This window comes from Mesorhizobium tamadayense (assembly GCF_003863365.1).
GTDB classification, from domain to species: Bacteria; Pseudomonadota; Alphaproteobacteria; order Rhizobiales; family Rhizobiaceae; genus Mesorhizobium; species Mesorhizobium tamadayense.
On the sequence record NZ_RQXT01000057.1, the window covers coordinates 1 to 45,193 of the forward strand.

35 protein-coding genes and 3 pseudogenes are annotated in these 45,193 nt (G+C 57.8%); 25 read left to right on the forward strand and 13 right to left on the reverse strand.

Annotated elements, in window-relative coordinates:
• Positions 1-451: 451 nt before the first annotated feature.
• The gene (locus tag EH240_RS30835) at positions 452-1,225 is read right to left on the reverse strand and encodes a Crp/Fnr family transcriptional regulator (RefSeq protein ID WP_125005669.1); all 774 of its coding nucleotides are present in this window, start codon (positions 1,223-1,225) and stop codon (positions 452-454) included.
• Positions 1,226-1,571: 346 nt separating this feature from the next.
• On the opposite strand from EH240_RS30835, the gene EH240_RS30840 reads away from it, so the two are divergent.
• Entirely contained in the window at positions 1,572-2,939 is a 1,368-nt protein-coding gene (locus EH240_RS30840) for an exopolysaccharide biosynthesis polyprenyl glycosylphosphotransferase (protein ID WP_167484227.1), read from the forward strand.
• Between the two features lie 93 nt (positions 2,940-3,032).
• Here EH240_RS30840 and EH240_RS30845 read toward each other — a convergent pair whose 3' ends face one another.
• Positions 3,033-4,193 (reverse strand): glycosyltransferase, encoded by a 1,161-nt coding sequence (locus tag EH240_RS30845; RefSeq protein ID WP_125005673.1) that lies wholly within the window; start codon positions 4,191-4,193, stop codon positions 3,033-3,035.
• A 548-nt stretch (positions 4,194-4,741) separates the two neighbouring features.
• On the opposite strand from EH240_RS30845, the gene EH240_RS30850 reads away from it, so the two are divergent.
• From EH240_RS30850 to EH240_RS30890, 9 genes are all read left to right on the forward strand, one after another.
• On the forward strand, positions 4,742-5,989 hold the full coding sequence (locus EH240_RS30850) for a glycosyltransferase (RefSeq protein ID WP_167484228.1): 1,248 nt from the start codon (positions 4,742-4,744) through the stop codon (positions 5,987-5,989).
• Positions 5,990-6,050: 61 nt separating this feature from the next.
• The gene (locus EH240_RS30855) at positions 6,051-7,268 is read left to right on the forward strand and encodes a glycosyltransferase (RefSeq protein WP_125005677.1); all 1,218 of its coding nucleotides are present in this window, start codon (positions 6,051-6,053) and stop codon (positions 7,266-7,268) included.
• Positions 7,269-7,360: 92 nt separating this feature from the next.
• Complete coding sequence (locus EH240_RS30860; RefSeq protein WP_125005679.1) at positions 7,361-8,503, forward strand: hypothetical protein; 1,143 nt, start codon at positions 7,361-7,363, stop codon at positions 8,501-8,503.
• Positions 8,504-9,107: 604 nt separating this feature from the next.
• Positions 9,108-10,583: a lipopolysaccharide biosynthesis protein gene (locus EH240_RS30865; RefSeq protein ID WP_125005681.1), complete on the forward strand. Its 1,476-nt coding sequence runs from the start codon at positions 9,108-9,110 to the stop codon at positions 10,581-10,583.
• A 160-nt stretch (positions 10,584-10,743) separates the two neighbouring features.
• Positions 10,744-12,795 (forward strand): glycoside hydrolase family 16 protein, encoded by a 2,052-nt coding sequence (locus EH240_RS30870; protein ID WP_125005683.1) that lies wholly within the window; start codon positions 10,744-10,746, stop codon positions 12,793-12,795.
• Between the two features lie 268 nt (positions 12,796-13,063).
• Positions 13,064-14,344, forward strand: coding sequence for an O-antigen ligase family protein (locus EH240_RS30875; protein WP_206075350.1), 1,281 nt, complete (start codon positions 13,064-13,066; stop codon positions 14,342-14,344).
• Positions 14,341-15,297, forward strand: a complete 957-nt coding sequence (locus EH240_RS30880) for a glycosyltransferase family 2 protein (protein WP_125005686.1) — start codon at positions 14,341-14,343, stop codon at positions 15,295-15,297. Before EH240_RS30875 ends, EH240_RS30880 begins: the two co-directional genes overlap by 4 nt.
• A gap of 502 nt (positions 15,298-15,799) precedes the next feature.
• Positions 15,800-16,093, forward strand: coding sequence for an exopolysaccharide production repressor protein (locus EH240_RS30885; protein WP_125005688.1), 294 nt, complete (start codon positions 15,800-15,802; stop codon positions 16,091-16,093).
• Positions 16,094-16,553: 460 nt separating this feature from the next.
• On the forward strand, positions 16,554-18,425 hold the full coding sequence (locus EH240_RS30890; RefSeq protein WP_125005690.1) for a Wzz/FepE/Etk N-terminal domain-containing protein: 1,872 nt from the start codon (positions 16,554-16,556) through the stop codon (positions 18,423-18,425).
• Between the two features lie 271 nt (positions 18,426-18,696).
• Here EH240_RS30890 and EH240_RS30900 read toward each other — a convergent pair whose 3' ends face one another.
• The gene (locus EH240_RS30900; RefSeq protein WP_125005694.1) at positions 18,697-19,809 is read right to left on the reverse strand and encodes a glycosyltransferase; all 1,113 of its coding nucleotides are present in this window, start codon (positions 19,807-19,809) and stop codon (positions 18,697-18,699) included.
• A gap of 630 nt (positions 19,810-20,439) precedes the next feature.
• On the opposite strand from EH240_RS30900, the gene EH240_RS30905 reads away from it, so the two are divergent.
• From EH240_RS30905 to EH240_RS30955, 11 genes are all read left to right on the forward strand, one after another.
• Positions 20,440-21,675, forward strand: coding sequence for a polysaccharide biosynthesis/export family protein (locus EH240_RS30905; RefSeq protein WP_167484229.1), 1,236 nt, complete (start codon positions 20,440-20,442; stop codon positions 21,673-21,675).
• Between the two features lie 441 nt (positions 21,676-22,116).
• Positions 22,117-23,307, forward strand: a complete 1,191-nt coding sequence (locus EH240_RS30910; RefSeq protein WP_125005698.1) for a glycosyltransferase family 2 protein — start codon at positions 22,117-22,119, stop codon at positions 23,305-23,307.
• 1 nt (position 23,308) lies between these two features.
• Positions 23,309-24,310 (forward strand): NAD-dependent epimerase/dehydratase family protein, encoded by a 1,002-nt coding sequence (locus EH240_RS30915; RefSeq protein ID WP_125005700.1) that lies wholly within the window; start codon positions 23,309-23,311, stop codon positions 24,308-24,310.
• Positions 24,311-24,338: 28 nt separating this feature from the next.
• Positions 24,339-25,271 (forward strand): glycosyltransferase family 2 protein, encoded by a 933-nt coding sequence (locus tag EH240_RS30920; RefSeq protein ID WP_167484230.1) that lies wholly within the window; start codon positions 24,339-24,341, stop codon positions 25,269-25,271.
• Positions 25,268-26,260 carry a glycosyltransferase family 2 protein gene (locus tag EH240_RS30925; protein WP_125005704.1) on the forward strand — a complete coding sequence of 331 codons (993 nt, stop codon included), beginning with the start codon at positions 25,268-25,270 and terminating at the stop codon, positions 26,258-26,260. Before EH240_RS30920 ends, EH240_RS30925 begins: the two co-directional genes overlap by 4 nt.
• Positions 26,244-27,344, forward strand: a complete 1,101-nt coding sequence (locus tag EH240_RS30930; protein ID WP_125005706.1) for a Gfo/Idh/MocA family protein — start codon at positions 26,244-26,246, stop codon at positions 27,342-27,344. The genes EH240_RS30925 and EH240_RS30930 overlap by 17 nt, the downstream gene beginning before the upstream one ends.
• Positions 27,341-28,438 carry an NAD-dependent epimerase/dehydratase family protein gene (locus tag EH240_RS30935; protein WP_167484231.1) on the forward strand — a complete coding sequence of 366 codons (1,098 nt, stop codon included), beginning with the start codon at positions 27,341-27,343 and terminating at the stop codon, positions 28,436-28,438. The genes EH240_RS30930 and EH240_RS30935 overlap by 4 nt, the downstream gene beginning before the upstream one ends.
• Positions 28,435-29,997: a glycosyltransferase gene (locus EH240_RS30940; protein WP_125005710.1), complete on the forward strand. Its 1,563-nt coding sequence runs from the start codon at positions 28,435-28,437 to the stop codon at positions 29,995-29,997. Before EH240_RS30935 ends, EH240_RS30940 begins: the two co-directional genes overlap by 4 nt.
• The gene (locus EH240_RS30945) at positions 29,994-30,995 is read left to right on the forward strand and encodes a polysaccharide deacetylase family protein (protein WP_125005712.1); all 1,002 of its coding nucleotides are present in this window, start codon (positions 29,994-29,996) and stop codon (positions 30,993-30,995) included. The genes EH240_RS30940 and EH240_RS30945 overlap by 4 nt, the downstream gene beginning before the upstream one ends.
• Entirely contained in the window at positions 30,988-31,866 is an 879-nt protein-coding gene (locus EH240_RS30950) for a glycosyltransferase family 2 protein (protein WP_125005714.1), read from the forward strand. Before EH240_RS30945 ends, EH240_RS30950 begins: the two co-directional genes overlap by 8 nt.
• Positions 31,821-32,822 carry a glycosyltransferase family 2 protein gene (locus EH240_RS30955; RefSeq protein WP_125005715.1) on the forward strand — a complete coding sequence of 334 codons (1,002 nt, stop codon included), beginning with the start codon at positions 31,821-31,823 and terminating at the stop codon, positions 32,820-32,822. The genes EH240_RS30950 and EH240_RS30955 overlap by 46 nt, the downstream gene beginning before the upstream one ends.
• Here the strand turns inward: EH240_RS30955 and EH240_RS30960 are convergent.
• Entirely contained in the window at positions 32,812-34,044 is a 1,233-nt protein-coding gene (locus tag EH240_RS30960) for an ABC transporter ATP-binding protein (RefSeq protein ID WP_125005717.1), read from the reverse strand. The genes EH240_RS30955 and EH240_RS30960 overlap by 11 nt on opposite strands.
• Positions 34,045-34,047: 3 nt before the next feature.
• Entirely contained in the window at positions 34,048-34,893 is an 846-nt protein-coding gene (locus tag EH240_RS30965) for an ABC transporter permease (RefSeq protein WP_167484232.1), read from the reverse strand.
• A 1,053-nt stretch (positions 34,894-35,946) separates the two neighbouring features.
• Between EH240_RS30965 and EH240_RS30970 the strand changes: the two genes are divergently transcribed.
• Positions 35,947-37,992 carry a family 16 glycosylhydrolase gene (locus tag EH240_RS30970; RefSeq protein ID WP_125005721.1) on the forward strand — a complete coding sequence of 682 codons (2,046 nt, stop codon included), beginning with the start codon at positions 35,947-35,949 and terminating at the stop codon, positions 37,990-37,992.
• Positions 37,993-38,015: 23 nt separating this feature from the next.
• Here EH240_RS30970 and EH240_RS30975 read toward each other — a convergent pair.
• The 4 genes and pseudogenes from EH240_RS30975 to EH240_RS39355 form a co-directional block, all read right to left on the reverse strand.
• Positions 38,016-38,171: pseudogene (locus tag EH240_RS30975) on the reverse strand (P-type conjugative transfer ATPase TrbB); the annotation flags it as partial.
• A gap of 395 nt (positions 38,172-38,566) precedes the next feature.
• Complete coding sequence (locus tag EH240_RS30980; protein WP_125005723.1) at positions 38,567-39,085, reverse strand: GNAT family N-acetyltransferase; 519 nt, start codon at positions 39,083-39,085, stop codon at positions 38,567-38,569.
• On the reverse strand, positions 39,082-39,357 hold the full coding sequence (locus EH240_RS30985) for a type II toxin-antitoxin system TacA family antitoxin (RefSeq protein WP_125005725.1): 276 nt from the start codon (positions 39,355-39,357) through the stop codon (positions 39,082-39,084). Before EH240_RS30985 ends, EH240_RS30980 begins: the two co-directional genes overlap by 4 nt.
• Before the next feature lie 114 nt (positions 39,358-39,471).
• Positions 39,472-39,668, reverse strand: a pseudogene (locus EH240_RS39355) (hypothetical protein); the annotation flags it as partial.
• Positions 39,669-39,811: 143 nt separating this feature from the next.
• On the opposite strand from EH240_RS39355, the gene EH240_RS30995 reads away from it, so the two are divergent.
• Positions 39,812-40,702, forward strand: coding sequence for a hypothetical protein (locus EH240_RS30995; RefSeq protein WP_125005735.1), 891 nt, complete (start codon positions 39,812-39,814; stop codon positions 40,700-40,702).
• Between the two features lie 830 nt (positions 40,703-41,532).
• The gene (locus EH240_RS31000) at positions 41,533-41,937 is read left to right on the forward strand and encodes a hypothetical protein (protein WP_125005727.1); all 405 of its coding nucleotides are present in this window, start codon (positions 41,533-41,535) and stop codon (positions 41,935-41,937) included.
• Positions 41,938-42,140: 203 nt separating this feature from the next.
• Here the strand turns inward: EH240_RS31000 and EH240_RS31005 are convergent, their stop codons facing one another.
• Together EH240_RS31005 and EH240_RS39765 are read right to left on the reverse strand one after the other, a co-directional pair.
• Complete coding sequence (locus tag EH240_RS31005; protein ID WP_125005729.1) at positions 42,141-42,362, reverse strand: DUF768 domain-containing protein; 222 nt, start codon at positions 42,360-42,362, stop codon at positions 42,141-42,143.
• 353 nt (positions 42,363-42,715) lie between these two features.
• Positions 42,716-42,847: a hypothetical protein gene (locus tag EH240_RS39765; protein ID WP_281035184.1), complete on the reverse strand. Its 132-nt coding sequence runs from the start codon at positions 42,845-42,847 to the stop codon at positions 42,716-42,718.
• 427 nt (positions 42,848-43,274) lie between these two features.
• On the opposite strand from EH240_RS39765, the pseudogene EH240_RS31010 reads away from it, so the two are divergent.
• A pseudogene (locus EH240_RS31010) lies at positions 43,275-43,436 on the forward strand (MucR family transcriptional regulator); the annotation flags it as partial.
• A gap of 87 nt (positions 43,437-43,523) precedes the next feature.
• Here the strand turns inward: EH240_RS31010 and EH240_RS31015 are convergent.
• Positions 43,524-44,297, reverse strand: coding sequence for a hypothetical protein (locus EH240_RS31015; RefSeq protein WP_125005731.1), 774 nt, complete (start codon positions 44,295-44,297; stop codon positions 43,524-43,526).
• A 144-nt stretch (positions 44,298-44,441) separates the two neighbouring features.
• Positions 44,442-44,630 carry a Cif family virulence factor gene (locus tag EH240_RS31020; RefSeq protein WP_125005733.1) on the reverse strand — a complete coding sequence of 63 codons (189 nt, stop codon included), beginning with the start codon at positions 44,628-44,630 and terminating at the stop codon, positions 44,442-44,444.
• Between the last annotated feature and the right edge of the window lie 563 nt (positions 44,631-45,193).

Below are 45,193 nucleotides of genomic sequence, written 5' to 3' on the forward strand. Positions count from 1 at the left end.
GGCGCCGTTCCGATATCCAGGTGCGTCGGGGTCAGCCCAAGGGAGCACGACCCTCTCAGCCCCGACTGTCGGAACTGAGATCCAATAGGAGCGGTGGCTTAGCGCCACCGCTCTGCTACTTTCTGAGATTCGCAACGCCCCTCCTCCTTGGCCAACGCCTCGACCAGCCTGCGGCCCCGGCCTGGCTCTGCGGCACGCTTGATTCCTCCGTTCTCGACCATCTCTTGAATGGCGGCCGGCCCTTGGCGCGCGGCGTTGCGGATGAGTGCGGCGGCGATTAGCCCGACGTGCCAGGATCGGCCGGAACCCCGGCCAGATCTCCTCGGCGTCGACGAGGAGCCGCACACCGAAGCGATACGGTGAGAAGGCGCATTTGTCCGGTGCGGCGACCTACGACGCTGACGAAAAGGGCTCTACCGAGGGACGCGAGAACGAGCGGCGCCACTTCGGTTCATTGTCTCCCCTGCCAAAAGGAAGCCCGAGCACGTGGGATATGCATCATCGAACGATCAAAGGCGATCTCGCCAAAAGCAACAGACTCTAATGCGGCGCGATTGAGGATCGTCAGCGAGCCGTGGTCGTATTGGGTCAGGTGCCGCCGTTCCCATTCTCTCAGGCAACGATTCACTTTCGCTCGAGAAGCCGGGACCATTGCCGCGAGGTCGGTCTGCGAAATGTGGATGCTCCCAGTTCTATCCACGGTAGCCAAGCTGGGCGGCCCCCTCTCAGTCAATCGCAAGAGCGTGCTCGCCAATCGAGTGGATAGGGCACTGGCCGCACTGTGGATCACTCGCTCCTGCGCATCATGCATTGCTTCGCATAAATACGGGATCACCTTTAGTGCGAGATCGGGGTGTTTGTCGAAGACCCTAGCCATGAAAGCTACATCAATTTGCATCAAGTCACTGTCCACAACTGAAGCAGCGTTCATGTTACTGCGTCGCGTGATGAACAATCTAGTCAGGTCGAAGGTGTCACCGGGACCGAGATCGGAAAAGATGAATTCTCGACCGTCCGAAAGTGGGGCACTAAGCCGAATTTTTCCCTGAATTATGTAGTAAATATAATTCGGAATGTCACCAAGGTGAGTTACAATTTTATTCTTAGGAACCCTTCGTAGGATGGCTACTTTCGCCAGTTCACTAAGGATATCTTGCCCAAATAGCCGAAATAGGCGTGTTTTATCGAGCTGTCTGACCCGAACCTCAGCGCTGCTAAATGCCATGGCTCCCGCCCCCTTTGATAGGGTAAAGCGCCCCGGTCCCTAAAGCATTGCCTTGCCTACCTAGAACGAGTCCGACTCCGGACCGTTCTCGCGCAAACGCGCTAGCCAGAACATATTAGCACATTAGCATATTAAGGTACCACCAAAATTAGTCACCCCTCTGTGCCCAGGGTAACAGCGACATCTCTCTGAGAGAGTTTAATTCAAATTTGATCGACTGGAAGCCGTTGAGAGACACAACAGGATTGGGGAGCTTGTCTCCATGCGGCATGCACCAACCCAGGCATCGAGTGCGTTCTTAAAGCGGAGCATCGAACCGGTACGGCTTCCTGTGGGAGCAGTTTGCGTGTTTCTTGCAACTGCTGATTTCCTCGTTGTAGAGACGATACTTCTTGCGTCAAATGAGGTCTATCATAGACACCTCGGCGTGAGCCCGTCAGACATTTGGGAGACGATTTATCTAAGCGTCACCGCCGGCCTGTTGCTCGTCGCATACATGGCTGCCAGAGGCGCCTACACGGTTAGTGGCATCCTCGACGATCACCGTGTGATCAAAATACTCTTCACCGGGTGGTTGTTCGTTTTTTTTGCGATTCTCTGGCTCGCCTTTCTCACGAAGACCACGTCGACGTTCTCGCGCGGCTCTTTGACTCTGGCGTTTGCGGTCGGATTCCCAATCCTGGTGCCTGGCCACTTGGCTCTAGCGCGTGTGCTGAAACGGCTTCTGGTCGCTGAGAAGCTCGTCTTGCGCAAAGCCTATCTGTTTTACGTTGGCGTTCCTGGAATTGAACAGGGGATAATCCGCAAGCTCGGGCAACAAGGTATCGCGGTTTGCGGTGTTTCGAACATCGAGAACCGAGATGGCACGATCGCAGCACAATCGGTGCATGCCAGCGTCGCCGCCGCACAGGCTGCTTTCCGCTTTGGTCCATATGAGGCAGTTTATCTGTTTTGCGCATGGGACCAGCGGAAGTTGATCGAACGCATCCTGGAGGAAATGTCCCGCCTCCCGCTGCCAATCTATCTTTTCGCTGATGCCTACACGGACAAGATTCTGGCCGGATGTCCACTGCACACGGGCTGGCAGCGAGCCTTCGAAGTCCAGCGCGCGCCTTTGAGACCTGCCGAACGCTTGCTGAAGCGGTTGTTCGACATCGTTCTTGCATCGCTGCTACTGCTGTTCCTGTTTCCGTTGATGGCCCTAGTCGCATGTGCCATAGCGCTCGAGAACGGTCGCCCAGTGCTGTTCCAGCAGACGCGGCGGGGTTTTTGTGGTAACCCATTCAATATTTACAAGTTCCGATCGATGACCGTGCAGGAGAACGGTACGGAAATTCGCCAAGCTCAGCGTAATGATAGGCGAGTTACCCGACTTGGCCGTATATTGCGCAGGTCAAACATCGACGAGTTGCCGCAATTGTTCAACGTGCTTCGAGGGGAAATGTCCCTGGTAGGCCCGCGACCCCACGCCGTCGCTCATGACGACAGCTATAGTAAGATCATTGAGAGCTATGCTTATCGCCATCGTGTAAAACCCGGTTTGACAGGCTGGGCTCAGATCAACGGCTTCCGAGGGGAGACGAAGGAGCTGTGGCGGATGGAAAAACGCGTTGAGCATGATCTCTGGTACATAAAGTCTTGGAGCGTGCGGCTCGATCTTAAGATAATTTGGACAACCGCTTTGCTGTTGCTTTCGGATCGTGATGTTTATTGATGCATAGCATCTGAAGCGGGCATGGACGTCCGATTGAATCAGTCGCCGGATGGCGCGGGAAGTGGATTAGGCCTGCTGACGGCGCAGCAGCCTTCAACAAGAGAAGCTGTGCAGCCTATAAGCTTCCCGGTTCTCAATTTCCTTTAGGATGTTGGTAGCGCGTGCAATGCGGCTATACTTGGTCAGAAAGTCCGCCTTCGCCTGTAGACCAATCTGATCCCGAAACACCTCGTTTTCGCGCAGGTGCCGAAGGGCATTGACCCAGTCAGACGGGTTGTCTGGCGACACCAGAACGCTGTTGACGCTATCCCTCAAGACTTCACGGATAGCTGGCAGGTCGGAGGATACTATGGGTTTGCCGTGCGCCATATATTCGAAGAGCTTGAGCGGCGACATTCCCTCAGCGATATTTCGACCGCCGCCCTGACCCTCTACATTTCTGAGATAGGGCGCGAGTACAACGTCCATTTCAGCCAAGTAGGCACACGTCGCGGCGTGAGGAACGTAGCCATGAAACACTGTGTTCGGACATTGGGCCAGCTTCGATGTCCAATACCCTATATCGCCGGGTGTTCCTCCAACTATATGAAATGTCGCCCAGCCGCATCGAGGCGCAATAGCGCTTATTATCTCCATGCCCTTTCCCTTATACAGATGCCCGACATAACCAACCTTGAACGTGCCGGTGAGGCTGTATTTCTCCACATTCGGCGGAACCGGATCCGCGCCATTGGGCGCGATGAAAAATTTTCCCGCATGTTGAGGAAAGAGGCAGAGGCTGTTGTCCCGCAGACGTTGCGTCGTCACGACCAGCATTCGGAATGCCTTTAGGCCAATCAGTTTGGCAAGGCGCTGACGCTGACGGCTGCTCAAACTGCCAATCGGATCGTGAAGCTCAAAAACGGTCGTGAATCCGAAAAGTCCGGCAGAAACAAGCGCTACAGTAGCCGAGCGTGTAAAGATGACATGCGGCCGCAGCCAGACCGCAGCAAAAAGCGCCAACATCGAAAAAAAAAGCTCCCTGCCGGGCACAGGCCAAAAGGGTACGGGGAGAACGCGGAATGGGAACTCGGTGTCCAATCCATATTCGCGCGCGATCTTTCCATAATGATCTTGTCTATTCATGGAGGCGCGCGGAAGCGCTAGTAGGACCTCCGCACCAGCAACACGAAATGCCTGACACATCTTTGCGACTTGTACCGCATTGGCGGCCAGCGCCGGGACGTGTGCCGAATGTATGTAGAGAAGCCGCATCCACAAGACCTATCTTTCATGCTTCGGCTATGGCGAACCAAGCCAGCATGCTTCTCGGGTCAGTTCTCAGGAGACATCGCGAGCAGGCATTCGGGGACATCATGAACAGTCAACTCGGTTGTCGTCACATCCAGAAGGGAATTCAAATAGGACGCACATTCCGTTGCCTTGACTGCCTCTTCGAACGAGTCCGGTCCGATTTCGCACAAGCGCGGTGAGGAGAAACGTGTTCGCAGCGCATAACTATATGATGAACAGGCACTCGGCTGTGCCCGGGGTAACAGCGACACGTCTCTGTGACGTCTAAAACATAAATCAAATTAGACCAAAAGCCGTTTGGAACCTGTCCTTATGGAGAGGAGAGGCGACCCCGAGCGAGAGACGGGGGGCGCCAGGAGCAAGGGTTTTGTCTCCATACGGCATGCACTCACCGAGGACGTGACATGTCACTCCAACGCAGTAGCACCGCTGTCGGGAGGTCAGGAAACCGAAAGCGCGGCCGGGGGGGCAGCGCCACCATCGGGTGGATTGAGCCCGGTAGCGGCGATTTGAAATCACAGGATGTGGACAGCAAAATTGACGTAGTGCATCGACTGCGTATCGCTCATGTCATTACTCGTCTCATCAATGGCGGTGCTGATGAGAATACCGTCTATTCCTGCAATTGGGCCGCCCAACGAGGACATGATGTTTTCCTGCTACACGGCGAGGCGGTTCACCCAGAAATTTTAGCTAAAGTGGACCCGCGGGTGGAACTCATTGGCATCCCCGACTTGACCCGGTCCATTTCGCCTGCCTCCGACATGAGGGCATTGTTGGCGCTTACCCGGAGATTCCGCGCCTTGAATGCCGACATCGTACATACGCATACTAGCAAGGCAGGCGTTCTCGGCCGTTTCGCAGCATGGGCGGCGGGGGTTCCAGTGATCATTCATGGCGTGCATATCGTGCCTTTTGTCAATGTCGGCGTCGCCGAACGGCTCACCTATCTCGTCTTGGAAAAACTGGCGGCGTTAGTCACCAGTGCATTCATCAGTGTGAGTGAGGGCATCCGTGACTTATGCATGAGCGCGGGAGTGGGACATGCTGACAAACATCATGTCGTCTATTCCGGATTCGATCTCGATCGCTTTCGCAACGCCAGTCCGCCAGCCGATTGGCGTGAATTGTTGCGCTTGACACCGGACGCGCCGCGCCCGTCTGTGCTCTTGATGATTGCGGCGTTCGAGCCACGCAAGCGACACGCGGAATTTCTAAAGATTTTCAAGAAAATCGCCGCCCGCTTACCCGACACGGTACTTGTGCTCGCAGGCGATGGGCCGCTTCGCTCGATCGCCGAATCGCAAGTCAACCGGCTGGGGCTCCAGCGCCGAGTGGTCTTTGCCGGCTATCGCGACGACCCCGAGCGGCTGATCGCACTCGCGGATCTCTGCCTGCTCTGTTCCATACGGGAGGGATTGCCCCGCGTGCTCATGCAATATCTCGCCGGCGGCAAGCCTTGCGTCGCTTGCGATCTGCCAGGTCTTCGCGAAGTGCTCCGTCCTGGCACCAATAGCGTGATCACACCTCCGGACGACTTGGGCGCTATGGCCGACGCCACGGCCGCCCTCCTGGAGGATCGCGAAAGACTGGCTTGCCTCGCCCGAGGTGCCGCAGCGACGGATCTTTCGAACTGGGATACCAAGCGGATGGGCAAGCGGATCGAGGCAATTTACCGCCAGGCTCTCAACCAGCATCTGGCGAGCAAGGGAGCGTCGACTAGGCCTCCTGTTCGAAATCTGGCGCTTCCGCGATGAAGTGCCCCACAGAGATCGGGCAGATTGCCGGATTTGTTGGCGGTAAATTCGGTGGATTGATATGAATGTAACAGAAGTTGCCTCTGCTCATCCGATGATTACCCCGCGAGCCGAAGGCCTTCGCAGCATACGCATTTTGCTCGTGCTCTCCACCTATTTTCCAGAGTCATATGGCGGCGCCGAGCAACAGACGCGGCGATTTGCTCGGGCGCTGATCGAAAGGGGCGTCTCCGTAACCATTTTGGCACCCAGATTGTCACACTCGACGCCGAAACGGTCCGCCATCGACGGAGTGCCCATCGAGCGCCTTCGCTTGCATGCCGCGCCGAATTTGGGCGGGCGGCATATGCTGTCGTTCCTGTCGTGGTGTGTCCAGCTTGTGATCTGGATGCTGCGCCGTCGCGACGAATTCGATGTTGTGCATATCATTCATGCCCGACTTCACGCCCTTCCGGCGACGTTGGCAGGAGCCCTCCTGCGCAAGCCCGTTCTCGCAAAAATGGGCCGCGGCGGACGGTGTTTCGATCTCGACGTTGTGCGCGAAAAGAAAATTGTCGGCCGCTGGGCGTCGTCCGTGATCAAACGGCACGTCACGGCCTTCATCGCCAATAGCCGCCAAATCGCAGGTGACCTGAAGAGACACGGCATCGAAGCGGATCGCATTCACATGATTCCAAACGGGATTGATCTGCCTCAAAAGCCGCGCCGACAGCAGAGCACAGATGGCACCCGACGCTTCATTTGCCTTGGCCGCATCGAGCCGGAGAAATGCCTCGAGCACATGATCGATGCGTTCGCGGCCCTTCCCGCCGAGGCGCAGGCGCAACTGACCGTCTTGGGCGATGGCCAGTGTCGCGCCGCGATCGAGAAACAGTCGGTGCGGTTGGGCCTTTCCGGCAGGGTCAAATTCGCCGGCGCGGTCGAAGATGTCTTTCCATTCCTGTGGAAGGCTGACTTCTATCTTTCCACCTCGGTGTCGGAAGGCATGTCAAACGCCCTGCTCGAGGCCATGAGTTGCGGTGTGGTCCCGATCATCACCGATGTCAGCGGTGCGTCCGATATTGTGGAGCATGAGCGCAGCGGCTTTTTGGCTCGCTCGCATGTGGAGTATGGCGGGCTCCTGCTTCGCGCGCTTGGTCTATCGGAAGCCGAGCGCTATGCGATGGGAGAGCAAGCGGTGAACACCATCACTATGCGCTTCAGCATGGAGAGGGTTGCCCGAGAGCAAGTGAGTCTCTACGCCACGCTTATGCAGAAAGCCTTGCCATGCGCGCGCTGAAGTTGGCTTGCAGGACCCACGTGGCGGAATCTCGCGGCTTATGCCGGCATTGCTCGCTTCGTTTGGCTTAAATCTTCGGGTAAAAAGATCACATGAGGCTCATCCTTCATATTGGCACGCATAAAACGGGAAGCACGGCGTTACAGCAATTCCTGTCAGCAAACGGAAAAGGGCTGCGCGAATATGGAATATGCTACGCCTCGCCGGTCCATGAGTTTAATTTCAACAGCATTGCCAATACATTTTTACTTGACGGACAAGAGAAGTTTCGAGATTTACTTCTTGAGAATTTTAGAAAGGCAGAGCGATATGGAGCTCACACAATCATCGCAAGCTCCGAGAATCTTTATGCTATGGTGCGGTATCTAACGCGCTTCAAAGGTGCGGAATCGAACACCGAGGTTCTTGCACGAGAGCGCAGTATCATCGAGCGCTTGCGCGCCACAATTCCTAGTCATGTAGAATGCCAAGTACTATGCTACGTAAGAAGGCCGGATCATTATCTCGAATCTCTGTACAATCAAAATGTGAAGCGCGGCGATCTGCTTACAGGCGATGTTGTCGACTTTTTTAACACAATTAATGATATTCTAGACTATCATCGCTACCTATCCATCTGGCGCGATGTCTTTGGGAGTAGCGCCTGCTCGGTACGCACATACGAAGCGGCTCTGCCAAATCTGATCGATGATTTCGTGAGACATATTCTTGGTATTGAGGATCTCTCCGCTTTCACGCTGCCGCATCTTCGTGCAAACGAGCGGCTAAGTCGAGATGTTCTGGAATATAAGCGCATTAGAAATGAGCATATTCTTCTTTCCGAGAGCAAAATGGAGCGCAAGATATATGCATTGGTAGACAAGAGAATAACAAGACCTAACAATAATCACGAATATCTCTCGCCTGATGAAAGGGCCGCTCTTCTTTCGAGTCTGGAAACCTCCATGGAGCGGCTGCGAACAGTATTCACTGTGCCGCCCTTTCCGCGGTTCAACCTCGAAGCGACCAGGGCGTCCTGGCAACCTTATCCGGGACTTTCGCTCGAAACGAGGCGAGAGATCGAATTCCACTACAATGCCGTTCAACGCCAGATCGGCTTCCGTCTGGAACGCCTTCTCATGCGGGCGGCGTCCTTGACGCGCAGGCGGCTGCCATTTCTCTCATGGCTTCTCGATTTTGCGCGCGGCAGCGGAATACGCAGATTGCTGCTGGAGGCAACAAGCCGGTTTCAGTGAAGCGATGCTTGTGCTGGGATGCCAGTCCCCAGCATAATGAGAAACGGTGACTGGGCGCCCAAGGAATGAGTAATTTGAAACTGTCCATGCGCATCCCTTGCCTAGCAAAGCGGCAAACGCCGTTGAAGTCGTCAAGGCGTGGCAGCGGGTTTCAATCCGTCGGCTGCAGAGGCGTCGACAAATGGAACGAGATCACAGGAGCTAGAGCCGAACAGAATGGCGAGAGTTACCCGAGAAGCTTGGGCGAGAAAATCATTCGGTATATCCATGCTATACTGGTTGCGCGCCGGTATGGCCAAAGGCCAAGTGCGCCGAGCGGAGCTTGCTTTGCAAGCCTTTCCACGGTTTTGGCTATGAAGCCACCAAGGCGGCTTGGCGGCCCTGTCCCGGGCCCCTCAATCGAAAGAAGGCAGGAAATCGAATGCCCACTCGCCCAGGCGCTGATGGCCTTCCGGCTGGAGCGCGTTTTCCAACGGATCGCGTCCATAGCGCGCAGACGATCGCCATTATGCGAAGGATGCTTCTCGTTGCATTAAGCCGTCTCACGTAGTCGAGTGCATTTTTCCCAGTCACGAGTTCGAAGCACGTGAATGAAAGCCGGAATTTGACACACCAGGCCGCCCGGGGACTTTCCTGGTCGGGCGCCATGCTGTTGGTTCGAACCTTATTACAAGTCCTGATCACGGCCGTTCTCGCGCGCCTGCTTTCCCCCCGAGAGTACGGCGTTGCCGGCGCTGCGCTGATCGTCGTAGCCATCGGCAATAACATTGCCAATCTCGGGATGTCGCAAGTCGTGGTCCAGCGGCGAGATCTTGAAAGGCGCCATATGGGAACCGTGGCATTCATGTCCCTGCTGATCGCCGCGGGCATGGCCGTTCTTCAATGGGTGTTCTCAGGAGCGATCGCCGATTTCCTTCGTGTGCCGGAGCTCAACATTGTTTCCCGGGTGCTCGCCTTCAGCATGTTCGCAAACGCATTCAATCTTGTGGCTGAGGCAGCTCTCTCGCGGAACTTGAAGTTCAAAATATCCTCGACGGCGAGCTTGACGGCATGGACCCTCGCCAACGTCGGCTTGGCTATTCCGCTCGCCTATCTTGGATTGAGCTATTGGGCGTTGGTGATCGCTTACATGGCCGAAGCATTCATCCTTGCAGGGATTTATCTCTCTACGGCTGGACAATACCTTGTCAGGCCAAGCTTCGACTTGCAATCCTATCGGGATATCCGAAGCCAGAGCCTTGGCCTTTCAGTGGCCGGGTTCTCGAGCTTCATCTCCAGATATATAGACAATATCCTGGTCGCACGGATAGTCGGAACAACAGAGCTGGGCATCTACTCGAGAGCCTATAATCTGGTTGCAAACCCATCAAATCTGCTCGGAAATCTTACCAGGACCGTGGTTTTCCCGTTGATGTCGAAGGTTCAGCATGACAAAGCTAGGCTGCGTTCCGGTCAGCTCAAAGGTTATGCGCTTACGGCGGCTCTCACCTTTCCAGCCAGTGCGTTTATTTGCTGTTTCGCAAAGGAGCTTGTACTAACGATTTTCGGCGATCAGTGGACCGACGCTATTGTTCCCATTGCGACATTTTCTGTGGCGATTTATTTTCGCGTTGCCTTTAAGGTGTGCGGCGTTGTTTTACTTTCTACGGGCCATAGTTACCGAACCGCGACGATGCAGATCGTCAATTTGATGCTAATCGCCTGCCTCGCGTCGCTCTCGGCACCATACGGAATAAATGCGGTAGCGGTGGCGGTTTCAGGGGCTATCGCATTGAGCTTCGTAATCTACGCACTCATGAGCTGCCGCTTGACCGAATTGTCGCTTCTGGACTTTGTCCTGGTTCATGTCCCACCGGCCATCTTTGCCATCGCAGTCTTTGTAACTGGCACGATCGTGAAGATCCTGCTCGATGGTTTGCCCGATCCATTAGTGCTCTTGGCGGGCTCTATGATCATTGGCGGCCTATCGGCTGCGGCGATCTATGTGAAGGCCTCGCTTCTCTTTGGAAAGTATGGCGTGAAGGTTTTGCAGAGTTTGACGTCGACGAAAGCGGCGTGGATTAAGTGGACGCCCAGTTGAAAGGCGGTGGCACTTGTTGAGCCTCTAGCGCACTTTTCTCGCCAGAGATGAGGCGTCTCATGGCTGATGTTGCAATCTGCGGAGCTTACGATGAGAAGCGCGATAATGGGTAACCGGTGTCCATGGTGTGTCTGAAACCAGAGATTATTGGCACACGATAATGACCAACCGCATTTCCCGCCGAGATTTGGCGCGGGGCGCATGCGCGGCCCTTCTGCTGACGGCATCCGGTCGCCCAGGACGGGATGCTCTCGCCGCCGGTCCGGAACAGGGCTCGCAGCAGGAGGGACAACTCTGGCATCCAGATCTGTTCCCGGAGATGATCGTAAAATCCTGGTATCAGGAGGATTTGGCCGAAGGCGAAGTCTCCTCGTGGCAATCCGGCGGCGTGAAGCCTGTGGCTGCGGTGCAGGCCGAGCCTTCTCTGTGCCCGACAAAGCTTGGAAAAAACGGCGTCATCTTTAAGAAGGGTACGAAACAGGCATTGACTTGGCCTGCCGATAACGACGCCCCATACCTTCACCGCTGGTGGCTCGTGATCGCCCGCTGCGATTCAGCAGCCAACTCCGATGCGAACAACGTTTCTGTTTTGTGCGTCAATGGCGCCGAGGGTGGTTCGGTGCACCGGCAGCCGCGGGTCTGCTTCAGGCCATCGACAGGCACATTCGTTTCACAGGTTGATGACGGCAAGATCAAGAGCGAGGAAGGGAAATGCTCGACGGATTTTGGCGGCTGGAATGTCATGGTCGGGTACCGCCGGGGGTTCGTGATGCAGGTTGTGGTGAATGGGGTCAAGACGGCTGGCCAGACGATCTATGCATTGGCACCCAACCGGATGAAATCGGAGAGCTTCATGGGCGATGTGAACAATCCGATGAGGGCGGATGTCGCGATCGACTGCGTCATCATCGGGCAAAGCGAACTAGATGACTCGCTGATCGACATACTGATGGGATGGGGCATGTGGCGCGTCGGCCGGCAATCCGACCTGCCCAGCGATCATCCCTATCGCCAGCGCCCTCCTTCATCCGTGGATGCGAACAACAAACCGGCACGTTACGCATTCGACTCAGCCTCGTGGGAGTCCTGGGCAGCCATCGGGAATGAGCGATATGCTCATCGTGGAGAAGCGGCGCCACCGATCCGCGGTTACACAACGGTTTTTTTTGATGATTTCGATTCCAACACGGTTGTCGATGATTCCAAAGGTGCCCAAGCCAGCATCTGGTATGCGCCGACCTCTCTGGCGAATGTTGGCGTTGACGCCAATACCCAGCGGATCTCGGGGTCGCCTTCCTCATATGTGCACGACGCCGCCAGCCACACGCTGGTGCTCCGGCTCTTGCATAAGGGCCGCTGGAGAACAGGCGCGTTCTCTTCAGTGAACAACAATGGCCAAGGGCGGTGTTGGGGAAAGGGCATCTTTGAGGTCCGCGCCAGACTTCCAAAGATCGCAGCGCCCCGCCCCGGATTTTTTCCTGCTTTTTGGGCGTATGGCAAAGAGCATCTGTTCTGGAGGACGCGCAATCGTCTTGAGACTGACTTTTGGGAATATGATGGTCTCAATGGGGCCTACATCAACATAAGTCAGCACGTTCACAAACCCAAACTCGGTTATGCAGATCCACATATCGCGACAGGTAGCGTGCACCGGAAAATAGCCGGCTATCAGGTCGATCCATCAAATGGCTTTCCGGCGACAATCGACATATATGATGGCGAATTTCATACTTGGTACGCCCAGATCGAGGATGATTACAGTTATTTCGTGATCGATGGCTGGGAAGTGGCGCGCGTTCCGACGAGCCCGGAACTCGCAGCGAAAAAATACATCATGGTGGATTTCGCTTACGATCAAAACAAGGGGCGTGTTCAACCGGACCCATCGCAGACATATGACATGGTCATTGACTATATAAGGGTCCGGCAAACGGAAACGGATCTGGCTAGGGTTCCGCCGGGTTTCAGCGCACTGCCGACCTTGTCGGGCCGGGCTTCACCAAGCCAAGCGCTGACCGTCGTACCGAACGTGGTTGCGTCGCAAATAGAGTGTCTGTGGTATCGTGACGGCGTTCCGATCGTGGGCGAAACCGGCACAGGCTATCAGATCGGCTCGCAGGATATGGGGCATAAAATTCGCTGCCATGTTCGCGCGGTCTCTGTGCTCGACCAGCCAGAAGCCTGGACTCAGGAAAGCGAGACCGTAGGCTAGGCCGCAGCGACTGCGGACCGTAACGATGTAACGATGCGCCATCACTCTCCATCGACTGGCTGATGACCTCTACCCACTCGAGGCACCGTTGGACATTGGAAGACGCAGACCCTCATCGCTGGACTGCTCTGCCTGGGTCACCGCCCCTTTCGTCGTCGATACGCCGATGAACCGGCGCAAAATCTTCTCTGCACGCCGGGATACCAACAAGATTCTGTCTCCGGGAAAGAGAACATGTTAAAAGGATATCGCGCCGCGTGGGGCTATGATGCGTTATCTCCTCACATTCGCGATACTAAGCCTTTTCCTGCCAATCAGGCTCGAGACGGGTCTTGTATTGCTGCGTCCGTTCGAGCTGATCACATTGCTATCGCTCATCATTGGCCTAACGACGGGCCGTTGGCGAGGTTTGGTTTTTCCAGCCAGTTTTCTACTCCTCCTGCCCTTCTTGGGCTGGGACATGATCTCGGCCTTTAGCGTGGACATAGAGAACGGCCTGCGCGAGCTGTTGCAGATGTCCGCAGTGGGCGCCTTTGCGTTCGTCCTCACACAGGAGGCCAGACGGCTCGATACGCACCAGACAGTGAACATCTTGCTTTTCGGCATGGTGCTGATCCTCGCCTATACGATCGCCTGGCATGTGGCTCATGGCTACCCGGTCGGTTGGAAACATCTGTTCGATCCAAGGCTCGTGTTCACCTTCCTTCCAATCACGCTCGCGGGGCTGCTGCTCTTCGCCGGCCGGGCCAAGCGGCGCCACCTTTGGTTTGCATGGGCAGGGCTACTTCCCCTGCTCGTGCTATCTGGAGAGCGCAAGGCTTTTTTGATTTATCTCTTTCTGACCGCTGCGCTTCTGACACGCGGAAGGCTCGCTGCTATGGTACCGGCGATCGCCGCCGGCTTCGTGGGTCTTTTTGTGATCTCGACCACGATGGACAACGCCTATATCCAGAAGCAATTGCAGACGATGCTCGATCCGCTGAGCATGGGGCAGTACGAATACCTGGCCGCAAAGGGGAAATATGCCCCTGGAGATACGCCGAGCAACGTCCAGCGCTCGTTTGCCTTCACTCTGTCAAGACGGCTCATCTCCGAACACCCACTAATGGGCGTGGGCACGAACCAATTCAAAAATATCATCGATACTGAGTTCCGCAGTCTTCCTGAGGAGTTGCGGCTGGGGATCCATGGCGAGTTTCAACGCATACTCACCGAGAATGGCATCATTGGGCTCAGCCTCTATCTTCTGATATGGGTCGCCGCATGGTTTCGGTTAAGCCGTGTTTTAACCTCGGCACTTTTTCACGGATTGATCGGAGCAGCCCAGGCACGGCTTCTGCCCCTCGTAGTCCTTGTTCCCTGTGCTTTCTACGTTGGAACAGAAGCCTCCGGCACACGAGCTTTCGTCACGCTGATCCTTGTCTCGCTCCTGCCGGAATTGACGCGGCACGGGCTTTGCCTGGTATTGAACAGGGCGCGGAGGAGCCGCCCGACGAGCACTAGTCATTCTCGATTTCTTGGTCGCGCCTTGCCAGGAAGCACAAGATGAGTGTTTCGGTCATTTTGACATGCCACAATGAGGAGCGCTTCATTGTGCAGGCAGTGGAAAGCGTGATCAATCAGACCGCTTCGGGCGGCATCAGAGAGATCATCATTGTCAATGATGGCTCGACGGACGGCTCGACCGAAGTGATTGCGTCGTTGGTCGATCGGGAGCCGCGCATCCACGTCCTGACAACGGCGGGTATCGGGCCTTCATCGGCGAGGAATCTTGCAATCAGACATGCCACCAGTGATTTTATTGCATTTCTCGACGGCGATGATTTCTGGGCTGAGGACAAGCTTGAGCGTCAATTGACCGCCTTCGGCAATGGCTGCAAGGCAGCTCTCGTCTATGGTGATTTAGTCGACTTTTCCGCTCCAGATCTTTCCGATGCTGTGCCCGTGGCCGTTGGCCGCTATCGCGCGGATCAACACGATACGCTACCGACATATTTTCTGCTTGATGGCCCGATTGTTCCTTCCAGTATCGTTATGCGGCGAGAGATTATTGAAGATATCGGGTTGTTCAACGAGACAATCAGGGTTGGGGAGGATACGGAGTTTTGCATGCGCGTAGCCGAGCGCTGGACATTTCAACATGTGGCCGGAGCACTCGTCTACAAGCGGCGTCATGGCTCAAACACAACCCGCAGACTCGACGCGCTTCTGCCGGTAGCTGAACACCTCACGCGAGAATGGGTCATCCGACGGCCGGAGCTTGCGCACCTCGCGCGGCGGCGCAACGCCCGTTTATACGCGAAAGCCGGCAATGATTGCGTAGCTCAAGGCGAAAAGAAGCGCGGAGCGCGCTTACTCATTCGCGCGATTCTGCACGATCCATTGTCCTGGCGGGTATACGTTTACATTTTTCTCTGCGCCCTACCTGCAGGCATGGAGCCGCAGGTGCGCCGCGCGGCCAAGCTATTGTTCTACCGCGTCATGCGCAAAAGACTTTGCTGATCTTAAAGATGCTAGCGAATTGGCGAGAGTTCGAGCATCTCATGCGGCAGCCTGGGAATCCCTCCGCCGATGTCCTGACGGCAACGACGCAACACGGCCACATCGACCGATGAACCGGGCTTTTCAGCCCAGTGCCACACGTCCAGTGCTCACACTTCGGTGAGCAAGGCATCTTCGACCAGGTCCGCACGCCGACAATAGCAAAGCGTGTCATGATAATCGCTCCCGCGGATGGTCGACCAAAGCACCAGGGAAGAGCTTCGACGATTTGGTCAAAACGCTGGCCATCTTGCGAGCACAAGAAGGAAAGCTTAGCGGCATTGGTCGCCTCAGACACCACGCCAAATCCGCCGAAAGCCTTCTGGCAAAACGGTAGGGCGCGTTTATTCGCATTTCCTAATATTTTATCGTCTGACCCGTTCCGATATGTTATGATGGTTAACGCGGTGAGAGCTCGACAGCCAAGGAGCGCGTCACGCGAGCGGCTGCGAGTGGGACGGCGATGTCCTATTTGCTATTTTTGCGCGGCCTTATCATAGTCCTGTTGGCATTCGCCATCAGTACATATTTCCGTACCGGCTCGCTCTGGAGCACGATTGTCCAAACGGCAATTTGTGGGATCTTGATCCAGATTGGGTACTTTGTTGCTGTCATGCTGCTTGTGTGGCGATCCAAAGAATCCGAGATTACGAAATCACACATCGCGCGCGATGAGTCCGAAAGGGAGCAACGGCCGAGCCATTTGGTGAATAAGGCGGACCACTTTCCGCCTAGAGGAGGGCGATCAGCACGATGACGCCCCACACCACGATACAAAATGTGACTGCAGCCTGTCTTATTCGGGCACTGGAGAGGCGTTCCGCGAGGCGCCAAATGCGCGCAGACCTTTTGCTGTGATCGTTATCGCGCGCCTGTGATCGACGAGTCATTCCAATCGACATCCCTGTTTCAGGCTCAACCTAGGCCCGAAATCTCTTGCTCAGATGTTGCAATTTGGCAAACACGACCCAATTTCTTCCTTTGATTGGATCGCCCGACCTGGAGCGGAGCATGGGGCGCGCGAGGTTTCGCCTTATAACAATCAGAGGTTAGGAATTCGCGCCTTTGGCGAGGAGCGGGCTGAGGCTCCCCGAGCAGTGCGCCCCTGTGCTCCGCCGGCGTCGATACTGAATTTGCGGACATTTGGTCAGATAGTGTGGTAGGGTATTTGTCACTGCCTATGCGCTGCCAGTCTCATCCCACGGGTTTGAAGGCGTATGCTCCGCGAAGTTGAAAATCGGCACCCGGATACTGCCTTCATATTCGGCGATCCCCAGTCGGGAACGATTGATTTCGAGACACTCCTAGCGGCAGCGCGGCGGCAGTTGAGGTTCGTCCTTACATGCGTGCTCGCAGGCCTTGTGCTGGGGCTGGTGTACCTTGCGGCCGAGGTGCCATTGTACGAGTCGACGGCCAGAATCCTGATCGACAAGAATCAGCCATCCGTCGTGACGAAGTTAACAGAGAGCGGAAGCTCCACACAACTTGACCCGATGATGCTGAGTCAGGTCGAATTGTTGCGTTCCGACCGGATCGGGCTAAAGGTCGTTGACAGCCTCGGTCTTGCTACCGATCGCTCCTTCTTGTCGGCGCCGTATTCGCTGCTCAACATTCTCACAAGATCGGTCGCTTCGGCAGTGCGGTCATTCATTGGCAGTTCCGAAGGGGGAGCGTCGGTGAAACCGAGCGCGGCGGGAGGGCCTGATCGATGGCAGGCATTTGGCATTCTGACTGATAATTTAACGGTAGCCCGCGTAGCCGATACTTACGTTCTGCAAATCCAATTTCAGTCGCCCAGCGCTGAAATGGCGCAAAAAATAACCAATAAATATGCTGAAATCTATATCTCTGACCAAGTTGGAGCTAAAGATGAGTCGATCATCCGGGCTCGCAGTGCCCTGGCGCAAGAAGTCGAGACGGTGCGCAAGCGATCGGTCGACGCTGAGCTCGCGGTCCACAGGTTCCGAACAGACACTACGCTGACCAAGGAAACGCTGGTTACCTTGCGCCAGCTCGAACTTGAAGCGTCTTCCCTCAAGACGCAATATGAACAGGTCCTGCAGCAGTACCAAGCGAGCCTGCAGAACCTTTCGATGGCGTTGACTGAGGCGCGGATTATCTCGGAAGCGTCATACCCCGGCGGACCGAGTTCTCCGAACAGCATTGTTACGCTGGCAATCTGCGCCGTGCTCGGCGGCATGATTGGCGCCGGAGTGGGCGGAATTCGGGAGTACCGGGAGCGTTTTTTCCGCACGAGGGGTCAAGTGCGCGATGAGCTCGGACTTGACACGCTAGGAATGATCCCGTTGCTGGACGGGAAGCCAATTCGCCAGAACAAGCGTGATCATGCGGCAGGAGAGCGGTCATTCATCGAGGTGGGGAACAGCGCTTTTAACTGGGTAGAGCAGCATCCGCACTCGGAATTCGCTGAAGCGATGCGAACGGTGAAAGTCGCTGTTGATGTCGAGATACCAACGAAGAGCACCAAGGCGATCGGCATCGTTTCCTGCCTTCCGGGAGAAGGAAAGTCGCTGGTCGCAGCTAACTTTGCGACGGTTCTTGCCATGCAGCGTTGTAAGACGCTGTTGATCGATGCCGATATACACAATCCGGGCTTGTCCCCTATGTTAGCCAACGGCTGGGAACGAGGCCTGGCCAACTTGTTGGCTGGAGACTTCAATGCGAAAGATATGCTGGCCCATGAGTCATTGCCATTGAGGTTCCTGCCCGGCGTGAACCAGAGCCAAAAAAAGCTCGCAAAAACCGTGCAGCCTATTGAGAAAATGGGCGACTTTCTGCTCAAGGCGGGCTCTACGTTCAATTACGTCGTCGTTGATTTGCCCCCGTTGGCTCCGGTCGCGGACGTGAGGTCCTTCGTCCAGCACCTCGACGGCCTTGTTCTGGTCGTTGAATGGGGCGTGACCGCTCGTACATTCGTGCGCGAAAGCCTCAACAACAATCCGATCCTTGCGGACAAATGTATCGGCGTCCTGCTCAACAAGGTCGATATCAAAAGAATCAAGCTGTATCAAAAGTTCGGCAGTGCCGAGTTTTACAGTGAGCGTTATAGTCAGTATTACAAGACTTAGTTAACCCATGGAGGCTGTGATGAACAAGATCCTCGAATGCCGAAGTTCGTCCGGTCCTATCGATGCGAGACGCAGGAAATTGTGTTCGACGCGCAAGGCCGGGCGGCGGTGGAGACGGTGTTCGTCGGCAAGGACCGGCAATACAATCGTCGCTGCCTCCAGCCGACGGCCTGCGCTGGGATCGGGCTAGGAGAAGGGCCAGGTCGAGATGCCGAGCCGTCAGAATTCACGATCGGCCCGGCTATCTTGGTCGCCAGTCCTTTGCCGGTCCTTACATTCCGCAACCCAGCACCGCCGTAGCGCGGACACGCAAAGCACCTTGCGAATAGGCCTGCAGCATATTCTGTCGTGCCTGCATTCCGATCTTCTTGCGGAGCATTTCATCGCCCGCGAACACTAGTGCTTTCGTCACCGCCATCTCCGCCGAGGGAACAGCAAGCTTCAACATATTCTCTCCATCCTTGCCGTAATCCCGGATACCGCCGACGTCGGTCGCGATCATCGGAAGGCCGGCAAGCATCGCCTCGGCGACGACGATGCAGAACCCTTCCGTATCGGACAGGTTGATGAACATGTCATGATCACAGGCTAGCTCGAACCAGCGCGCGACATAGCCATGGAAATGCACGCGATCTCCAATGCCGAGCTCATCCGCCCTGCGCGAAAGCGCCTGCCGTTCCGGCCCGTCGCCGTAAAGATCTAGGCTTGCAGAAACGCTGCGGTCTTGGAGCATTCGGATGGCCTCGAGCAGGCGGTCAAAGTTCTTCAGCGGAATAAGCCGTCCGGCAGCAGCAAGGCGCAAGGGTGTGTGAAGCGTGTAGTCGCGCTTGTAGGTGGAAGCCTCATCGGAGCAAAACAGAGGCACGATATGCGACCGGCGAGTGCGCGGCAGGAAGTATGCTTGCGTCTCCTGCAGCGTGCTTTCGCAATCAGCCCAGATTTCGTCGACGCGCCAGGACAGCGCCTTGAGCACAGGACCATAAACGCCTGCGGCGCGCCGGGAGCGGTAGCGGTAGCGGGCGGTGTGTTCGAATGAAACGCAGTGCAGCCGAGGAGCAAACATCGCAGCAAGCCGTCCCAGGAGATTGGCCTGTTTGAGCGACAACGCAACCATATCCGGCCGCCACTCCCAGATGAGCCGCAACACCACAAAGAACGAACCTCCTAAGTTGCGCAAGGAAGTCTCTTCACTCTGCGAAGTGAGGATGAAATTGTGCTCTCCCACCTGTGCGGCGATTTCATCGGCAAGAGCGCCCCCTCGACCCCGGCAACAGGCAAGAATCTTCAGCTGGTGGCCGCTGAAAAATCCTGCTCGCAACAAAGTGAGCAGTCCGTGCTCGGCGCCACCGGGGTCAAATCCGTAGATGAAGTAAAGAATTCGCATGTGATAGTGAAGCGCTCCGATTATTTTGCACCTCGTATCTCTATCGCAAATAACTGTCAGTCTTGTGTGGACTCTACGCCGCTTGTGGTGATGGCCCGGCGGTGGGTTGGTAGATTTCTCAGTGCCGCCGCCTGGCCGGTTTCTGACCTTTCAGACGCAATCGTATGGCCTTATTTCTCTCCACTGCCTGCCAATGAATATTGGATGCGCGTCTCAGGCCGAAAACAATCAACTCGAAGGCCTGCGTCGCCAGCCGCCGCCCAGTTCCATGGGTCTGCCTGACCGGGGATAGGTGTCCGTCTCACCTGCCGCTACACGCCAGAATAGGCCTGCGGGAACGACGCCAGCTATTTGATACCGGCCCCGCCCAACTCTTCCGCCTGGGCGACTTTTGTACCTAGCTTTGCCTAGGATAAGTGAGGGCATATCGCACAGACACGCTGTGACCGAGGGCACAGTGAACTCGAAATTTTCGTGACAGGTTGGAGCAGCTGATATCCTCCTCGATCCGGAACTGCTCAATTCATTTAATGGGTTGCGACAAGGGGCTGAATTGGATGAGCGCAGATGTCGAATAGATCGGCGCGGTGGCGGGCTGGCAGTTGCGCAGCACCCGCATGCATATCTCTGTTGTTCGCATACGCGAATCTGTCGAATGGCCCTGCCCTAGCTGAGGAGCACAAAGTCGACGAATACCGTCTGCAGACTGGCGACGTGATCGGCTTCGCTGTCATAGGCTATCCCGAAATGCAAAAGCGAGCTGTTATCGATCGGAGCGGTGTAATTGTGTTGCCGGTCTTGGGTCCCCTAAACGTTCTCCAGAAGACAATAGAGGATGTTCGCAAGGAGGTAATCGAGGTACTAAAACCGAAGTCCCTTCCGCAGCGATCTGCTGACGGTACTGAGAATTGGACAAATTTCTATCCAGATCAGATTATAGTTGATATTGAAGAATACCGACCCGTCTATATCGACGGAGATATTGCTTCTCCTGGGACCCAGGCCTTCAGACCAGGAATGACTGTCCGACAAGCTGTGGCGGCTGGCGGCGGCTATAAGCTCGGTCGCGGTGAGGTTGCAAACCCTGAACTGACCGTGGCCGACCTTAGCGGCCGCCTTGACGTTCTGCGCATCCAATATCAGGAAAGAGAAATCAAAGTTGCTCGGATGAAGGCGCAGCTGAGCGGAGCCAGGGCGATTGAGGTTGCGGACGCACAACGTGACCCGAGCCTCGAACCTCGTCGCGACCAAGCTTTGCAACAGGAGCAGAAGCATCTTGAAGCTCTCTATGCGGACCAGGAGAAGGAGCGCGCTTCAATCACGTTGGCCACGACCAAGGCTGCCGAACGGATGGGCTACCTGAAGGAGCAGCAGAAGGCGGATCAAGCGGGTGCGGCAGCGGATGCAGAGGAACTTGATCGCCTCAAGAAGCTCTTCGAAAAAGGTCTGATCCAGATCACCAGGGTGAACGATGCTCAACGCGCAGTGCTCTTGTCAGCGACCCGCGCTTTGCAAACCAACGCTGAGATCTCTCGACTTGAACGCGACCAAGGCGATTTGCAGCGAAGCCTTGAGAAGCTTGCCGACCAAAGTCGAATTGACCTGCTGGCTAACTTGCAGACCGAAAGCGCGGCGATGACGCAAATGCGCGCTGAGATGGATTCGTTGGTTAAACAAATCGCCTATGTGAGGCAGCTGCGCAGCGACCTTGTGGCCGAAGGGAGCCGGCGGGTTACGATAGGTGTAACCCGCTCCAATGACGGACAGCCAGAGACGACCGGGGCGACTGAAGATACCCTGCTCGCTCCGGGTGACACCATCACAATTACGCTGCAGGCCCCGCCAGGAGCAGCGGTCGCGAACTAGCTAGCTAAGATTGTATTAGAGGCGCGCAGAGGTGTCCTATCGAGATGTGATCCGGGCCAAGAGAGTTCTGGTGGCTGCTCAGGGTCTCGGCAATTGCCGCGTGCCTGGATACGCCATATCGCCCCGTTTCAGCTCCTTGGCACGAATAGTAGTTTCAGCTAATATGTGCAGTGAACGACCCCATCCCAGCAACTCTGTGCCTAGCGTTGCGGCGGATAGCAGCAGACGAAAAACGCTGAAAACCAAAGACATTCAGCGGTTTTTGCGGGCGCCTGCACACCAGCGGAGAAGGGGTTCAGAATGACACTCTGTCCGTCAATCTCTCGTCAGGTCTTTGCAAACTTTAGACTGCTTGATTGTCTTATCAATGAATTGTCCAAAAATCATTTCTGGCCAGTCTGGAGACGATCGCAGTGCTCTTCGTTAGGGCGTGACTAGGGGATGGCGGAGTTGCCCGGCAATTCACAACACTCTGCCCACGCGCTCGTGGCGGTTATCATCCCTGCCTACAACGCGGAACCATTCATCGAGCGTACCTTGGCGTCCGTGCTCGCCCAAACGCATAGGAATATCGAAATAATAGTCGTTGACGATGGTTCGACCGACGGAACAGCATCGATCGTTCGACGACTGGCTGATGGCGACGGGCGCATTAAGTTACTCCAACAGAAGAATGGTGGCGTCGCGTCGGCGCGCAATGCGGGGATGCGTGCAAGCAAAGGCACCTTTATAGCGCCCGTAGACGCCGATGACCTCTGGCACCCGACCAAGCTCGAAAAGCAACTGCGTGTTTTCGCTGCGGCTGGCAATGATCTGGGGCTTGTCTATACACTTTACCGAACGATCGATGCCGATGACATGGTGATCATGACGCCGAAGCGGACCCACCCGGATGGATGGGTGTTCATGCAGCATCTCGGACAAAATTTCATCGGCAACGGCAGTTCGGCGATGTTTCGGCGCGATGTTCTCTTCGAAATGGGTGGCTACTCCTCGCGACTGCGCGAGAGCGGTGCAGAGGGTTGCGAGGACTTCTTCATCCAACAGAGCATTGCCTCGAAATACCGTTTCGGCGTCGTTGAGGAGCATCTTGTCGGATATCGCCGAACGCCAGGGAATATGTCGGCAGATTTCGTGCGAATGCTCATCTCGCGTCGGTTGGTGCTCGAGAGCGTACTTGCCCGCTGCACGGAGGCGGTGAAGCCTGTCCTGCTGGATGCGATGTTCCGCACCGATGTCGAGATTGCCAAGCTTGGGCTAATGACGCACCGATTTGCTGCGGTCGCCAGGCACTGCAGCAAAATGCTCTGGCGATCACCTTTGCAGTTCGCGAAACTCGTTGCCGCTTTCGCGGCCATTTTCCTGCGCCAGGTGAAGCGAGCGCTTTCCCAACCGGAAAGCCAGGACCGCAGCTCTGAGATCGGAGGAAATTTTTGGAACTACTCCATTCATGAGTTTGCGGATTCCGCGGAGAATGCCAACCACCGCGTCGGGCTCAGCAATCTTGCAGTAATGGACGAGAAGCTTGGCCCAGCCGGAGCCTATTTGATGCGGCTTCCTGAACAAGGGACGCTCACAACGCCCAACGAGGACACGAATTCCGACAGCCTACTACGTCCCCTCGAGACATGAGATGAAGAAGCTGTTGCTTGCTGGAGGAGCAGGATTCATCGGGTCGCACCTGGTCGACCGGCTTCTCAAAAGAAACGATTTGGACATGCTGGTTGTGGTCGACAGCCTATGGACCGGCAGGGCAGAAAACATTGATCATATCCGAGATCAACGCCTCGTGCTGGTCCGCTCCGAGGTGGAGAATTTCAAATCCGATTTCCAATTCGACGAGATTTTTCATCTTGCGTCGCCCGCGTCGCCACCAGTCTACATGCGCGAGCCCGAGCGTACCGTCTCAGCAAATCTGATTGGCGCCATGCGGCTCTTGAAACTGCTCAAAAAGGGTGGGCGAATCTGCTTTGCGTCGTCCTCGGAGGTTTATGGAAATCCGCTGGTCAACCCGCTGCCCGAGACGTATCGGGGGTCGGTGGACTGTACGGGCCCGCGCTCTTCCTACGACGAAGGCAAGCGCTGCACCGAGGCGCTCCTCTTCGAGAGCAACCGTGTCCGTGGCGTCGATGTGCGGGTTGCCAGGATCTTTAACGTCTACGGTCCGCGCACCCGAGCCGACGATGGGCGTGCCGTTTCCAACTTTATCGCCAATGCGTTGTCCGGCAAGCCGATCGTCGTTCATGGTGATGGTCTCCAAACCCGCAGCTGGGGCTATGTCGACGATATTGTCGATGGGCTCGAACGGCTGTTCTGGCTGGAGAACTTCAATCATGTGGGAGCAGTCAACGTAGGAAACGACCGGGAAATTTCGGTGCTTGAGATCGCGCAATATGTTGCGGGCCTCATTCCCGGAACGACAATTGTTCATGATGAGCCGGCGCCGCAGGATCCGACCAACCGGCGTCCTGACCTGACCTTGTGCCGAAGAATCCTGCCGGGGTGGTCATGCAAAGTGCCCTATGAAGAGGGTCTCGTGCGCACCTTGCGCTGGTTTGAGGCCAAGGGTGAAATTGGGGAAATGAGGGCAACCATGCGATCTAGAGCCGGCAATGATCGGCGTAACCTGAGATAGGTGGGTGACAAGTACTGCGGAGCGGAAGGTGAATGAATCAACGGTTCGCGTAACCGTCCTGATTGTCACTTACAATCACGCACGCTACGTGGCGGCCGCAATCGACAGCGCTCTCATGCAAGAGGCCGATTTCGGTGTCGAGATATTGATCAGTGAAGACTTCTCGACCGACGGTACCCGGGAGATTGTCGAACGATATGTTTCCAAAAATCCTGAAAGGCTGTCGGCGATCTATTCCGACAGTAATGTGAGATCGAACGAAGTCGTCGCGAGAGGACTCCGGGTGGCGCGTGGGCGCTACGTCTCGATCCTCGATGGCGACGACCTGTGGACATCCAGGACCAAGGTGAAAGATCAGGCGGCCCATCTCGACGCGCACCCGGAACTCTCTGCAATATTCTACAATGCAGTCGTGGCGGATGGCGATGAGATCACATCGAAGCGGTGGACGCGGGCGGACCAGAACCCCATCGTGACGCAAAGGGATATCTGGGAGGGCAATCCTTTCGCAACTTGCGCAGGCATGATGCGAACCGCGTGCGTTCGAGACGTGCCGTCGTGGTATGCTGATTTCTTTCCGATTACTGATTGGCCGCTGTATGTGCTTTGCGCAAAGGTAGCAGATCTCGCTTTCGTCGACGAGGTAGCAGGTGTCTACCGTCTGCATCCGGGCGGACTCGTATCGGCACTGCCAAACCGACCCAAGCTGGATGCGATCGAAGCATTCTACCGGCGCATGGCGCAGGTCATGGACACTCAAGGGGCAAGTTCTGCGCGTGGCGGCTGTTCCCGCTACTTCTATGAATGGTCGATGCGTTATCTGGCAGAAGGCGATTTTCCATCGGCCAGATCGTGCTTCCTGCGGAGCCTTCGCGGCGGTGGTATCGGACGTGACGTGCCCAAACGCGACATTGCCAGGTTGGGGCTGCACCTGCTGAAGTCCTCGGTGCTCCAGAGATGACGGCGGCTCGCGACTTCGAGTATCGCGATCCGATCTCGCCGTTGCCACGGGGGGCTGCTCGCCCGAAATGGTCGGTGATGATCCCTGTCTACAACTGCGCCCGCTTTCTTGCCGCAACGCTGGAAAGCGTGCTGGCCCAGGACCCCGGCCCGGCTCAGATGCAAATCGAGGTGGTTGACGACTGTTCCTCCGATGATCCGCAGACGGTCTTGAATGAAATCGGTAGGAACCGCGTTGGCTTTTTCCACCAGCCGCGGAATCTAGGGCATATCGGCAACTTCCATACCTGCCTGGATCGTGCCCAGGGCGAACTTGTACATCTCCTGCACGGCGACGACGCCGTCCGCCCCGGCTTCTACGAATTGCTCGGACGAGGCTTCGATGCGGACCCCAGTACGGGCGCGGCATTCTGCCGGGCGATCTTCATGGATGCCCACGGACAGGAGCTGTCGATCCCGCCTGTAATGCAGTCAGGCCCCGGACGGCTCGAGAATGCGGCGGTTCGACTGGCGCTGGAACAGCACATCATGACGCCATCAATCGTGGTGCGGCGCGCAGTCTACGAAGAACTCGGCGCGTTCGACCGGCGGCTGAAATGCAGTGAAGACTGGGAGATGTGGGTCCGCATCGCTTCTCAGTTTCCTGTCTGGTACGAACCACAGGCCCTTGCACTTTATCGGATGCACCAGCAGTCGAACACAGGACGCCATATCCGAAGTGCCGCGGACATGGCCTACACGCGAATGGCGATCGATATTTTCAAGAGCTATCTTCCAACCGAGCTTGCGGACGATGTCGCCGCGTCGGCCCGGCGGACCTATGCGCTAAGCGCTCTCGAAACTGCGCAGCGACTGTTCGGCGCCCGCGATTGGGCTGGATGCTTGGCGCAGATGAGCGAAGCGTTCCGCTTCGATCCCTCACTCAAGACAATTGGGCGTATGCTGCGGCTCGTTGCAAGACAGGGAGGTAGGATTGTCCATCCTGGCTGAAACCGTGCAGCGGCCTGCAGGACTCCGGCAAGATGAACCGGTCCGGCTCGTTTTGGCCGGATGTGGCGCCGTCACAAAGTTCTACTATGCGGAAGCGCTTTCACGCCTTCAAAGCAGAGGCCAAGTTGCAGTCGCGGGGATATTCGATCCAGAAGCGAAGCAGGCCGCACTCGTTCAGGCGCGACTGCCCTCAGCCAAGATTGCGGCCAGTTTCGAGGGCCTTGTGGCTATGGACGCCGATATTGCGATCATTGCTTCGCCACCTCGATATCACGCTGATCAGTCGATACAGGCGTTGGAAGGCGGGATGCATGTTCTGTGTGAAAAGCCGATGGCCACGAGCAGCTCCGAGGCGGATCGTACCCTTGCGGCAGCGGCAGCCAACAATCTTCATGTGGCAACAGGGCTCGTCAGAAGGCAGTTCCCTGCGACGCGGTCGATAAAGGCCATACTGGAAAGCGGATCGATCGGACGGCTGCGAAGCGTCAGTTGTTTTGAGGGAGGCTCCTTCCGGTGGCCCGTGGCTTCGATGAGCTATTTCAACTTCGCGGAGTCCGGGGGTGGCGTGCTTCAGGATATCGGCACGCATTGCCTTGACCTCCTGACCTGGTGGTTTGGAGAACCCGACGAAATCCACTACGCCGATGACGCAATGGGCGGCGTCGAGGCAAACTGCCTTGTCCGGCTGCGTTTTGGCGGCTTCGACGCGACGGTCAGGCTGAGCCGGGATTGGGCTCGCCCGAATCTGTACCGCCTTGAGGGCGAACGTGGCTCGATTTCCTGGACAGTCAATGAGACCGAGACAGTGGAGATCGCCTTGAATGGAAGTCGCACGACAGGCTTCGTTTCCTTCACCAATGCCGACGGCCGGTCGCGCGATTTTGTCGATGCATTTTGCGATCAGATTTCGGGCTTGGTGGATGCGGTCCGAAATGGGGCCCCCCTTTCCGTGCCAGCCAGTGCCGGGCGCAATGTCCTCGATCTGGTCGAACGATGCTATGCCAGACGGAAACTGATGGACATGCCCTGGCTCGGCCCGGAAGAATTGCTCCATGTCGCTGCTTGCGCCGGGAGCAGACAATGACCGGCACTGTTGCAGTGCTTGGCGCCAACGGCTTCATAGGTTGCCGCACCGTGGAGTTGCTGCAACTTTCAGGCTGGGCGAATGTGAGGCCGATCGTTCGCAGGCCGGATGCTTTGGCCAGTCTGTCTCGCTTTGCGATTGACGCAATGGTGGCGGATGCGCGTGATCTTCGGGCTCTTACCGCGGCCTTTGCAGGCTGTCAGTACGTTGTCCATGCAGTTGCCGGCGATGCCCGCACGATCGTCGATGCTGTCGAACCCGTCTATCGTGCAGCCGCCGCTGCCGGCGTGCTTCGTCTGATTTATCTCAGCAGCGCTTCCGTTCATGGCCAATCGCCCCCGCCCGGGACGGACGAAACGAGCGCGCTGCATGACGATCAGACGATCGAGTACAACAATGCGAAGGTTCATGCCGAACGCCGACTCGGGCAACTGTCACGCGATGGCGCGGTGCAGGTCGTGGTGCTGCGGCCTGGAATTGTCTTTGGCCCACGCTCCAGTTGGACCGGTGGTTTTGCTGACGAGCTCATCGACGGTTCCGCCTACCTGGTGGATGCCGGTCGTGGTATCTGCAACAGCGCCTATGTCGACAATGTCATTCACGCGATCAAGCTTGCCATCGAAGTGCCCGAGGCGTCTGGGCGAACCTATCTGATCGGAGACCGGGAAGAGATCAGTTGGGCAGATCTTTGCCGACCGATCGCCGAGGCACTCGGGTTCGACCTGGCCACGATTTCGATTTCAGCGCCCTTGTCATTTGCTCCGAGCTGGAAACAAAGGCTGAAGGAAGGCGAAGGATATCGGCGGCTTATACGAAGCCTGCCAAGGCCATTTCGCAGCGGACTGAAGGCAGGCTATGCCGAGTGGCGGAAGGCAGCACGCAATGCGACCGGCGCGACTATGGCCCCAACGGTCATGGTATCGGAAGAGCGCGCACTTTTGCACCAGTGCCAGACGAAACTTCCATGGCGCAAGGCCGAGCATGAACTCGGATACCAACCGGCTGTCAGCTTCGAGGAAGCATGTCGGCGATCGGTCGGCTGGTTGACCTTTGCCGGCTACCCGACCTACCGAAACAGAGCGGGTGAGAGATGACCAGCCGCCTCGCTGCATCCAGCGTTTCGGTTGTCATCACGACCTACAATCATGCGCGGTTCCTTGCCGAAGCGATCGACAGCGTCCGCAACCAGACCGTAAAGCCGGATGAGATCATCATTGTGGACGATGGGTCGTCGGACAATCCCGAAAGTGTTGTTCGTCGATATGACGACGTCCACTACATCTGCCAAAAAAACCAGGGTTTGGCCGCTGCCCGTAACACCGGGATGACGGCAGCGCGCAGCGAATTCATTGCCTTCCTGGATGCCGACGACAGGCTGCGCCCGGTGGCGCTCGCCACCAATCTTGCCTTGTTTCACGACAATCCCGATTGCGCGTTGGTCTACGGTGCCTACCGCGACATCGACGAGGCCGGTGCAGTCAGGAATACTGTGCCACTGAGCTCGGCGGGCAAGGACGCGTATGCAGGGTTCCTGACCGGCAACCTGATTGGAATGCATGCGACGGTGCTCTATCGCCGCAGGATATTGGAAGCCGCGGGCGGATTTGACCGGTCGCTGCGGGCTTGCGAGGACTACGACGTCTACCTTCGCCTATCACGGGCGAACAGGGTAGCCTGCAGTCCGGAATGCCTCGCGGATTACCGTCGGCACGCAAGCAATATGTCGAAGAGCAATCCGATGATGTTGCGCGCGGCGCTGAAGGTGCTTCGTCGGCAGCGGAACGTCGCGCAGACCAATCCTGATTGGGCGGCCGCCTACCGAGAGGGTGTCGAAAAATGGAAGTGCTATTATACGGACATGCAACTGGCACAGCTTGGTACAGCACTGCGATCCCGTTCTGCACTCGCCAGTCAACTCGGCAGCACGATCGCCGTTTCGCTTGCAGCGCCGTTGCAGACCGCCGTGATGCTCCGGCATCGCTTCAGGCGCCGTTCAAGTCGGCACCGCTCGAGCGCCCGGTTCGGTGACCTCGAGCGTACCGAACCCTTCAGCATGGAGTTCGGTTTTGATCGCGGCAAGCCAGTGGACCGCCGCTATGTCGAGACTTTCCTCGCATCCTGTTCGTTGAACATATCCGGAAGGGTCCTGGAGATTGGCGACAACGCCTATACGATGCGTTTCGGAGGCAGTCGGGTTACCACAAGCGATGTTCTGAACCGTTATGACGGCCACCCGTTGACAACCTTCGTGGATGATCTGGCGAACGGCGAGGATCTGCCGTCCGAGACCTTCGATTGTATCGTTCTCACCCAGACTCTGCACCTTGTTTTCGATCTACCCGCTGCAGTCGCAACCCTGTGGCGGATCCTGAAGCCGGGAGGCGTGCTTCTGATTACAGTGCCTTGGGTGAGCCCGATTGACAGGGGAGAATGGGGCGGGACCTGGTACTGGTCGATTACTCCGGCTGCCCTGAGGCGACTTCTGTCGGACAGGTTCGGGGCGAGGAACATCGAAGTCAGTCACTATGGAAGCGCGTATTCTGCTACCGGCTTCCTCTACGGCCTGGCAGAACATGAGCTGAATTCGGCATTACTCGATGTGAACGACCCCAACTGTCCGGTAATAGTCGCGGCGCGGGCTTTCAAGCGATGAGCGGCGCCGTGACTGCGCGTCAAACTGTCAGCAAACTCCTGCGACGCGGGCGCCTGCTTGCCGGCTTCAATCGACCTGTCGTGCTGATGTATCACCGCGTCGGAGCACCGCTCGTCGATCCTTGGGAACTCGCGGTTTCGCCGCAAAATTTCGCACGCCAGATCGAAGTCTTGACGAAAGCGCGTGACATTGTTCCTCTGCAATGGCTGGCGCAACGGCTTGGCGAGGGACGGCTACCGAGAAATGCGGTGGCAATCACCTTTGACGACGGCTACGCGGATGTCCTCCAAAACGCCGTGCCGACCATGCGGCGCATGAACTGTCCTGCGACTGTCTTCGTCACCACCCATGCGACCACCGATCCGTCGGTGTTCTGGTGGGATATTCTATCCCGCATCATTTTGGAAATACCAGCTCTCCCGAATGCTCTGGAGATCGATATCGCTGGCCGAAACTATGACTGGCGCGTGAGGGAGGACGCAATGCAGGCGGACTCCAACAACGCGATCAACCGCACGACGCTCCATTTCGACTTGCACGCACTGCTGAAGCCGTTGAGAGCACGCGAACGCGAGAAGGCGCTGGAGCAGTTGGCAAGATGGGCAGGAACCGACGCCAGTCCCCGAGGGCGCGATCGCGCCATGACGCATTCGGAGCTGCGGCATCTCGCCGACACCGATGGCATTTCGATCGGCGCCCACACCTGTACGCACCCATCCTTGCCGCTACTGAAACGGGCCGATCTTAAACGCGAGATTTCAGGCAGCCGCCAAATATGCGAGGAGATTACAGGACGGCGGGTGGTGGGGTTCTCATACCCGTTTGGAGATTTCGATTGCAGCATCGCCAACGCCGTAAGGTCTGCCGGCATGGACTATGCAGTAACCACCTTGCCGCGTGAGGCTGAGCCTCGCGTCGACCCTTTCCGATTGCCGCGCGTTGCGGTCGCCGATTGGGGTGAGGCTGACTTTCGACGCAGGGTGCTATGCCATGGCTGACAATTCAGCCGCACAGCCGCGTGTCACGGCAATCATAGTCGTGTTCAACGGTGAGAGGTATCTTAGGGAAGCTGTTGATAGCGTTGTAGGTCAAAGCTTCGTCGACTGGGAACTCCTCGTTGTCGACGATGGCTCGACTGACCAGTCGTGCGCCATCATACGCGGCTATGAGCAGCGCCTGCCGGGCAAGGTTCGGCTATTGTCTCATCACGACAACCGCAACCATGGTATCAGTGCCTCGCGCAACCGTGGGCTGGCGGAGGCGCGCGGCGCCTATGTCGCGTTTCTCGACGCAGACGATACATGGCTGCCCGAAAAGCTTTCCGAACAAGTCTCCATCATGGAAAGCGATCCGGCGCTAGGCATGATCTATGGCCGGACTTTGATCTGGTACAGCTGGGACGAGGCTGCTGATCGTGCGGACTTCTACTACCCGCTCGGCGTCGAACCAGACGCCCGTTATGAGCCACCTGTGCTGCTGGAGTTGCTGCTGCAGAATGAGGTCCAGACGCCGACAACTTGCAATGCCCTGATGCGTTCAAGCTTGTTCGCAACGCTTGGGGGATTCGAGAACAGCTTTCGCCTGATGTTCGAGGATCAGACATTCTTTGCCAAGGCGCTCGCATTCGCGCCCGTCTACGTATCCGGCCGCATCTGGGCAAAATACCGCCAGCACGCTGAAAGCTGCTCTGTTGCCTCCGCCAGGGCAGGCGCTGACGAGCCTGCGCGCATCGCGTTTCTCAAGTGGCTGAATGGCGTGATGGCGGATCAGGGCGCCTCTTTCCGCATTCGCTCCGCAATCTGGAAGGTGCTCGCGCGCGAAACTTGGAAAGCGAACAAGCGAAGTATCAAGAGACGGCTTCAACGATGACTTCCCTGCCGCGGGTGACGATCATAACACCCTTCCTCAATGCGGAGGCAACTCTGGGCGAAGCAATCGCCAGCGTCCGAGCCCAGACGGTTACGGATTGGGAGCTCGTGCTGGTCGACGATGGCTCGACCGACGACAGTGTCAAGATCGCCGATGATGTTGTGGCAACCGATCTCCGAATTAAGGTGCTGCGCAGGCCTCCCGGATCCAAGCGTGGCGTCGCGGCAGCTAGAAACGCGGGAATAGAGGCCGGCCGCGGCGATCTGCTAGCCTTCCTGGATGCAGACGATCTGTACGAACCACATATGCTCGAGACGGTCCTGGCGGCAGCCGATGCCAATCCAGATGCCGCAATGATCTTCGGGCCAACCAGATGGTGGTATCCTGATGGCGCGTGCCCCGACTGGACCGAACCAACAGATGGACTTGCCAGACGTTTACATCAGCCTCCACGGCTTCTGAGGCGGCTCTTGCTGATGCAGGACGGTCACGTTCCGTGCACTTGTTCCGTGCTCTTGCGCAGAAGCGCGATTGCCACGGTTGGCGGCTTCGAGGAGCGCTTCGATCTCTATGAAGACCAGGCTCTTTGGGCGAAGCTCTTCCTGCGCTTTCCCGTCTTTGTCACTCCTGTAACGCTCGCACGCTACCGGCAGCATCCCGGTTCGGCATCGGCGTCGGCCACACAGCGAGGGCTCTACGACCGCATGGGGAAACACCCTGCCCGCGCAGCTTTTCTCGATTGGATCGCGGAGCATATGGCGGAAAGTGGACGGCAGGACTTCCGCGTCCAATGGGCGTTGCGGCTGGCGCGTGCGCCTTATGTCACGCCGCCAACAATCGCAAGCAAGGCCGGCTGGTTCACCCTGAAGATCAGCATGTGGATAGCAAGGCGGCGGCGCCGGGTTCGGCGGAAGCTCTTGCGTGTTTTCAAATTGAAGTCAGGCGTCAACGCCTGACCTTCCACCGGTGCGGAAAGCTGACATTGCCAAAGCCGGGTTGGGCGGTGACCGGTCGATCGTCGAGCAGTCCGGGCATGACATCGAACATAGCGGCGGTCTCGACGTGGTCTTCGACCACCCTGTCGTCCGCCACCAGCGCTACATCGATCCTGTAACACCCCGGTCTCAGCATAAGGCTCTCCACGTCCACCGTATAGTCGTCGCCCTGACGATCATGCAGTGAGTGCTCCAGGCTATCAAACGACGTCACAGGGTCGCCGAGGTCGTCGATGATGGTCACTAGGCATTGCGCGGCTTCGCGCGGCCCATCGACCTGAAGCCGAAAAACCGCCGGCTGCCCCGACGCGACGGGACCCTTTTTGTTGAAAACCTCGATGCCGACGACACGCAGGCGGCCCCGCCCGGTGCGCGTCGTTCGTGTGCTCAGATCGGTGCTCGCTTGCGCTTCCTGTGTCTGCAGATAATTCCGGACCAGGTCGCCCGTCGGGCCGTCGGCCAGGATCGTCCCGCCGTCGAGCAGAATTGCGCGGTTGCAAAGCCGCTGCAGAACCGACATCTGGTGGCTGGCGATCAGCACTGTGCGGCCCGTTTCGGCGACGCTCTCGGCCTTGGCAATGCATTTCTTCTGGAATGCGGCATCGCCAACAGCCAATATCTCATCGACCACCAGAATATCGGGATCGACATGCGCGGCAATCGCGAAGGCCAAGCGTAAGTACATGCCGCTTGAGTAACGCTTGACAGGCGTGTCGAGAAACGGCTCGACGCCGGAGAAATCGACGATTTCATCGAGCTTGGATCTGATCTCGGCGCGCCGCATGCCGAGTATCGCTCCGTTGAGATAGATGTTCTCGCGGCCGGTGAGCTCCGCATGGAACCCCGTGCCGACCTCCAGCAAAGCTCCCAGCCGTCCGCGTATCGTCGCGCGACCGGAAGTCGGCTCCACAATCTGCGCCAATATCTTGAGAATGGTGCTCTTTCCCGCGCCGTTGGGTCCGATCACGGCAAGGACTTCGCCTGCGCGCACCTCGAAAGAGACGTCCCTCAGGGCCCAGAATTGATCGTCTCCATTGTTGCGCCGACCCAAAACTGGCTGCCTGTGAAGGATTCGCCTTGCGCCGCTGGCCAGCGTGTCCCGCAAGGTAGGGAAGCTGTTGTTCGCCACCCCCAGTCTGTAGGCCTTGGAGAGATTGGTGGCTTGAATGACTGTGTCGGTCATTGCTCAGATCAGGTCCGGAAACGCGCGTTCGGACTTTGAGAAAATAGCGAGTCCGGCAACGAGAAGGGCCAGTGAGGAGAGGATCGATATCGAGATCATGACCCAATCGGCGGGCGTGCCCAGTACGCTCCAGCGCACGGCTTCGACTATCCCGACCATAGGGTTCATGCTGTAGAGCGGTCGCCAGAAGTGGGGCACGAGACTGCCCGGATAGACAACCGGGGTCATGAACAGAACTATCTGGAGGCTGAACGGAACGAGATATCCCACATCGCGAAAGCGGACATTGATCGCAGATAGCGCCACTCCCAGCCCAGTCGCCGACGCTGCCATGACTAGTACGAACAGTGGCAGGAAGAGCACCTGCGGTACCGGCCATGTTCCGAATGCCAGCAGCGCGGCGAACAAAAGAGCGAAGCCGACGATCATATCGGTCAGGCACGCGGCCATAGCGGACATGGGAATGATCAGACGCGGAAAATAGACGCGTTTCACCAGTTCCTGGTTGTTGACAAGACTGCCCGTCATGCTGCCAACCGCCCGCGAAAAAAAATTCCATGGCACGAGCCCACACAGGACAAATAGCGGGTATGGCGCGCCGTTTGATGAGATGCCTACGAGTCGACCAAAAAAGACGCTGAAGACCGACATGGCAACGAGCGGCTGCAACATTGCCCAAAGCACGCCCAGATAAGTCTGGCGGTATTTGACCTTGAAATCGCGCCAGGCCAGGAAAAACACAACTTCCCGATATCGCCAAAGCTCGGAAAGGTCGATCAGCCGCCGCTTGCGGGACGGATCGATCACCGTCTCAACAGTTGCAGGTAGCGGATCTGTCCGAACCGACACTATGATGGAGTCCCTGCTTCCTTGACGGCCCATTGAGGCCTACATTTCCGCGCAGTGCAATCAGGACTTTCTCCGAAGTCTATCCTCGGGAACGCTCGAACGCCTGGACTATTGTTTCAGCCTCCATCAGCCGACCCTGCGAGAACAGCGAGCGCAGTGACCAGAAACAGGAGACCGAAGACCTCTGCGGCGAAACTGCCGAGACAAAAACCCAGCGCCAGTTGCGTGCGGTGCGGGCCTTCCCCCTGTCCGTGGTGTCCAGAGCGTAACGCGCGGACTCGCCGCGATTGTCGAGGGCTCTGACATCCTTCGGCACGCGTCCGCGGTAATGGAAATGATCGCCCCTGAGTTGCAGGAAGCGGTCGGGGCCTTCCTCTTCGCGCCGCGCCTACTCGCCAGAGCGGATATCCGCGAAGCGGATACACCAAAGCTCAGGCTTCGCAGTTTGCCAGCCCGTCGTCGAGGTCGGGCCAGCGGGCCACCCCCTAATCCGGCGGCCAGCGATGACGGTGACGAACTGCGCATGGATTGCAGGTCCGAATCGGACTGAGAAAACGGACGTTCTGCCATGCTATCTGCGCCGACCGTGGCGCCACCCCGCTGACGAGACGCCCGTGAGCCTCTTGAAACCCCGACTCAAGGCCGCCTTCGCCGGCCTACAACGCAAGCCTACGGTGAAGGCCGCCTTGTCGCCTTAGGACGAACATTGCAAGTCCGGGGAATAATCCTTGGAGGAGTCCTATGACGATTGCGCGCGTGGAAGTGATCACCTCGGTGCAGCGCCGGCGGAGCTGGTCGCGGGCTGAGAAGGAGCGGCTGGTTGCGGCCACGTTCGAGCCCGGGAGTCACGGTATCGGAGGATACGCAGTATCGTATGCCGGCTACGCCAACCGATTTGCGACTTATCCCAAATTTCTCGTGAAGCGTTGGGGACAACCGCACTGACCCCATTTGCGGCGGAATCGGTGTCCATTACCTTTCCGTTAACAAATGGACGATTAGATCGTGGTGGGGGTCAACCGCGAAAATGTTGCGAGAACGAGGACCCCATCAATGGCTGCGATTGCCCTTCCTGGCGATTGGACCGGACAGTACAAAGGATCGGAGCTGAACCTCTCCGGTTTCAACCTCTCCTTTTCCGACGAGTTCAATACGATGGATGTCGTGCCGAACAACGGCACCGGCAAGTGGTTCGCGCCGGTACACGCCCCCTATGGGGCCGCCACGTTCATGTCGCCGGTGGGAGCAACGAACCCGTTCTCCGTCTCTGACGGGCAGCTGACCATTACCATGAAGCAGGTGAACGGCGTCTGGCAGTCGGGAACGATGCAAACGGTCAACAGCGCCGGCCAGGGTTTCGCACAAGAGTACGGGTACTTCGAGATGCGCGCCGCCTTTCACGGCGGGGCGGGAGCCTGGCCAGCTTTCTGGATGCTGTCGCCCGATCAGACTGTGCCACGCGTCGAGGTCGACATCGTTGAAGCGTATGGGGGCGATCCCGATGGTCATCACCAGGCGGTGCACTTGAGCAATAAGGACGGCCACGATTCGAAAGGCAACTATACGGGCCTTGCTGGTTCGATGTTCGACGGGGCGTTTCACACCTACGGCGCGAGGATAACGACGGACTGGATCACCGTGTACTATGACGGCAAGGAGCTGAGCCGCTTTCCAATGAGCGAGTTCTTCCGCACGCCGCTCTATATGGTGGCCTCGCTTGCCATGAATCCCCTTGAGGTCGAGCGGGCGTCCGGCACGTACAACATGGTCATCGACTACGTGCGCGCCTATGCGGCGCCGGACGTGATGGAGCAGCACCTGACCGGGACGGATGCGGCGGATATCCTCAATGGCGGCAATTTTGATGACGTTCTGGACGGCGGAGGTGGTGCTGACAAAATGTCCGGCGGTTTGGGCAACGATACCTACCGCGTCGACGACGCATTCGACGTAGTCATTGAGGCTGGCGGCGCCGGAATTGATCTGGTCTTCAGCCCGATGTCGTATTCGCTGTCCGGCCAGCAAATAGAGCAGCTCACGCTCACCGGCGTTGCCGACATCGACGCGATGGGTAACGAACTCGACAACACGCTGGTCGGCAACGCCGGCAGGAACCTGCTCTCCGGCTTGTCCGGCGACGACGCCCTGCGGGGCGGCGCCGGAGCCGACCGGCTCAACGGCGGGGTCGGAATCGACAAGATGGAGGGCGGCGCAGGCAACGATGCCTACTATGTTGACAATGCGCTCGACCGCGTGGTCGAGGGCGACGCGGCGGGCAACGACCGGGTATTCAGCTCGATCACCTATTCACTGCCCCGCCATGTCGAAAATATGACTCTCATGGGCGTCGCCAACATCAACGCCCAAGGCAATTCTTCCGACAACGAGCTGACCGGGAACAATGGGAACAACCGGTTATATAGCTATGATGGCGCGGACCGGCTCGATGGCGGGACCGGGGCCGACCTGTTGAATGGCGGTGCCGGCAACGATACCTATTATGTGGACAATGTACTGGACAACGTCATCGACGAAGCGGGCCTCGACCAGATTTTCAGCTTGGTCACGTACTCACTGGCGGCCGATGGCCGGCTGGTAGAAAATCTGCGTCTGACCGGAAACGCCAACGTCGGAGCCACGGGAAATTCCCTCGATAACGTGCTCGACGGCAACGACAGCGACAATAAACTGGACGGCGGCCGAGGCAATGATTCCGTGCTTGGGCGGGGTGGCAACGATGCACTAACGGGCGGCCTGGACATTGACCGGCTTACTGGTGGCGCCGGCAACGATTCCTTCGTCTTCAGCGCGCCGCTCTCAGTGGCCAACCGCGACATTATCACGGATTTCAACCATACGGCCGATACATTCATGCTCCAGAATTCGGTAATGCAGGCGCTTGGAACCACCGGAGCCCTCGAGCCAAGGTACTTCTTTGCTGGAACTAGCGCGCACGACTCCGACGACCACATCGTCTATGACAAGGTTACGGGTGCGTTGTTTTACGATTCCAACGGAAACGTCGCAGGCGGCGTGACAGAGCTCGCGACGCTGACGAACACGCCGACGCTGCTGGCCGACGATTTTTTCGTGATCTGATCCGGCGCCTACAGCGGTGCGCGTGAAAACGCTTCTACCCAGATCCGGCCGTCCGGGTTCAGCATAACTTCGACGATGGCCGGGTCGTCCAGAAACCGGGTGATAGCGGGGCCAAGCGCGGTGCGCAGCATGCGCGAACTGCGCGCGCGGCCTTCCGTATTGTTCTGCGAGTTCGCCATCCGTGTCCCCGTTTTGGTCGGGAAACAGCCAGACGGTCCCCGGTTGGGGATGATCAAAAGAGCCAGAAAGCAGGCCGATTCAACAGCTTTCAGTTGTCGTCGTACCGTGGCGTGCAAATACAGGAGAACGGCGGTGCGCAGGCCCTCAGAATGGCAGCGCAGGTGCTAGAGTATTCAGATGACCGTCGCCTACCCGAGGCTCTTGACACGCTCGTCGACAAGGCGGCGGATCGTGGCGTTGGATTCTGCGGTTAGACTGCTGCAACGATCAGCGAAGGCATTGTGAGCCAGCAGGCCCGCCAAAGGCTGGGTTATCGCGCCCTGGCTGCGGCGAGCATGCGGTGTCATCGCTACATGTTGGGCTGGAGATGTCAGGCAGGAACTGACCGCGGCATTTAGATCGCCGCTATTGCCTTTGCGATCATGGCAAAGGGCAAGACCAGGGACAGCGGCGCGTCGTCGAGACGGGCCGCACCATAGCCCTCGTACCAGCGTGCCGCTTGGTCGCTTTTGGCGTCGATAAGCAAGGCAACGCCGCCGACTTCCTGCGCAACTGCCATACAGCGTTTCCCGGCGGCGAGCAGCAAACCGCCGCCGAGGCCGCGGCCTTGTACCGCGAGATCCACGGCAAGACGTCCCAGGCGAAAGACCGGTACGTCGTAGCGGCCGAGACCACGCCTGGCGATTGCAGGGGTCCGGGCGTAATCGATTGAGGCGGGGCTGAGCGAATAGTATCCGAGGATGTGCGAAGGATCCTCCGCCATTATGGCGACGAAGGTTTTGGCGCCGCCGCTTTCGTGGTTTTGACGCGCAAAGCGCTGCAGGTAGATATTGAGGTCTGCGTCGCCACAATTGAAAGCGGCGCGGTCATGCTGTTTGCCGATCGGCGTTTCCTGCCAGACGATGGAACTCACGCGAGAGTCTGACCGGCCTTGGCGGCACGGATAAGACGGTCGGTGGGTGCCGGCGGGTTTTCGAGCAGGTCGAGAACGCGCAGGCTGTCGCGTTCTGACAGTGCGAGATGTTCGGCACGTTCGATTGCGGCCTGGGCGTCACGCAGCGCTGAGCGTGTGACAAACTCAGTTAGACCGACATTCGACAAAGCCGCCGCACGTGCGATCATGGCTTTTGCTTCGGGCGCGATCCGAACATCGATTCGACCGTTATCGCTGACATTGCGGGGCATAGCTATTCTCCTTACCCTATCATATAGTACGGATTCAATCCGTACAATATGATCCTTTCGCCGTACTGGACCAACATGGCTTTGCCACTGAGAACTCATCCAACGGGCCGATCTTCAACCCACTCCCCGGATCTCGATTTGAAGACCTGGTTGTCGAGCCGCAGCACAGTCAGGACAGCGTTCTTTCGCCCCCATCGGATTAATATCCTCGGAAATCTCCTGCCGCAGTTTCGGCCCCTTCGCCAAGCGCCTCCCCGAGGCGGTGACGAGGCCTCATAGCGCTCGGCCGCCTTGGCACGCGCGACTTGGGCGGTCTCCGCATGCTAGCGCGTTGAGGAGTTTCACCGATCACCTCACTGATCCTCCTTGCGGTTCTGACCACAAGTTCTGGTGTTCTTGGACCCAAATGACCTGCACCGCGTTCGTTGGGAACAGTGCTGCCATTCGCAATCTGATGGAAAAATCCGACGCCTCTGCCGCACCGCAGTCGGCTCCTGGTGCCGAAGCGCGCTTTCCGTACGATCGAGCGGCGGTTGAGCGGTTTCGACAGGCATTCCCGCGCGCCAGGTGGAGCGACGAGCGCAGAAGCTGGTTCGTGCCGGGAAAGACTGCGGCGCGGCGTATCCAGCGCTGGCTGGCGCAAGAGGCGGATCTGCGAGCAGCGCATGATGACAGCAAGGGACGAGACGCCTTCGCCTTCGATCCCCTGTCGAGCCGGTATCTCGAAGTCGCGGACGACCTGCGCATCCGCACGCCTTACTCGCGGACGGTTCTGGAGGAACTGCGCGCCATTCCATGGGCGAGTTGGGACGACGAACTGCGGGCCTGGAGGGTGCCTTTCCGCTCCTACGAGGAGTTGAGGCGCCATTGGCCAAGCATCGAAAGAGCCGCACACCGCGCAGAACCGGAGGAGAGGAAACGGCGACGGGACGCGTCCAAACACTCCGAGGAGTATAAGGCCGCCAGCTTGCGGTATGCCGAACGCAGGCGACGCCGTTATCCACTGCCCCCTGACGATTTACCCCCGCTTGGCCATGCCGTGGCAACGGAACAATACGGCATTGTGGTCTTCACCGAGATTTCGGGTGAGCTCGCCGATGCCTCGAAGCTAGTAGCGTTCTATCCGCAGTTGATTGGGACGAACTCCGATCATGTCTGGGGCAGATGGCGTCGGGCGACATTGGCTGAATTGATTAGAACATGGCCTGCTCGGAGTCCTGCCCGGTTAACGGAACGGCAGCGAGGCTGGTGGCAACCAACGCTGCCCGAGCTCAGGATCGCTCGGCAAAAGGCTCGAAGCCTGGCGCGAAGAAGGGCCCGGCCGGCTGGCAACGCGGAGAAGTGACGCGTTCCCTGCCGGCTGATCGCGGCCGACAACATGACGCAAAAGGTGAAAACGCCAAGGTCGAGGCCGAGTTCGTAATCGAGGGCGATGATCCGCGCGGGAAAGGCACTCTAAGAAGGCACTCTAAAGAGGTGGGCGGCTTCGCCTTATGTATGCATTCGGATATTTTAGCAGGAGCGTATATTTATCGTTAGCCGGTGCCGATTTTGAATTCCGATCCCCCCGCCGGTTAGGCCCGGCTCGTGCTGACCTACCCCGCCAGAGAGCCGGGCCGCTCCCGTCCGAGTTCCCCACTAACGGTCGATTTTTACGCCTTTTTGGAGAACTACTCTCTTTGCAGTGAGCAAATAGGTAAATCCTGAAAGGGGTGCTGATATGGCAAATGAGAGCACAAGACCGATGCAAGAGAACTCCGAAAACTTGGTTTCAGAGGCTAAGGCGCGCCGCGATTTTCTCAAGCAGGCTGGGCGCTTCGCGGCGGTGACGCCACCCGACATTACGCTGCTGCTCGGCACAAGCTTGAGCTCCAAGGCCGTAGCTGGCTCAGGTGGATCACGTCCCGGCAACGGATGGGGGGGACAACATTCACCTCAGCCCCTCCGCCTCAAGTTACAGGCTGACGCCGGTTAAGTCCGCCAACGGCGCGTCACACGGGGACAGCTATGGCGGCGGATCGCATGGGGGCTCAAGGTCCGGCGATCCCAACTAGGAGCTGGCAAACCGGCGAATGTTGCTGTCGCGCGACGACACACAATAAGCCGGCCGGTGTCGAGGAAACGACCTTCCTTCCGTTCGCTTGGTGGTCTAGGGCCTTGGTTGACTTGTTGGGCATGCTGCCTTTCTACGTTGCTGCAGCAGCGGCTGCGATGCTCGCCGGTGCGGCCTGGCGCTACCGAAAGAGCGACATGGTCGGTATGGCGGCATGTCTGGCGATAGCCGGGCGATGCGCGTACGCCCTGACGATTTCGCAGCCTGCGCCATCGCTGGCGCAGACAACGATCGCTCGTTGTGAGTTCTTCCTGCTGATGTTGAAGTCGCACGAGCGCGGAATGGCTTACAAACCTCTCGGCGCGGTCGAGCAGGCCAATCCTCCGAAGGTGACGATCGAGTTCGAGATGCGGAACAAGGCCCATGCTCTTGGCCGCTCGATCGGGTCCTGCGAATTCGATCGAGACCGGCGCCAGATCACCTTCTTTACCTTGGACGGACGGCGCAGCCAGATCCTCCAAAACTAGCTACCGGATCATGGTGGCGAATGGTCCACGGTTTTCGCAGAATGTTAGCAAATCGCTCGACGAAGCCACTCGCTTTGGTCCCGTGCTGGAACATTAGGCTCGCTGGATCATTTGATACAGCCGGCGAGCGTTCCCTCCTCGTCGGCAGGAGAGGATAGATGCCCGCCATTCCCCCAGGGTGGTGGGGCATGTGTTTTTGGGTATCAGCCCGCCAAGCCACCCTCGCGGTGTTGCATTGCCTGGAGGATCATCTCAAACAAGCTGCCGACTTCCTCAATCATCTCCTCGGGCGGGATGCCTTCGCGCTCAGCAGCTTTGATGGCTTCCTCCGTCAGATAAATGATGGCCATCGGATCGTCGGTGATCGCATTCGGCAGGTGTTCTGCCATCCACTTGTCGAGGAAATTGATCCCGCGGGTGCTCATCGTGGCCTAAAGCGCGGATAGCGTCGTAGCGGACTGCCGCCTCGAGCCCGGCCGGCTCCCGGCGAGCCCGCCACCATGAGGGACGACGGCGGGCTCTCGGAGTGGTGCCCCCGAAGCAGCGAGGCCCCATCTGGCATGGTGCGCGTTACCAGACAGCCAACCACGACCCCTTTGTTCCTGGCTGGAACAAAAAGCCCGCCGAGTGAACCAGCGGGCGAAGGTTGGAGTGGCCAAGTGTGGGTCATGGCAAAGTGCAAACGGCCCGATCCGGGTTTTGTTTCGCGGTTGCTAAAATAAACCTCGGTGAAGCCCGCCAGCGCGCTAGGGCGCCTGCGTGTAGCCCGCTGCATGCGCTATCGGTTTGGCTGATCTTCGCGCATGACGTTATAGAGAAGCAGGCCCGCCGCTAAAGACACGACGGCGCCTAACACATCGCCGCCGGTCAGCCCGAAATAATAAACGAAAGCGAATGTCAGATCTGCCATGGTTGCACCCAAAGGGTTTCTCGGAGACAACCCTTAGGGATCGCTAATGTTCCGATCGTTGTTTTGAACATCGGGCCGAGGGCGAGCGTTACCGCAAACTCGGTCTCGACCTTGGCGCCGCGGACGTCATTCGCAAGGTCGCTTGCCTGATCATCGCCGGCCTGGGTCTCTACGCGCTGCTCAGCTAGCCCGTCCTAGGCTCGGGCTCTGGAGGCGGCGCGTTCGGGTCGGGGCAATCAGAGAATTGCTCACACGGAGGGGGCCTGTCGCCAACGCCGCCATAGTGTTCCACGAGTTTTGCGAATCCGTAGGCGAAGGCGAAAAGAAGCGCCAGGACAACCGCTATTCGGACGGCCATTCGGGATTATAGCAGGACCTCGATCCGGATTTGACTAGCTACAGGTAGAAGAGCGATTTCCCACGGAGCCTGACGCCCGACGAATACCGCGAGAAGTGGGGCTTGAAGGCCGACTATCCGATGGTGGCGCCGAATTATGCGGCCCAACGGTCGGCGCTGGCGAAGGCAGCCGGGCTCGGCCGGAAGGCGCCAGCCAAGGCACCAACGAGGGCAGCCAAGAAGTCGTGCTGAGAAAGCTAGCTGTGGTGAGATTCTCGCCGGATTCACCGTCTCAAAACATGCCTGGCGGCTAACCCGCCGTATTTGAACTCGGCGGGATCAATGACGCTTCCAGGATGGGACGAGCAGCCATATGGCCCAAATCACATTTAGGACCTCGGCCGCCTCGATGCCGATTACGTGCGTTGGCGAGAAGCCTTCAGACCCGGCGGTCCAGCCTTGCAGCCAGTAAGCGAGGCCAGAGAGCGCCATCAGGTAAGCGATCGGGCGCGGGATCTTCGCCGCTAGGGCTACTGTGACAGCCAAGAGCGCCAAAGCGAGGCCCAACGCGAAGGCCTCGTAGCTTCTCGCCCCCCATTCCAGCCAACGGACGGTCTCAGCTGCTGCAAAGCGCGCCGCCTTCTCTGCCTCGGGAGCGCTCACCCAAGCGTTTACCGCCCGCTTGAGCGCGACTCCGTCCACCGCCAGCACCACTCCGTAGAGGGCAAAAGCGACAACTGTCAAAGCTGCGCCAAATCGCCCGGTCCACTTGGCAGTTTCACCCTGAAAGTCGAGGCCAAAGAACAGGGTCAACAGCCCCGCCAAAAAAATTGCGGTGCACGCGAACTGAGCGACGTGGACGATAGTCCACGTGCCGCTGGCGGCATACCCCTCGAAGATGACTGGATGGTTGTTGGCGTCCCCGCCGGCATGGAACAACGTAACGATGACGTAGAGAATTTGCCCCAACAGGAGCAACCAAGCCGAAAGACGCAGCGTCAGTCGCCGGTCAGATTCTGTGTTGTTTTCCACGACGGTCCTCCCCTCGAACCATGCGGCCGTTTCTAGTGTCTGCGTCTTGCCCAGAGAGTCAAGAAAAGTGTCGAGCGCCATCGGTGCTGATGCTGCCGCACCTGGCCGTCGAAATCTGGAATTTGCGCCCCTGTCCCGGCTGATCCATGCTAGGAAGCGAACGCGGCAGATACCGGTTACCCGCCTGCACCGCGGCAAGCGCAACCCGCCGTTCTGCAGTCAGCATTAGTCGGTGCTGTTGAGGCTGCACATTCGTATCAGCCATGCCCCATCAGCTTGGCGTTCAAAGACGTCGACGGATGTGCCGTTGCCCACCGCTAATCCTTCAGTATAGGTGGCCAGGCACCAGGCGAGATCGCCCGTTCTGCCGGCGTGGATCACCGTCAGGGCTATAACGGCCTGTTTGCCGCACATGATTTGATCTGCAATAGTCGGAATACGATCAAGATCGAAGTGGCCCCACGGGGGACGCAGCTTTCGCGGTGGTCGACATCGACACCCTTTGGCGCAACAAAGAGACAGGCCTGGATTTTCATTGGAAGGGACGCGTCTGCAAAATCTATTCAAAGCTCCGGACGGGGGAATGGAAGTTTTATTGGCAGACCAGTGCGCTCACCTTCCCTCCAAGGGCTCGCCCCAAGCGGCACGGTTGAAGCCACTAGATGCGGGTCACCTGTCAACAACCAAGCCTCTAGCCATGAGCGAGAAACGCTGGCCAGTTGGCACAAGAACAAGCCTTAACTTCCCACCGATGCGTCCTGCGCCGCCTGGCGTCCCTCGCTGAGGCAAATAACCGCTCCAAGGACGTTCGGAGAGCTGTCGTCACGCATTCGGCTTCCCATGCTTCTCAGGCGTCACCGCCTGGTTCGTGAACTGCAGATTGCGATCGTCTCGGCCGGCGCCCCCTGCACTCATGGCAGTAGATGACTTTCACCAAGTCCCAATGCATCGCGCCATGGTCCGGGCCCAAGCGCTTG

What these genes read in the sequence shown, in the direction of transcription:
- EH240_RS31005 (WP_125005729.1), bottom strand. Translation starts at nt 42,362, where the DNA reads ATGAGCACCCGCGGGATCAATTTCCTCGACAAGTGGATGGCAGAACAC.
- EH240_RS30870 (WP_125005683.1), top strand. Translation starts at nt 10,744, where the DNA reads ATGACCAACCGCATTTCCCGCCGAGATTTGGCGCGGGGCGCATGCGCG.
- EH240_RS30995 (WP_125005735.1), top strand. Translation starts at nt 39,812, where the DNA reads ATGGAAAAATCCGACGCCTCTGCCGCACCGCAGTCGGCTCCTGGTGCC.
- EH240_RS30875 (WP_206075350.1), top strand. Translation starts at nt 13,064, where the DNA reads ATGCGTTATCTCCTCACATTCGCGATACTAAGCCTTTTCCTGCCAATC.
- EH240_RS30945 (WP_125005712.1), top strand. Translation starts at nt 29,994, where the DNA reads ATGAGCGGCGCCGTGACTGCGCGTCAAACTGTCAGCAAACTCCTGCGA.
- EH240_RS30925 (WP_125005704.1), top strand. Translation starts at nt 25,268, where the DNA reads ATGACGGCGGCTCGCGACTTCGAGTATCGCGATCCGATCTCGCCGTTG.
- EH240_RS30960 (WP_125005717.1), bottom strand. Translation starts at nt 34,044, where the DNA reads ATGACCGACACAGTCATTCAAGCCACCAATCTCTCCAAGGCCTACAGA.
- EH240_RS39765 (WP_281035184.1), bottom strand. Translation starts at nt 42,847, where the DNA reads ATGGCAGATCTGACATTCGCTTTCGTTTATTATTTCGGGCTGACCGGC.
- EH240_RS31015 (WP_125005731.1), bottom strand. Translation starts at nt 44,297, where the DNA reads ATGGCGCTCGACACTTTTCTTGACTCTCTGGGCAAGACGCAGACACTA.
- EH240_RS30910 (WP_125005698.1), top strand. Translation starts at nt 22,117, where the DNA reads ATGGCGGAGTTGCCCGGCAATTCACAACACTCTGCCCACGCGCTCGTG.
- EH240_RS30915 (WP_125005700.1), top strand. Translation starts at nt 23,309, where the DNA reads ATGAAGAAGCTGTTGCTTGCTGGAGGAGCAGGATTCATCGGGTCGCAC.
- EH240_RS30940 (WP_125005710.1), top strand. Translation starts at nt 28,435, where the DNA reads ATGACCAGCCGCCTCGCTGCATCCAGCGTTTCGGTTGTCATCACGACC.
- EH240_RS30900 (WP_125005694.1), bottom strand. Translation starts at nt 19,809, where the DNA reads ATGCGAATTCTTTACTTCATCTACGGATTTGACCCCGGTGGCGCCGAG.
- EH240_RS30935 (WP_167484231.1), top strand. Translation starts at nt 27,341, where the DNA reads ATGACCGGCACTGTTGCAGTGCTTGGCGCCAACGGCTTCATAGGTTGC.
- EH240_RS30845 (WP_125005673.1), bottom strand. Translation starts at nt 4,193, where the DNA reads ATGCGGCTTCTCTACATACATTCGGCACACGTCCCGGCGCTGGCCGCC.
- EH240_RS30970 (WP_125005721.1), top strand. Translation starts at nt 35,947, where the DNA reads ATGGCTGCGATTGCCCTTCCTGGCGATTGGACCGGACAGTACAAAGGA.
- EH240_RS30985 (WP_125005725.1), bottom strand. Translation starts at nt 39,357, where the DNA reads ATGCCCCGCAATGTCAGCGATAACGGTCGAATCGATGTTCGGATCGCG.
- EH240_RS31020 (WP_125005733.1), bottom strand. Translation starts at nt 44,630, where the DNA reads ATGTGCGGCAAACAGGCCGTTATAGCCCTGACGGTGATCCACGCCGGC.
- EH240_RS30880 (WP_125005686.1), top strand. Translation starts at nt 14,341, where the DNA reads ATGAGTGTTTCGGTCATTTTGACATGCCACAATGAGGAGCGCTTCATT.
- EH240_RS30885 (WP_125005688.1), top strand. Translation starts at nt 15,800, where the DNA reads ATGTCCTATTTGCTATTTTTGCGCGGCCTTATCATAGTCCTGTTGGCA.
- EH240_RS30835 (WP_125005669.1), bottom strand. Translation starts at nt 1,225, where the DNA reads ATGGCATTTAGCAGCGCTGAGGTTCGGGTCAGACAGCTCGATAAAACA.
- EH240_RS31000 (WP_125005727.1), top strand. Translation starts at nt 41,533, where the DNA reads ATGCTGCCTTTCTACGTTGCTGCAGCAGCGGCTGCGATGCTCGCCGGT.
- EH240_RS30855 (WP_125005677.1), top strand. Translation starts at nt 6,051, where the DNA reads ATGAATGTAACAGAAGTTGCCTCTGCTCATCCGATGATTACCCCGCGA.
- EH240_RS30950 (WP_125005714.1), top strand. Translation starts at nt 30,988, where the DNA reads ATGGCTGACAATTCAGCCGCACAGCCGCGTGTCACGGCAATCATAGTC.
- EH240_RS30890 (WP_125005690.1), top strand. Translation starts at nt 16,554, where the DNA reads ATGCTCCGCGAAGTTGAAAATCGGCACCCGGATACTGCCTTCATATTC.
- EH240_RS30860 (WP_125005679.1), top strand. Translation starts at nt 7,361, where the DNA reads ATGAGGCTCATCCTTCATATTGGCACGCATAAAACGGGAAGCACGGCG.